Genomic DNA, 57,671 nt, shown 5'->3' with positions numbered 1-57,671 from the left:
CTTCGCGGGTTTGTTATTAGTTCGGTTTTCGCACGTTTCGAGGCCTCGTTGACGACGACCACCCATGCGAAGAGGGGCGGCACTATACCTATCAGTGCGACGCCCGTCTGCACAGTTGTGGTGCATACGACGAAACGAACCCTTTTATCTCCTGGCCTTTCGGTCAGGTTCCTGAAGGAGCAAGCCGGTTCGCGATGGCTGGCGACGCGGGGTACAACGGCAGCGCGTCGTTGTTTGTCGCGAGCAGGCTTGTTCCTACAAATTTCGCTGGCGCCTCAGTTGACGGTTAAAAAAAAGGGCTTGGGGTACGAGTCCCCAAGCCCTCAAAAGGTGAGAGGTGTCTAGTCCCTCGACCTGGTGAGCGGTGGTGGCGTCGATCAAGCCTTGAGCGGGACCAGACGCGGAGCAATCATGTTTTCCGGGCGCAGGATGTCGTCGAGCATGGCGTCGTCGAGCAAGCCTTCTTCGCGCACCAGCTCCAGCACGCCGCGGCCGCTTTCCAGGGCAACACGGGCGATGCGGGTGGCGTTTTCATAGCCGATGTACGGGTTCAGGGCGGTGACCAGGCCGATCGAGTGCTCGACCAGCTCGCGGCAGCGCGCTTCGTTGGCGGTGATGCCGACGATGCAGTGCTCGCGCAGCATGTCCATGGCCCGTTGCAGCAGGCGGATCGAGTCGAAGATCTTGAAGGCGATCAGCGGCTCCATCACGTTCAGTTGCAGTTGGCCGCCTTCGGCCGCCATGGTCAGGGCCAGGTCGTTGCCGATGATCTGGAATGCCACTTGGTTGACCGCTTCCGGAATCACCGGGTTGACCTTGCCCGGCATGATCGAGCTGCCTGGCTGGCGGGCCGGCAGGTTGATTTCGTTGATGCCGGTGCGTGGACCGCTGGACAGCAGGCGCAGGTCGTTGCAGATCTTCGAGAGCTTGACCGCGGTGCGCTTGAGCATGCCGGAGAACAGCACGAAGGCGCCCATGTCGGAGGTGGCTTCGATCAGGTCGGCGGCCGGCACCAGCGGCTGGCCGCTGATGGTTGCCAGTCGCTGTACGGCCAGGGCCTGATAGCGTGGGTCGGCATTGATGCCGGTGCCGATGGCGGTGCCGCCCAGGTTCACTTCGGTCAGCAGCTCGGGCGCCAGGGTCTTCAGGCGCGCCAGGTCTTCGCTCAGGGTGGTGGCGAAGGCACGGAATTCCTGGCCGAGGGTCATCGGCACGGCGTCTTGCAGTTGGGTGCGGCCCATTTTCAAGACGTGGCTGAATTCCTCGCCCTTGGCGGCAAATGCCTGGATCAGGCTGTCGAGGCTGGCCAGCAACGCGTCGTGGCCCAGCAGCAGACCCAGGCGGATCGCGGTCGGGTAGGCGTCGTTGGTGGACTGCGCCATGTTCACGTCGTTGTTGGGGTGCAGGTACTGGTATTCGCCCTTCTGGTGACCCATGGCCTCCAGCGCGATGTTGGCGATGACTTCGTTTGCATTCATGTTGGTCGACGTGCCGGCGCCGCCCTGGATCATGTCCACCACGAATTCTTCGTGGAAATCTCCGCGGATCAACCGTGCACAAGCTTCGCTGATCGCGGCGTGCTTGGCTTCGCTGAGCTGGCCCAACTCACGGTTGGCGTCAGCGGCGGCTTGCTTGACCATTGCCAGACCGACCACCAGTTTAGGGTAATGCGAGATCGGGACACCGGAGAGACGAAAGTTGTTGATCGCTCGTAGGGTCTGGATGCCGTAATACGCTTGCGCCGGTACTTCGAGTACGCCAAGCAGGTCTTTTTCTGTGCGGAATGATGCAGCGGAGGACATGATGGAAATCATCTCAATAAGGACCCGGTCAGAGCCGGAACGCTGTGAATCCTAGGCTTTCGGAAAAATTTGGGCCAATGCTGTTAAACACTGGCCTATGCATATTCGGCATAATGCCCGTGTGACGCCGACAGTGCGGCGAGCGTGTGACCTGTTTTGGTGCGTCCCTCAGGAGGACGGTAATGAATCTAGAAAGCAAATGGCTCGAGGACTTCAGTGCCTTGGCCGCGACGCGCAGCTTTTCCCAGGCGGCCGAACGCCGCTTCGTGACGCAACCGGCCTTCAGCCGACGGATCCGCAGCCTTGAAGCGGCGCTGGGGCTGACGCTGGTCAACCGCTCGCGCACGCCGATCGAATTGACGGCGGCGGGGCAGTTATTTCTGGTGACGGCGCGCACGGTGGTCGAGCAATTGGGCGAAGTGCTGCGGCATTTGCATCATCTCGAAGGCGGGCAGGGAGAAGTCATCCAGGTGGCGGCGGCCCACTCCCTGGCGCTGGGCTTCTTCCCCCGTTGGATCGCTCAACTGCGTAACGAAGGCATGAACATCGCCACGCGGCTGGTCGCCACGAACGTCGGCGATGCCGTGCACGCCTTGCGCGAGGGTGGTTGTGACTTGATGCTGGCTTTTTATGACCCCGATTCAGCCATGCAGATGGATCCAGAGATTTTCCCTTCGTTGCACTTGGGCCAGACCGAGATGCTGCCGGTGTGCGCGGCCGATCCACACGCAAGGCCGTTGTTCGACCTCGAAGGCGAAGCCAGCGTGCCGCTGTTGGCCTACAGCGCGGGGGCATTTCTCGGGCGTTCGGTGAACCAATTGCTGCGCCAGCGTGCGCTGCGCTTTACCACGGTGTACGAGACGGCCATGGCCGACAGCCTGAAAAGCATGGCCCTGGAAGGGCTGGGCATCGCCTGGGTGCCTCACCTGAGCGTGCGAAACGAACTGGCCCGGGGCGAGCTGGTGATCTGCGGCGGGGCGCAATGGCATGTCCCGCTGGAGATTCGCCTGTACCGCTGCGCCCTGGTGCGCAAGGCCAATGTGCGGTTGCTGTGGCGCAAGCTCGAGGGTGGGGTGGTGCAGGGTGTCACGGGATCTTGATAGCACTGCAAACCCTGTGGGAGCGAGCCTGCTCGCGATGGCGGACTTGCAGGCAATACTTGCTCGACTGATACACCGCTATCGCGAGCAGGCTCGCTCCCACACAGGGATCTGCAGTGCTGCAAGATTGACTTCTAAGTCAATAAAACCGCCGCTTCAGCACAAAAGGCAGATGGTCGGCGAAAGTGCGTTTAATCCTTCGTTTTCGGTATACTGCCCGGCCTTCGGTCGGTTCATCCGGCCATCATTCGTACAACAAGCCACGCCGGTTTCCTGCGTGGCTTGTTGTTTTTTGACGCGCCCCAGGGCGCCCAGAGAGAAGAGGCACGACGATGAGTGCACTGGTTGGCGTGATCATGGGCTCCAAGTCCGATTGGTCCACCCTTAGCCACACCGCCGATATGCTGGAAAAGCTCGGCATCCCTTACGAGGTGAAAGTGGTGTCTGCCCACCGTACCCCGGACCTGCTGTTCCAGTACGCCGAAGAAGCCGACGCGCGTGGCATCGAAGTGATCATCGCCGGCGCCGGTGGTGCGGCCCACTTGCCAGGCATGTGTGCGGCCAAGACTCATTTGCCAGTACTGGGCGTGCCGGTGCAGTCCTCGATGCTCTCGGGTGTCGATTCGTTGCTATCGATCGTGCAGATGCCGGCCGGCATTCCGGTCGCTACCCTGGCCATCGGCAAGGCCGGCGCGATCAATGCCGCCCTGCTGTCGGCGAGTATCCTGGGCGCCAAGCATCCCCAATTTCATACCGTGCTGAAAAAATTCCGCGCTGAGCAGACAGACAGCGTCCTGGACAATCCGGACCCACGCATTGCCTGAGGTTGTTGAAGAATGAAGATCGGTGTAATCGGTGGCGGCCAGTTGGGTCGCATGTTGGCCCTGGCGGGTACGCCGCTGGGGATGAACTTCGCTTTCCTGGACCCGGCGCCGGACGCCTGTGCCGCTGCCTTGGGTGAACACCTGCGGGCCGATTATGGCGACCAGGATCACTTGCGCCAATTGGCCGATGAGGTCGACCTGGTGACCTTCGAGTTCGAAAGCGTCCCGGCTGAAACCGTGGCCTTCCTGTCCCAGTTCGTCCCGGTCTACCCGAGCGCCGAAGCCCTGCGTATCGCCCGCGACCGTTGGTTCGAAAAGAACATGTTCAAGGACCTGGGCATCCCGACGCCGGCCTTTGCCGACATCCAGTCCCAGGCTGACCTGGAAGCCGCGGTCGCTTCAATTGGCCTGCCGGCCGTGCTCAAGACCCGTACCCTGGGTTACGACGGCAAGGGCCAGAAAGTCCTGCGCAACCCTGAAGATGTCGCCGGCACTTTTGCCGAGCTGGGCAGCGTCGGCTGCCTGCTGGAAGGTTTCGTGCCGTTCACCGGTGAAGTCTCGCTCATCGCCGTGCGTGCCCGCGACGGTGAAATCCGCTTCTACCCGCTGGTGCACAACACCCACAAGGACGGGATTCTCAAGCTGTCCGTCGCCAGCACCGACCATCCACTGCAAGCCCTGGCCGAAGACTACTCCAGCCGCGTGCTCAAGCAGCTTGACTACGTTGGTGTGATGGCGTTCGAGTTCTTCGAAGTGGACGGCGGCCTCAAGGCCAACGAAATCGCCCCGCGTGTCCACAACTCCGGGCACTGGACCACTGAAGGCGCCGAGTGCAGCCAGTTCGAAAACCACCTGCGGGCGGTCGCTGGGTTGCCGCTGGGGTCGACCGCCAAGGTCGGTGAAAGCGCGATGCTGAATTTCATCGGCAAAGTGCCGGACACCGAGAAAGTCCTGGCAATCGCCGACTGCCACCTGCATCACTATGGCAAGGCTTTCAAAGTGGGGCGCAAGGTTGGCCACGCCAACCTGCGTTGCGCCGACCGTGCCACGTTGGCCCAGCAGATCATCAAGGTCGAAACGCTGATCGCCGAACAATAGTCTGCAACGGCGGTGGAACCATTCATCGGCTAACCTCTCTCATGGCTAAGTGCCAAAACCCGATCAGGGTTTTGGCTTAGCGTTCAATCAGAGGGAAATGCCATGGGAATCATCGGAACCATTTTAATCGGCTTGATCGTTGGCCTGCTCGCACGCTTCCTGAAGCCCGGCGATGACAGCATGGGCTGGATCATGACTATCCTGCTCGGTATCGGCGGTTCGTTGGCGGCCACTTACGGCGGCCAGGCCCTGGGCATCTATCAGGCCGGCGAAGGCGCGGGCTTCATCGGCGCCCTGGTGGGTGCCATCGTGTTGCTGGTGATCTACGGCCTGATCAAAAGAAACTGATCAAACCTGATGAAGCCCTCTCCGCGCGGCGCACGGAGAGGGCTAAACTGCCCGGCGTTTCATTCCATTCTTTGCCGAGCCCTTTCATGCGCCGTCTAGTGTTGACCCTTCTTTTGCTGGGCAGTGGCCTGGCCCACGCCGCCGAGCTACCGGAAACCGACTGGCTCGAACTGATGCCCAAGTCGGACCAGAAAGCCCTCGAGGCGATGCCCGAGATCGATCACGACTCCCCCGAAGCCAGTGGCACCTTCACCGAAAAAGGTGGCCTCAAGCAAAGCAAAGGCTTGCCGGCGGTGATGTACTCGACCAAGACCGTGGCGTCGATGAATGACAAGCACCTGCGCATTGGCGGCTATCCGGTTCCTTTGGAAACCGACGCCAAAGGCCGCAGTACGCTGTTTTTCCTGGTGCCTTACCCGGGCGCCTGCATCCACGTTCCCCCGCCGCCGCCCAATCAATTGGTACTGGTGCGCTATCCCAAGGGCGTGAAGCTCGACGACATCTATACGCCGCTGTGGGTCACCGGCACCCTGAAGATCGAGAAGGTCGACAACGACCTGGCGAGCGCGGCGTATGCGCTGGATGCGGAGAAGGTGAGGGTGGTGCAGGAGGCGGATTTGTGACCGGCCGGTTGACCTGACACAGTTCCAATTGTGGGAGCGAGCTTGCTCGCGATGGCGATGCGTCAGTCGACGCGGGTGTTGACTGTCAGTCCGCTATCGCGAGCAAGCTCGCTCCCACAGTAGCCTTGCGGTGTCAGAGCGGCTTGCTGCAAATACTCACGCCAAGGGTATGGCTGGCTTCCGGCAACAACGTCACCGCATCATCCATCACGTTGGCCGTCTCGATGCAAAGCATGCGCTGCCAGCCATCGTCGGCCATGTCGCTGAAGGCCTTGGCGCGCTCGGTCCAGGGGTTCCAGATCACCGCCGAGCGTGATCCGCTAGCGGTCAGTTCTATGCGTCGATTCCAATGGGGGTCGACGATGCTCAGTGTCGGTGGGGTATCGAGATAGATACGGTCGGTTTCACCGACGAAGCGCAGGTCGCCCGCCTGGGTGTGTGTATTCCAGTCGTCCAGCGTCTCGATGTAGTCCAGGTCGTCGACCCCGTCGACCTGTACGTTGCGCACATCGCTGACCGCGAAATAGCTGTGCAGCGCCTGGCTGAGGCTGACGGTCTCGCTGCCTCGGTTATGGCTGGTGAGGCGGATATGCAGTTGCTCATCCATCACGATGGTCAGCGTCAGGTCGACCTGATGGGGCCACCCAGGCAGGCCGTTTTCCGGGTAGGGCAGCACGAATTCGATTTTCAGGCGCTCGCCCACGGCCTCGATGCCTTTCAATTCCCAATCCATCGCTCGCACCAGGCCGTGGGCCGTGGCCGGTTCATTGCTGACGCGCATGGCCTGGATGCTGTCGGGGTTGCGGGTCAGGTTGCCGAACCAGGGCCAGCACACCGGCACACCGGCGCGGATGCTCTTGCCCGCCTTGAACGTAGCCTGGTCATTGAGCCAGATCAGCGGCGGCTGGCCATCCACCTGATAGCTGAGGATATGCGCGCCTTGCTGGGCCACCAGCAACTCGGCCTGACCGTGGCGGATGCGCCAACCGTTCAGTTCATCCAGTTTGACGGCTTCGACATTGGGCGTAGGCATGGGACGCATCTCGTTCAGGAACATGGACTGCAATGGACCGCAAAACGGCCCCCGCGTTTAACGGGCGCGTGGTGGAACCGAGCGAGTGCGGCCACTGCCGTCGATGGCGACGAAGACGAACACCGCTTCGGTGACCTTGCGCCATTCGCTGGACAACGGATCATCGCTCCACACCTCGACCATCATCTGGATCGAGCTGCGGCCGATCTCCAACGCCTGGGTATAGAAGGACAACTGCGCACCCACCGCCACCGGTACCAGGAACGCCATGCGATCAATCGCAACGGTCGCCACGCGGCCGCCCGCCACCTTGCTGGCCATCGCAGTGCCCGCCAGGTCCATCTGGGACACCAGCCAGCCGCCGAAAATGTCGCCGAAGCCGTTGGTATCACGGGGAAGCGCGGTGATTTGCAGGGCCAGGTCGCCTTGCGGGATTGGATCTTCTTGTTCGAGCTCTATCATGCCGGGGGTGCCTCTGACCCGTAACTCTGTCTTGTCTTTCAGGTGAATAGCCGTCTTTGTAAAAAACGATTCAGCCCGAACTGCCACGTTCGTCACGTTTTTCGTAAAGGCGCGCCAAAGGGAAACTCTGCGAAACCGGCTGATCTTGTACTACATCACCAACGGCGTTTTCGCACAGCAACCCCTTACAGAGTGTCGCAAGGTTGCGAGTATATCGGGCGATAGACGTCGAGACGACCACTGGGTTCTGATTTTGACTGTCAATTACGCGCCTCTATGTGCTTTTTCGAACAATTTGCTATCGTGCCGAACCTGCCCGGGCTCTCATCAGTGTTGTCGGGCCGAGAACCGACTATAAGAGAAACCCTTGCCATGACCACTGCGCCTTCGAGCACGGCGACGCCCGCACAACCCGCCCGTCCGCTGACCCGTAACGACTACAAGACCCTGTCGCTTTCTGCCCTGGGCGGCGCGCTGGAGTTCTACGATTTCATTATTTTCGTGTTCTTCGCCACCGTGGTCGGCAAGCTGTTCTTCCCCGCTGAAATGCCCGAATGGCTGCGCCTGATGCAAACGTTTGGCATTTTTGCCGCCGGATATCTGGCCCGGCCGCTGGGCGGGATCATCATGGCTCACTTCGGCGACCTGCTGGGGCGCAAGAAAATGTTCACCCTGAGCATTTTCATGATGGCCGTGCCGACCTTGATCATGGGTTTGTTGCCGACCTACGCGCAGATCGGCATGTGGGCGCCGATTCTCTTGTTGCTGATGCGCGTGATCCAGGGGGCGGCGATCGGTGGCGAGGTACCGGGGGCCTGGGTATTCGTTTCCGAGCACGTGCCGGCGCGCCACATCGGCTACGCCTGCGGCACCCTGACCTGCGGCCTGACGGCGGGGATTCTGTTGGGTTCGTTGGTCGCCACCGCCATCAATAGCATTTATACGCCGGTGGAAGTGGCGGATTACGCTTGGCGAATCCCGTTCCTGCTGGGCGGCGTGTTCGGCCTGTTTTCGGTGTACCTGCGTCGCTGGCTGCACGAAACCCCGGTGTTTGCCGAACTGCAATTGCGCAAGGCCTTGGCCGAAGAAGTGCCGTTGCGCGCCGTGCTGCGCGACCATCGTGGAGCCATTGTCATTTCCATGCTGTTGACTTGGCTGCTGTCGGCCGGCGTCATCGTAGTCATCCTGATGACCCCGACGGTGTTGCAGACGGTGCACCACTTCAGCCCGACTACGGCGCTGCAGGCCAATAGCCTGGCAATCGTATTCCTGAGTTTCGGTTGCATTGGCGCCGGTGTATTGGCCGACCGCTTTGGTGCCGGCCGGGTGTTCGTGTTTGGCAGCGGTTTGTTGTTGATCACGTTCTGGACCTTCTATCACAGCCTGTTCACTCACCCTGAGTGGCTGTTCCCGCTCTACGCCTTGAGTGGCTTGCTGGTGGGCACCATCGGCGCAGTGCCCTACGTCATGGTCAATGCCTTCCCGGCCGTGGTGCGCTTCAGTGGGCTATCGTTTTCCTACAACCTGGCCTACGCAATCTTCGGCGGTTTGACGCCAATGATCGTGACCCTGCTGTTGAAAGAAAGCCCGATGGGGCCGGCGTATTACGTCGCGATCATCTGCGGCATCGGGATGGTGATCGGTGGGTATCTTTGGAAGAAAGGCCGCTAAGCGGCGCCGAACAGCCCTGCGGCGAGGGGATGAATCCCTTCGCCACAACATCCTGCAAACCTCAATGCTGGCCTTTCATCCAATTGTCATATTTCAGCCATAGAGTGTTCACACGGCTTCCCAATACTTGGCCGACTTAACACACCTATCTGCTAGGAGTAAGGCATGAAACTGAAGCGTTTGATGGCGGCAATGACCTTTGTCGCTGCTGGCGTTGCGACTGCCAACGCGGTTGCCGCTGTTGACCCTGCGATCCCGAGCTACACCAAGACCACTGGTGTGTCGGGCAACCTGTCCAGCGTCGGCTCCGATACCCTGGCCAACCTGATGACCTTGTGGGCCGAGAACTACAAGAAAGAATACCCGAACGTAAACATCCAGATTCAGGCCGCCGGTTCCTCCACCGCGCCACCCGCACTCACCGAAGGCACCGCCAACCTGGGCCCGATGAGCCGCAAGATGAAAGACAACGAGCTGCAGGCCTTCGAACAGAAGTACGGCTACAAGCCAACCGCTATCCCGGTTGCCGTGGACGCCCTGGCCGTGTTCGTGCACAAGGACAACCCGATCAAGCACCTGACCATGGCCCAGGTCGATGCGATCTTCTCCTCGACTCGCCTGTGCGGCGCCAAGGCTGACGTCAAGACCTGGGGCGACCTGGGCGTGACCGGCGACCTGGCCAACAAGCCAGTCCAGCTGTTCGGTCGCAACTCGGTGTCCGGCACCTACGGCTACTTCAAGGAAGAAGCCCTGTGCAAGGGCGACTACAAGCCAAACGTCAACGAGCAGCCGGGTTCGGCTTCGGTTGTGCAGTCGATCAGCAGCTCGCTTAACGGCATCGGCTACTCGGGCATCGGCTACAAGACCGCCAGCGTGAAAACCGTTGCCCTGGCCAAGAAAGAAGGCGGCGAGTTCATCGAAGACACCGAAGAAAACGCTCTGAACGGCAAGTACCCGCTGTCGCGTTTCCTCTACGTCTACGTCAACAAGGCGCCGAACAAGCCTCTGGCCCCGCTGGAAGCCGAGTTCGTGAAGCTGATCCTGTCCAAGCAAGGCCAGGAAGTCGTGGTCAAGGACGGCTACATCCCGGTTCCAGCCAAAGTTGCCGCCAAGGCACTGGCTGACCTGGGCCTGCAGGAAGGCGGCAACGTCGCCAAGCAGTAACACCTGAGCCCGGGCCAACGCCCGGGCTGCGGTGGGAGTGCAGACCACTTCCACCGCCCAATTTCCCCATCCGCTGCCGCTTCTAGCTGGCGGCGGATTTGTTGCGTCACTTCGCTGTCATCTTTCTGTCATACAGGATCGCTAGGGTGTGCGCATGAATGATCTGGCCAACTCCACAATGACTACGACTTCCCCTCCCAAGCGCATTGACTTCAATACGCCTGAGCTGCAACGCAAGCGCCGCATTCGTGCGCTCAAGGATCGCCTGACCCGCTGGTACGTGCTGGTGGGCGGCCTCGCCGTCCTGGCGGCCATTACCCTGATTTTCTTTTTCCTCGCCTACGTGGTGCTGCCCCTGTTCCAGGGCGCGGACCTGACCGCCAAGGATTCGATCACCCCAGCCTGGATGCAAGACGCCGGCAAGCCGCTGATGATCGCCATCGAAGAGCAGAACCAAGTGGCCATGCGGGTCTCCGACAAGGGCCAGGCGCTGTTCTACAACCTCGACAGCGGTGCCGAACTGCGCCGCGTCGACCTGCCGGTTCCGGCCGGCGCCAGTGTGACGTCCATTGGTGAAGACCAGCCCGGCAGCCCATTGGTGGCGATCGGCCTGTCCAACGGCCAGGCCCTGGTGTTCCGCCACACTTATAAAGTCAGTTACCCCGATGGCAAGAAAACCATTTCGCCCGCGATCGAATACCCGTACGGCGAGGCGCCGATCGCGCTGAACGAGCAGGGCGCGGCTTTGGAACACGTCAGCCTCAACGCCACCGATTCGACGCTGCTGCTGGCCGGCTCCAGTGGCGCGCAGCTGTATGTGCTGTCGCTGACCAGCGAAGAAAACATGATGACCGGCGAAATCACCAGCGAGCAGACGCGTATCGACCTGCCGCAGATGACCGAGCCGGTGAAGAACATTTTCGTCGACCCGCGCCAGCAGTGGTTGTACGTGGTCAACGGTCGCGCCCAGGCCGACGTGTTCAGCCTGCGGGAAAAGAGCCTGAACGGTCGCTACAAGCTGCTGGAGAACGCCGATGCCCAAGTCACCGCGGCCGCCCAGTTGGTAGGGGGGATTTCGCTGATCATCGGCGACTCCAAGGGTGGCCTGGCCCAGTGGTTCATGGCTCGCGATCCGGACGGTGAATCGCGCTTCAAACAGATTCGTACTTTCCAGATGGGCAGCGCGCCCATCGTCGAGATCAGCGCCGAAGAGCGTCGCAAGGGTTTCGTGGCCCTCGACACCGCCGGCAAGCTCGGCGTGTTCCACAGCACCGCCCACCGCACCTTGCTGGTGGACCAGGTAGTCGACGGCCAAGGTCTGTTCGGCATGTCCCCACGGGCCAACCGCCTGATCGTGGAGCAGGGCGGCAAGCTGCAACCGTTGATGCTGGATAACCCACACCCGGAAGTGTCCTGGAGTGCGTTGTGGAGCAAGGTCTGGTACGAAAACTACGACGAACCCAAATACGTCTGGCAATCGACCGCCGCCAACACTGACTTCGAACCCAAGCTGAGCCTTTCGCCGCTGACCTTCGGCACCTTGAAGGCCGCGTTCTACGCGATGCTGCTGGCCGCGCCGCTGGCGGTTGCCGCCGCGATCTACACTGCGTACTTCATGGCGCCGGGCATGCGCCGCAAGGTCAAACCGGTGATCGAGCTGATGGAAGCGATGCCGACGGTGATCCTCGGCTTCTTCGCCGGCCTGTTTTTGGCGCCGTACGTCGAAGGGCACCTGCCGGGCATCTTCAGCCTGCTGATGTTGCTGCCGATCGGCATCCTCGTCGCCGGCTTCGTCTTCAGCCGCCTGCCGGAATCCATTCGCCTGCGGGTCCCGGATGGCTGGGAAAGCGCGCTGTTGATCCCAGTGATCCTGTTCGTGGGCTGGCTCTCGCTGTACATGAGCCCGTACCTGGAAGCCTGGTTCTTCGGCGGCGACATGCGCATGTGGATTTCCCATGACCTGGGCATCACCTACGACCAGCGCAACGCCTTGGTGGTGGGCCTGGCGATGGGCTTCGCGGTGATCCCGAACATCTACTCCATTGCCGAAGACGCCGTATTCAGCGTGCCGCGCGGCCTGACCCTGGGCTCTCTGGCCCTCGGCGCCACGCCGTGGCAGACCATGACTCGCGTGGTGATCCTCACCGCCAGCCCGGGCATCTTCTCGGCGCTGATGATCGGCATGGGCCGCGCGGTGGGCGAGACCATGATCGTGCTGATGGCCACCGGTAACACGCCGGTCATGGAGATGAACCTGTTCGAAGGCCTGCGCACCCTGGCGGCCAACGTGGCGGTTGAAATGCCTGAGTCCGAAGTCGGGGGCAGCCATTACCGCGTGCTGTTCCTGTCGGCCTTGGTGCTGCTGTTGTTCACCTTCGTCATGAACACCCTCGCCGAGCTGATCCGTCAGCGTCTGCGCAAGAAATATTCGTCGCTTTAAGAAAGGTAGAAGTCTGTGAAACAGAACTCCCTGAAAGGATGGTTCAAGAGCGGCGCCCCTGGCGTCTGGATCAGCGGTGGCGCGGTGTCCATCGCGGTCATCATGACCATTGGCCTGCTGGCGGTGATTGCCGTGCGCGGCCTCGGCCACTTCTGGCCGGCGGACCTGATCCACGCCAATTACAACGTGCCGGGCATGCCTGCGCACCTGGTGGTAGGCGAAGTCGTACAGAAAGAAGAAGTGCCTCGCGAGCGCCTGAAAAGTGCTGGCCTGCCGGTGCCGGACGAAGGCCCTGAGTTCATGACCCGTGAATTGGTCAAGGTCGGCAACCGTGACCTCAACGGCACCGACTTCACCTGGATCGTCGGCGACTGGCTGACCAACCAGACCACACCACCGGAGCTGATGGCCCTTGAGCGCCGCGAGTGGGGCAATTTTTACGGCTACCTGGTCAACGTCAAGGAACAAGGCAAGGTCATCGCCGAGGGCGAAGCGGCGTGGCCGCAGTTGCAGGCGCGTATCGAGCGGGTCAACCAATTGGCCGACGAGCTCAAGACCCTGGAAAAAACCGACATCGGCGCGATCAACGCTGGCCTGGAGCGCATCCGCCTGCACGGTCGCAAGCTGGAGCTGGACGGCAAGCTCGACGCCGCCGCCCAGGCCGACCTGGAAAGCGAACGCGCCGAACTCAACGCTCGCTACAAGGACATCGAGGCGCGCCTGGCCGACCTGCATGGCCAGTTCAATCGCGACAGCCTGACGGCCCGCGATGCCAACGGCAAGGAAGTGGAAATCGAAATCGGCAAAGTGGTGCATGCCTACCAGCCAAACGGCATGGGCACGCTCACCAAGCTGGGTTTCTATTTCAGCAAGGTCTGGGAATTCCTCAGCGACGATCCGCGTGAAGCCAACACCGAAGGCGGTATCTTCCCGGCGATTTTCGGCACCGTGATGATGACCCTCATCATGGCAATGATCGTGACGCCGTTCGGCGTGCTGGCGGCGGTTTACCTGCGTGAATACGCGCGCCAGGGGACGATGACCCGTCTGATCCGCATTGCGGTGAACAACCTCGCCGGTGTCCCGGCCATCGTCTACGGCGTGTTCGGCCTGGGCTTCTTCGTCTACGTGCTGGGCGGTTCGGTTGACCGACTGTTCTTCCCCGAAGCCTTGCCGGCGCCGACTTTCGGTACCCCAGGCCTGCTCTGGGCATCGTTGACCCTGGCGTTGCTGGCGGTGCCGGTGGTAATCGTCGCCACCGAAGAAGGTCTGGCAAGGATTCCACGTACCGTGCGCGAAGGCTCTCTGGCCCTCGGCGCGACCAAGGCCGAGACCCTGTGGAAAATCGTCCTGCCGATGGCGAGCCCGGCGATGATGACCGGCATGATCCTCGCGGTGGCCCGTGCCGCTGGCGAAGTTGCGCCGTTGATGTTGGTGGGTGTGGTGAAACTGGCGCCGTCGCTGCCGCTGGATGGCAACTACCCGTACCTGCACCTGGACCAGAAGATCATGCACCTGGGCTTCCATATCTATGACGTCGGCTTCCAGAGCCCGAACGTAGAGGCTGCCCGGCCGTTGGTCTACGCCACGGCGCTGCTGCTGGTGCTGGTGATCGCGATCCTGAACCTGTCGGCGGTGTGGATTCGTAACCACCTGCGCGAAAAGTACAAAGCACTGGATAGTTGATTACACATCGATTTCCTGTGGGAGCGAGCCTGCTCGCGATGGCATCACCTCGGTTCTAAAATCAGACCGAGTCGCCTGAATCGCGAGCAGGCTCGCTCCCACACATACACAGATTGGCCTGGCCACTCATTGGCCAACCGAACCGAATTTGTTAGCACAGGGAGCCTCCCATGCAACACGAAGCACACACACACGGCATCAACATGTCGGCCCTGGGCCGCGACAAGCAGAGCTTGAACCTGGCTCAGGAAACCGTCGCCATCGAAGTGCCCGGCCTGAACCTGTTCTACGGCCAGAAGCAGGCGTTGTACGACGTCAGCCTGAACATCCCGAAACAGCGCGTCACCGCGTTCATCGGCCCGTCGGGCTGCGGCAAGTCGACCTTGCTGCGCACCTTCAACCGCATGAACGACCTGGTGGACGGTTGCCGCGTCGAAGGCGAGATCAACCTCTACGGCAACAACATCTACCGCAAGGGCGAAGACGTGGCCGAGCTGCGCCGCCGCGTTGGCATGGTGTTCCAGAAGCCCAACCCGTTCCCGAAAACCATCTACGAGAACGTGGTCTACGGCCTGCGCATCCAGGGCATCAACAAGAAGCGGGTCCTCGACGAAGCCGTGGAATGGGCCCTCAAGGGCGCGGCGCTGTGGGACGAGGTCAAGGATCGCCTGCACGATTCGGCCCTGGGCCTGTCCGGCGGTCAGCAGCAACGTCTGGTCATCGCCCGCACCATCGCGGTGGAGCCGGAAGTCCTGCTGCTCGACGAACCTTGCTCGGCACTGGACCCGATCTCGACACTGAAGGTCGAGGAGCTGATCTACGAGCTCAAGTCCAAGTTCACCATCGTCATCGTGACCCACAATATGCAGCAGGCGGCGCGTGTGTCCGACTACACCGCGTTCATGTACATGGGCAAGCTGGTGGAGTTCGGCGACACCGATACCTTGTTTACCAATCCGGCCATGAAGCAGACCGAGGATTACATCACAGGTCGCTATGGCTAGCCCTAGAGCCGCAAGCGTCAAGCTGCAAGCGGCAAGTAAAAAGCGATCCGAGTAACGACACACATCAGCTTGCAGCTTGAAGCTTGCAGCTCACAGCTTTTGCGGAGCAAAACCATGATTTCGAAGGAAGGCCTCACTCATCACATTTCCGCGCAATTCAACGCCGAGCTTGAAGAGGTGCGCAGCCACCTGCTGGCGATGGGCGGGCTGGTGGAAAAGCAGGTCAATGACGCGGTGACAGCGCTGATCGAGGCCGATTCCGGCCTGGCCCAGCAGGTGCGCGAGATCGATGACCAGATCAACCAGATGGAACGCAACATCGACGAAGAGTGCCTGCGCATCCTTGCCCGTCGCCAGCCGGCCGCTTCCGACCTGCGCCTGATCATCAGCATCTCCAAGTCGGTGATCGACCTTGAGCGGATCGGCGACGAAGCCACCAAGATCGCCCGTCGTGCCATCCAATTGTGCGAAGAAGGCGAAGCCCCGCGCGGTTACGTCGAGGTTCGCCACATTGGCGACCAGGTGCGCAACATGGTCCGCGACGCGCTGGACGCCTTTGCCCGTTTCGACGCCGACCTGGCGCTGTCGGTGGCGCAGTACGACAAGATCATCGACCGCGAATACAAGACCGCCCTGCGTGAACTGGCGACCTACATGATGGAAGACCCACGCTCTATCTCGCGGGTGTTGAGCATCATCTGGGTGCTGCGTTCCCTGGAGCGTATCGGCGATCATGCGCGCAACATCTCCGAATTGGTCATCTACCTGGTGCGTGGCACCGATGTGCGCCACATGGGGCTCAAGCGGATGAAGGAAGAAGTGGAGGGCACCCCGTCCGAAACCGCTAATGTTCCCGGTGAAACTGACGATAAGTAAGATTGCCAAGAAAAGCGCCCGGCCTTCTGGTCGGGCTTTTTTTTGCGCTTTTTTTAGTCGAAAGCAGCACCCCGCGAACGAAAAGTCCCGGCGTGACTGAAGCTTTTTGGCAATATGCCATCAGTAAGGCGGTATGCTTGCCGGGATTTTTTAGAGGTGTATCTGGATGAGTAAGGTCAGTGTGTTGGTCGTGGACGATGCTTCGTTCATTCGTGACTTGGTGAAGAAGTGCCTGCGCAACTACTTCCCAGGTATCCGCATCGAAGACGCGGTGAACGGCAAGAAAGCCCAGGCCCTGCTGGCCCGTGAAGCGTTCGACCTGGTGCTGTGCGACTGGGAAATGCCGGAGATGTCCGGCCTGGAACTGTTGACCTGGTGCCGCCAGCAGGACAACCTCAAAGGCATGCCCTTCGTGATGGTGACCAGCCGTGGCGACAAGGAGAACGTGGTCCAGGCCATCCAGGCCGGCGTATCCGGCTACGTCAGCAAGCCTTTCACCAATGAACAGCTGCTGACCAAGGTCAAACAGGCCCTGAACAAGGTTGGCAAGCTCGACACACTCATGAACAGCGCGCCGACCAAGATGAACTCGGCGTTTGGCAATGACTCCCTCAGCGCCCTGACCGGTGGCAAGCCCCCGACGGCGGCTGTTGCGTCGGCCCCCGCCGCCCCTGTGCCCGCCCCAGCTGCTCCAGCCCGTGGTTTGCTCAACAGCCCGCCGGTCAAGGCACCGGCCGCCACCGCTTCGCCGACCAACCGTGGCCAAGGCCAGTTGCGCCTGTCCAGCGGCACCCAGCAATGCGTGATCAAGGCCCTGAGCCTCAAGGAAGCGCTGCTGGTGGTCAAGCGCACCGATACGCTGCCGCAAGTGCTGGAAAGCTCGGTACTGGATATGGAACAGGGCGACAACGCCGAGACCGCTCGTCTGAACGGCTACCTGCACGCCATCGTCGCCCATGAGCAGACGCCCGACAGCGAATGGTTGCAACTGACCTTCCGCTTCGTCGACAAAGACCCGCAGAAACTCGACTATATCTCCCGCCTGATTGCCCGTGGCACGGCGCAGAAGCACTTCGTACCGGGCGCCTGATACGGCGGCGCCCCTCAGTCCGCTTTCGTCGGATCGCCGCCCGGAGCAAGCTCGCTCCCACACTGATCTGTGTTTGTCACAAAATTTGTGTCCGCAGCAGATCCCTTGTGGGAGCGAGCCTGCTCGCGAAGAGGCCATCAGCTCCAACACCGACCGCTGATCCATTTTTGAAACATCTGCCGACTACGCTGGTCCATCCCAGCTGCTAGGCTGCTTTGCAGGCCTTCATTTCGACAGAATTCTTGCCCATGCTCGTGCCGTTGTTGTTCGCCTGTGGTCTCGTCCTGGCCGCCACCCCGGCCCTGGCCATGACCATCTACAAATCCACCGATGCCAATGGCGTGGTTTCCTATAGCGACCGCCCCAGCAAAGGCGCCCAGGTGTTCGTGTTCCGTGATCGGATGGTCGAACGCCTGGAGCGGCAGGTGTTCCTCGATATCAAGAAGCAGAAGGGCGCGGACGCGGTTTACGTGCGCAATGACCTGTATGCGCCCGTCGAGATCGAGCTGAGTTTCGTCGGGTTGCGCAACGTCAGCGGGGCGCCGAGCCGGCCGATTCGTCGGGTGATGCCAGCGCGCAGCAACCTGCGCCTGGCGCTGCTCACCGCCACCCGGCCCGGCAGGCCCCTCGTGTACACCCCAAGGTTCGAATATTCCCTGGGCGACCCGGCAGGCACCGCGCAGGCGTATCGCTACCCGCTGCCCTGGGTCGGCGGGCCGTTTCGACTGAGCCAGGGTGCCAATGGCCAATACAGCCACTACGGTCCCAAGAACCGCTACGCCATGGACATCGCGATGCCCGAGGGCACGCCGATCATCGCGGCGCGGGGCGGCGTGGTGGTCAAGACCGAGAACGCGCAGACCGGACGCGGCACCGACCCTTCCGGCAACTTCGTGCGCGTGCTGCATGACGACGGGACCATGGGTGTCTATCTGCACCTGCAAAAGGGCTCGGTGAGCGTACGGGAAGGGCAGCGGGTGGCGGTCGGTACGCCGTTGGCGCTCTCGGGAAACACCGGCAACAGCTCCGGCCCGCACCTGCATTTCGTGGTGCAGCGCAATACCGGGTTGGGGCTGGTGTCGATTCCCTACCAGTTCAACCAACCGGTGGGCGACCTGCCCAATTTTGCGGTGGGCAAGCAGTAGCACTGTAGGGTTGTGGAGGGAGCTTTTGTGGCGAGGGGATTTATCCCCGCTGGGTCGCGAAGCGGCCCCGACACTGCCAACTCAATCTATCTGCCACATCGAGTTGTTAGGTTTTAGGGCTGCCTCGCAGCCCAGCGGGGATAAATCCCCTCGCCACAGGGACCTTCAATGCCAGGGCTGACACTCAATCGAGCATCAACACCTTCGCCAGGATGATCTTGGGCCCCTTCATCTTCTTGATGATGATCCGCAGGCCTTCCACTTCCAGCACTTCTTCCTCTTCCGGCACGCGCTTGAGGGTTTCATAGACCAGCCCGGCCAGGGTCTCGGCCTCGATGTGGTCCAGGTCGATCCCCAACAGGCGTTCGACCTTGAACAGCGGCGTGTCGCCGCGCACCAGCAGCTTGCCCGGCTGGTAGGCCAGGATGCCGCGCTCGGCCTTGCGGTGTTCGTCCTGGATGTCGCCCACCAGCACTTCCAACACGTCTTCCATGGTCAGGTAGCCGATGATGTTGCCATCGGCTTCCTCGACCACGGCGAAGTGCGAGCCGCCCTTGCGGAATTGTTCAAGTAATTGCGACAACGGCATGTGCCGCGACACGCGCTCCAATGGCCGGGTCAGTTCGGCCAGGTTGAACGATTCGGGAATGTGATCCAGGGCCGCCAGTTCCAGCAGCAGGTCCTTGATGTGCAGCAGGCCGACGAACTCCTGGCGCTCGCTGTCGTACACCGGATAACGGCTGAACTTGTGGCGGCGGAACATCGCCAGGATTTCCTTGAGCGGCGCGTTGAACTCCAGCGTCACCAGGTCTTCCCGGGAGTTGGCCCAGTCCACCACTTCCAGCTCGCCCATTTCCACGGCGGAAGCCAGCACGCGCATGCCTTGGTCGCTTGGGTCCTGGCCACGGCTGGAGTGCAGGATCAGCTTCAACTCTTCGCGGCTGTAGTGGTGTTCATGATGAGGCCCGGGCTCGCCTTGGCCGGCGATGCGCAGGATGGCGTTGGCGCTGGCATTGAGCAGGTAGATCGCCGGGTACATGGCCCAGTAGAACAGGTACAACGGCGCGGCCGTCCACAGGGACAGCAGCTCGGGTTTGCGAATCGCCCAGGATTTGGGCGCCAACTCGCCGACCACGATGTGCAGGTAGGAAATGATGAAGAACGCAGTGAAGAACGACACGCCCTTGATCACTTCCGGCGACTCGACACCGATCGCGCCCAGCAACGGCTCGAGGATATGGGCGAACGCCGGCTCACCGACCCAGCCCAGGCCCAGGGAGGCGAGGGTAATACCCAGCTGGCAAGCCGACAGGTAGGCGTCGAGCTGGCTATGGACAGTGCGCAGGATATGCCCACGCCAGCCATGCTGCTCGGCGATGGCCTCGACCCGGGTCGAGCGCAGCTTGACCATGGCGAACTCCGCCGCAACGAAAAATCCGTTGAGCAGGACCAGGATCAAAGCAAAGAGAATCATGCCGAATTCGGCGAAGAGCGTAACGAGGGACAAGCCAGGGGAAGGGTCCATGATGGAGTTTTGCAGGTTCCGTAAGTGCGTAAGGTTCGAAATCAGTGCCTGAAAAGGCAGGCATAAGTCAGCCAATGTAGCGGCTGACTTGGCGATTGCCTAGAGGGAAGGGCTGGTCGGCGTCACTCGTCGCGGTTGGGAAGGCGCGTGCGAACCACCTGTGCTGGAGCGAAATGGCAGGTGAAGGTGCTGCCGTGACCGGGCACGCTGCTGATTTCCATGCGTGCACGGTGGCGCAACAAGACGTGTTTGACGATGGCCAGTCCCAGCCCCGTGCCGCCGGTGTTGGAGTTGCGGCTGGAGTCGACCCGGTAGAAGCGTTCGGTCAAGCGCGGCAGGTGCTTGCTGTCGATGCCGATACCGGAATCGCGCACGCTCAGGTGCGCGCCCTGTTCATCGCCCCACCAGCGGACGTGGATCCGTCCTTGTTCGGGCGTGTACTTGACCGCGTTGAACACCAGGTTGGAAAACGCGCTGCGCAGTTCCGCCTCGCTGCCTTTGAGCTGGACGGCCGGGTCGGCTTCGAGGGTGATGGCCTGTTGCTTGGGGCCGGACAGTTCCTGTGCATCCTCGACGATGATCTGCAGAAGTTCGTCGATGGGTACCGGCTGGTTGTCCGACGGGTAATCGGTGGCTTCCAGTTTCGCCAGCAGCAGCAAATCGTTGAGCAAGGTCTGCATGCGCCCGCCTTGTTGCTGCATCTGCTGCAAGGCCCGGCTCCAGCGCGGGTTCACTTCCTCGACGTTGTCGAGCAAGGTTTCCAGGTAACCGCAGATCACCGTCAGCGGGGTACGCAGCTCGTGGGACACGTTGGCGATGAAATCCTTGCGCATCTGTTCCAGCTGATGGATGCGCGTCACGTCCCGCACCAGCATCAAATGCTCGTTGTTGCCGTAGCGGGTGATGTAGAGCTGGATGCGCAATCGATCGTTGGTGGGCGAAGGGATTTCCAGCGGTTCGGCGTAGTTGTCCTGCTCGAAATATTCCTTGAACCGCGGATGGCGAACCAGGTTGGTCACCGGTTGGCCACTGTCCTGGGGGGTCTTGAGGCCCAGCAGGGTTTCGGCGGCGCGGTTCCACCACTCCAGGTTGCCTTCGCTGTCGAGCATGATCACCGCGTCTTTGAGCGCCGCGGTGGATTCCTGGACGCGGTCGATCACCGCTTGCAGGCGGCCACGAACGCGCTGGTCGCGCCGTTGCAGATGATAGATGCTGTCGAACACCTCGCCCCACAGCCCGTAGCCATCGGGCGGGGCTTCGTCGGGTTGGTGCAGGCGCAGCCACTCATGCAGGCGCAGCAATTGCTTGAGGGTCCAGGCAAGGTAAAGCGCCAGCCCCACGGCCAGGCTCCAGCCGTAATATCCGGTGATCAGGCCGATCAACAGGCATCCGGTAACCAGCAACAACATATGGCGGATGAGGGTGCCATGCCAGTTTTGATTCACGTGAACGCGCGTCCTTGTCAGCTTGTCGGGCGGTAAGGGCTCGTATCAGGCCTTTGTCGAGAAACGATACCCGGTGCCGCGCACGGTTTGTACCAGATTCTCGTAGGCATCGCCGAGGGCCTTGCGCAGGCGCCGGATGTGTACGTCCACGGTGCGTTCCTCGACGTACACGTTGCCGCCCCAGACCTGGTCCAGCAGCTGCCCGCGGGTGTAGGCGCGCTCCTGGTGAGTCATGAAGAATTGCAGCAGGCGGTATTCGGTCGGGCCCATCTCGGCGGGCTTGCCGTCGATGGTCACCCGGTGGCTGATCGGGTCGAGCAGCAGGCCGCCGACTTCGATGGGCGCTTCGCCATCCGTCGGCCCGGCACGACGCAGCACGGCCTTGAGGCGCGCCACCAGTTCCCGAGGGGAAAACGGCTTGGTGATGTAGTCGTCGGCGCCGACTTCCAGGCCCTGGATCTTGTTGTCCTCTTCCCCCTTGGCGGTGAGCATGATGATCGGAATGTCGCCGGTCAGCTCATCGCGCTTGAGGCGCCGCGCCAATTCGATGCCAGACGTGCCGGGCAGCATCCAGTCCAGCAAAATCAGGTCCGGCTTGCGGTCGACGATGATGGCGTGGGCCTGTTGGGAGTTCTCTGCTTCCATGCAGTCATAGCCGGCCATCTCCAACGCAACGGCGATCATCTCGCGAATGGGCGCCTCGTCGTCGACGATCAGAATGCTCCTGCCAACCATGGGTTAATCCTCTTGTCATTTAACTGTCTTGCGCCGCATTAGATAACGGAATTATTGCAGTCGTGTGACAGTTATTTCCTGAGGCGGCAGCAAAGGGGATCCTGGACTACGCTTTGAGTCCGAATCCTGACAACTGCAAAGGAAGGTTTCCATGACGCGCGTGAATGTTTCTCTCAAAGCCCTGCTGATATCTGCTGCCCTGGTTCTGCCTGGATTGGCGATGGCTGCCGAGCCTGCAATGGAGAAGGATGGCATGTTCACTGACCACAAGGGTATGACCCTTTATACCTTTGCCAAGGACTCGGCCGGCAAGTCCGCATGCAATGGCCAGTGCGCGGTTAATTGGCCGCCGCTGATGGCCGAGAAAGGAGATGAATCCAAGGGGGACTGGACCGTGATCAAGCGTGACGATGACTCGATGCAGTGGGCCTACAAGGGTAAACCACTGTACACCTTCGTAATGGACAAGGAGGCCGGAGACATGACTGGCGACGGCAAGATGGACGGTGCATGGAAAGTGGCCAAGACTAAATGACCTTCGGCGTTCAGATTGCGCTTGTGGAAGCTTGCTCCCGCTGGGCCGGTCCGACGCTTCGGGCGAAGCGGCCCCACAATCCAGCGGTCGCTGCGCTACCGAGCGGGAGCAAGCTTCCTTGAGCAACATCGAGCCTTCACGCCACATTGACGTCCCGCTCACGGCTTTTTAACCGACGCCGCCGGAAACTGACCGCCTTAGCCCCGTGGTCTTCCGGTCGCCGCCCAATGCTCAAGCTCCGCCTTCACCCCGTGTCCTGCCTGGTTCTGCTGCTGATGCTCGCCGCCCCCGCAACCCAGGCTGCGGAGGCGACGCAGGCGCGGCCTGCCGAATGGGCCCAGCCGGTGGGAAAGCAGTACAACCTCTACCAGATGTCCCCGACGCTATACCGCAGCGCCTTGCCAGATGAAGGCGCCGTAACCCTGCTGAAAAAACTCAGTATCGGCACGGTCATCACCTTTTTGCCCGATTCGGATGCCAGTTGGCTGGCGGCCCCGGGCATCGAGCGGGTGCAGTTGCCCTATCGCACCAATCATGTCGACGACAGCGACATTCTCAAGGCTCTTCGAGCCATCGAGGATGCCGAGGCTCATGGCCCGGTGCTCATGCATTGCAAGCATGGCTCGGACCGCACCGGCTTAGTGGCCGCCATGTACAGGATTGTCGTCCAGGGCTGGAGCAAGGAGGACGCGCTGGACGAGATGACCGAGGGCGGCTTCGGTGACAGTCATTCCTTCAAGGACGGCGTGCGCTACGTCATGCAGGTCGACGTGGAGAAACTGCGCGCGGCATTGAAGAACGGCGATTGCAGCACCAGCGTTTTTGCCCTGTGCTCTCTCAAGAGCTGGGTCAACTCAACGACGACCGCGCATCATCTCGACCCTCAGACGCTTGTTCCTTCCCGTTGATCGGTCGCCTGCAAGAAATCCGCGATGGACTCGGACAGTGGTCGTGAATCGCCGCGTTCCAATATCGTTTCGCGCAGCGCCTTGCCGGTCTCCCGGTCGAACAACCCGTTGCGCTTGAACCGCTTGAATACAGTCATGGCCAGGTTCCGGGACCAGGCGTAGGCGTAAATCCCGGCGGCGTAGCCCGTGACCATGTAATCCAGGCCATTGGGCCAGCGTTCGTTCGCGAACACCGGCAAGTGGCCAACTTGCCTGCGGACCTGGTCGAATACTTGCTGCGGCGTTCGCCCGTCGCCATGGCTGCGGTGCAGTTCCATGTCGAATAACGCAGCGCGCAGGAACGTCGCTACGTCCCAACTGGTTTGGGTCTCAAGATACGTCAGCAATCGGTCGGCGACGTGGTCCGGCAACGGTGCCCCGGTCTGGTGGTGCTTCGATACCCGGATCAGGAATGGCTTGGACAAGCACCACTGTTCGAACAGCACCCCAGCGAACTCGGCGGCGTCCCGGCTGAGCTCGCCGATCCCTGACACGTCGCGGTATTCGGCTCGGCTCAACACATGGTGCAAACAATGCCCCAACTCGTGAGAGAGCATTCGTAGCTGACGATGGTCCAGCAACAGCGGGCTCGTAGCGGAACCTTGTGGCAGCCAGCCATTGAGCACGGCGATAGGATAACGAGGTCGGCCCTCGGCGGTGATGCGGCGGTTTCGCAGGGTGCTGGTATTGGGGAAGCCATTCTGGCCCGCATGTTCGAAGGGATCGAAATAAAAATAGCCGAGGGTTTCGTCTCGCTCGCTGACTTCGAAAAGACGCACCTGCGGGTGCCAGGTCGTCACGTCCGCACGTTCGATGATATCCACGCCAAAGAGGTCCCGGGCGACCAGCAGCAACCGTGCGAACGTCGGCTCCAACGCAAACCAGGCGCTGACGTCCTGTTCCGAAACGCCGGCCGTCTTGCGACGAAGCTGTTGTGCCAGGAATTGATAGTTCCAAGGTTCCACACTGCTGAAGCCTCGGGTCCTGGCAAATGCCTGGAGCTGCTTCTTGTCGTTGTCGAACGATGTTTGTTGCTGTTCGAGCTGCCCGTTGAGAAACGACAGGACTTCCTGCGGCGACTGTGCTTGCTCTGGCTCGATCGCCATCTGCGCATAATTTGCGTAGCCGAGCAGCGTCGCGAGCTCATGACGATCCCTGACCAGCTGGCGCAGCACTTCGCCGTTGTCGAAAACCCGAGCGTGGGGGCCTTGGTCCGACGCGCGTGTGCTATAGGCGACGTACATCTGCTTGCGCAGAACGGGATCCTCGGCATAGCGGGTGACGATGCGAAACGACTCGTCGTTAAGAGTTAGCAACCAACCGGACAGGCCCTGTTTACGTGCCTGCTCGGCCATCTGCTGCTTGAACGAAATCGGTAGGCCGCTCAATGCCGCTTCATCCTGGAAGGCCTTGCGCCAGGCTTTGTTTGCTTCATGCAGGTGTTCCAGGAACAAGTTCCGCGCACCCAGGATACGTGACTGTAAATCGTCCACGGCGTCCTGCGCGGCGGAGCCCATGCCGTCCCGGCGCCATTGCCGCAGGATTTTATTCAGCGTCCTCTTCCTGATTGGGGAAAAGTGCGCGGCGATCTCGCTGTCTGCCAGGCGTTGGTAAAGTTGAAACAATTGGGTATTGCGCAGCAGCGATCGCTGGAAATCATCCAGGCGCTCCTCGCAGTCGAGTGAAGCCCGCGCCCAGGCCTCGCCACTTCTGGTGGATGCCATGCGGTCCAGTACATAGCCGAAGCCTTTCAGTCGCCCATGGATTTCGTCCATCGCCAGCACCAGGTCGTCCCAGGTCGGGAAAGGGGCCTGGGTCTCGATGATCTCGGCGACCTTGGCCCGGCTCTCGGCAAGAATCTGGTCAAGGGCCGGGGAGAAGTGTTCGGCCTGGATCTTCGAAAAGGGCGGCAGGTCGTAAGGCTGCAGCAGGGGGTTATCAGCGTGTTGCATGGGGGCTTCCTGTCAGTCGGACGTGTCAGGTCAGTCTGATCAGGAAAGGGGGCAACCTTGCGGTAACTATGTATCGCTTCCGGGCCGAACGGCCCGGAAGGTGATGCCGAAGATGTCAGTCGTTTTTTTTCTTCAATTTCGGGTTGGGAAAAAACTGCACCGCCTGGACTTTCGCATCGGGCGTCTTGAGCGCCGATGTGTTGACCCGGGTGCCCAATTCCTTGGGCACCGACAGGCCTTGCTCGTTGAGCGTGTCGGAATAACCGCAGGCCACGCATTCGCGATGGGGCACGCCGTCTTCGTTCCACATCATCAACTTGTCCGGCTCGCTGCACGCGGGGCAGACCGCCCCGGCAATAAAGCGTCGTTTGGTAATCACAGGCCCCTCGCTCATGCTGCCGCGTCCTCGCTCAGGCCGCTATGACGCAAGAGTGCGTCAATCGACGGCTCGCGGCCACGGAAGTCGACGAACAGCACCATTGGCTCCTGGGAGCCGCCGCGCGCCAGGATCGCTTCGCGGAAGGCGCGACCGGTGTCGGCGTTGAGCACACCGTCCTCTTCGAACTTGGAGAACGCATCGGCCGACAGCACTTCCGCCCATTTGTAGCTGTAGTAACCCGCCGCGTAGCCGCCAGCGAAGATGTGCGCGAAACTGTTGGGGAAGCGGTTGTAGGCCGGCGGACGCATCACCGACACCTCGTCGCGCACGCCTTCGAGCACTTCCAATACGTTACGGCCGTCGCCGTGGGTGGCGTGCAGCTCGAAGTCGAACAGCGAGAACTCCAACTGGCGAACCATCATCAGGCCGGACTGGAAATTCTTCGCCGCGAGCATTTTCTCCAGCAGGTCCTGGGGTAGCGGTTCGCCGGTTTCATAATGGCCGGAAATCAGCGCCAGGCCTTCGGGTTCCCAGCACCAGTTTTCCATGAACTGGCTAGGCAGCTCCACGGCGTCCCAAGCCACACCGTTGATGCCGGACACGCCGGCATGTTCGACGCGGGTCAACAGGTGATGCAGGCCATGGCCGAACTCGTGGAACAAGGTGGTGACTTCGTCGTGGGTCAGCAGCGCCGGCTTGCCGCTGTCGGCCGGGGTGAAGTTGCACACCAGGTTGGCGACCGGGCTTTGCAAGACGCCGTCGACGGTGCGGCGGCGATCACGTGCGCCGTCCATCCAGGCGCCGCCACGCTTGTTGGCGCGGGCATAGAGGTCGAAGAAGAACCGGCCGACGTGCTGGCCGTTTTCCTTGATCTCGAACAGGCGCACATCCGGGTGCCAGCTGTCGAAGCCCTTCAGCTCGGCGATCTCGATCCCATAGAGGCGCTGCACAATGGTGAACAGGCCGCTCAGCACCTTATCGATCGGGAAGTAGGCGCGCAGGGCTTCCTGGGCGACGCTGTAGCGCTGCTGGCGGAGTTTCTCGCCATAGAAGCCGCTGTCCCAGCTTTGCAGGTCGGGGCAGCCCTGTTCGGCGGCGAACGCTTTCAGTTGCTCCAGGTCCTGGGCGGCAAACGGTTTGCTGCGCTTGGCCAGGTCACGCAGGAAGCTGAGCACCTGGTCGCTGGACTCGGCCATCTTGGTCGCCAGGCTCAACTCGGCGAAATTGGCGAAGCCCAGCAGGTGGGCCAGTTCCTGGCGCAGGTCGAGGATCTGTTCCATCACCGGGCCGTTGTCGTTCTGACCGGCGTTCGGGCCCTGGTCCGAGGCGCGAGTGCAGTAGGCCGCGTAGACTTCTTCGCGCAGGGCGCGGTCTTCGGCGTAGGTCATCACGGCGTAGTAGCTAGGGAATTCCAGGTTGATCAGCCAGCCATCCAGCCCTTTGGCCTGGGCGGCGGCAGCCATTTGCGCCTTGGCCGAGTCGGTCAGGCCGGCGAGGGCGGCCTCGTCCGTGACGTGCTTGGTCCAGGCCTGGGTCGCGTCGAGCAACTGGTTGGAAAAGCGGCTGCCCAGCTCGGACAATTTGCTTTGCACTTCGGCGTAGCGCTTCTGCTGCTCGGGCGGCAGGTCGATGCCCGACAGGCGGAAATCGCGCAGGGAATGTTCCAGGATGGTTTTTTGCGCCACATCGAAACCGGCCGCCTCGGGGCTGTTCGCCAGGGCTTCGAAGGCCTGGAACAGCTCGCGGTTCTGGCCCAGTTCGGTGGAGTAGGCACTGAGCGCCGGCAGGCATGCCTCGTAGGCTTCGCGCAGTTCGGGGCTGTTGCGCACGGCGTTCAGATGGCTCACCGGGCTCCAGGCCGCGCCGAGGCGATCGTTGAGCTCGTCCATCGCCAATACCAGGCCGGCCCAGGTAGGCTGTTGGCCCTGAGTCTTGAGTATTTCGGCGATGGCGGCACGGTTGTCAGCCAGGATCTGCTCGATGGCCGGTTGCACGTGTTCGGCGCGGATCGCCGAGAATGGCGGCAGGTCGTAGGGCTGCAAAAGAGGGTTGTTCACGCTCACGGTTGACACCTTCGCTGGAAGAAACATCGGCCCATCTTAATTACAATCGGCGTTCACCGCAGCTAGCAGCGCCTATCACCCGATAAGAGAGAGCCTATCGTGACCCTTCGCACGTACCAGAATCACAGCCCGCGGCTTGCCCGTGGGGCTTTTGTCGACAGCACCGCGGTGGTGATCGGCGACGTCGAAATCGGCGAAGACAGCTCCGTCTGGCCGCTGACGGTCATCCGCGGCGACATGCACCGCATCCGTATTGGCGCGCGCACCAGCGTCCAGGACGGCTGCGTGCTGCACATCACCCACGCCGGCCCGTTCAACCCCGATGGCTTTCCGTTATTGATCGGCGATGACGTGACCATCGCCCACAAAGTCATGCTCCATGGTTGCGCCGTCGGCAGTCGAATTCTGATCGGCATGGGCAGCATCGTCATGGACGGCGCGGTGGTCGAGGACGACGTCATCATCGGCGCCGGCAGCCTCGTGCCGCCGGGCAAGCGCCTGGAGAGCGGCTTCCTGTACGTCGGCAGCCCGGTGAAACAGGTCCGCCCCCTGACCGACAAGGAACGCGCATTCTTCACCTACAGCGCGGCGAACTACGTAAAGCTCAAGGACCTGCATCTGGCCGAAGGCTACGACCAGCCCTGAACCGTCCCGCCACTGCCCAGGAATTTTCATGCACTACCAGACTGTACTCTTCGACCTCGACGGCACCCTTACCGACCCCAGGGAAGGCATCACCCGTTCGATCCAGTTCGCCCTGAGCAAACTGGGCATCGACGAACCCGACCTGACCCGCCTCGAACACTTCATCGGCCCGCCTCTGTTGCAGGCTTTCATGCAGTTCTACGGCTTCGATGAAGCGAAAGCCTGGGAGGCGGTGTCTTTCTATCGCGAGCGCTTCAAGGTCACCGGCCTGTACGAAAACCGCGTGTTCGATGGCGTCCTGCCGCTGCTGGAAACCCTCGCCGACCAAAATCGGCAGCTGTACATCGCCACGTCCAAGCCCTGGGTTTTCGCCAGGGAAATTGCCCGCCATTTCGACTTCGCCAAGCACTTCAAGGTGATCTACGGCAGCGAACTGGACGGCACCCGCACAGACAAGGTCGAGCTCATCGCCCATCTCATGGCCGAAGAAAGCCTGGACCCGGCCGCCACCCTGATGATCGGCGATCGCAAACACGACCTGATCGGTGCCCGCAGCAACGGCCTGGACGCGGCAGCAGTGGGGTATGGGTTTGGCAGTTTCGAGGAATTGAGCGCGGAAAACCCGGTGCACCACTTCCAGACGTTGGATGAGCTGCACCGGGCATTCCTGCGAACCTGATCAAGACATCGACAAAGCCTGACAGCTTGCCTAGGGCCCGTGGCGAGGGAGCTTGCTCGCGCTGGGCAGCGCAGCGGCCCTAATAATCTTGCGTTCGCTGCGCAACCGAGCGGGAGCAAGCTCGCTCGTCACGGGACCGAGGGCGTCGTTGGGCAGTCCCTCTGGGTGCTACCTAAAAATGAGACTGGCGTCATGGCCTCGAAAACGCTCTCTCCAGGCACCTTGATTGTTGCCATTCATTGCTTGAAGATCTCTCGCTCGTTGATGCCTCCCTCTGCCTGGAAACGACCCGAATCATGACGCTCTACCGCCTCCACGAAGCCGATCTCGACATCCCTGACAGTTGGCAGGACCAGAGCATCAATATCTTCAAGCTGCCTGCCGTTGGCGGTGCCAAGGAAGCCAGTTTCGTCATCAGCCGCGATCCGAGCCGGGGCGATACGCCGTTCAACGACTATGTCGACCAACAACTGGCGAGCGCCGAACAGCAGTTACCGGGTTTCAAGCTGATCAAGCGTTGGGATTTCTTGCTGCACGAGCGCGCCGCAGTGTTGCTTGATTACAGCTGGCAGCGCGAAGGGCGAGAGTTGATGCTGCGCCAGGTGTTTATCGACCGCCAGCCCGTGGGGCTGATTACCACGCTGACGACAACGCCGAACGATCTCGTGTTTCACGAGCCGGCCTGGAAAGCGGCCATGCATTCCTTCAAGGTCTTGCCGGCGACCGCCTGATCATTCCAGGAAGACGACAACGCAATGGACATGCTGGCTGCTGCGCGCCTTGGCGATGAAATAGCCCACGGTTTTGGTGTCGCCGCGATGGTCGCCGGTGCCGTGGCCGGGGCATTGATCGGCGCGGCGGTTGTGGCGGCCACCGTGGCGACCGGGGGCGTGGCGCTGGCAATCATGGCCGGCTCGATTGCCGCCGGCGGGTTGTCGATGTTCCAGATCCTCAAGGGCCTGAACACCATTTTCAACTTGCCCGAGCCCACGACAGGGGCGTTGATCATGGGTAGTCTCAACGTGCACATCAACCGACGCAATGCCATGCGCGCTGGCGTCGACATGTCGGCCGGTTGCACGGGGCTGCCGATGAACCATCCGATCTGGCCGTTCCCGGTGCTGATTGCCGAAGGCAGCGCCACGGTCTACATCAATGGGAAACCGGCGGCGCGGTTGCAGAGCAAGATGGTCTGCGGCGCCCACATCAAGACTGGCAGCGCGAATACATTCATCGGCGGGCCGACGGTCTCGGTGGCGTTTGTCCTCGACATCGAAGGCTGGCTGCACACCGGACTTGAAGCATTGGGGTTGGTGGCCATGGGCGCTGCCGCCGTGTTGGCGGCGATGGCCGGGGCGGCGGCTTTTGCCGGGTTCGTGGTCATCGGTGGCGCCATGATGGGTGGCATGGCGCTGCTGGGCGACCTGGGCGACCGCCTCGGCCCCGGTTATCGCGATCTGCTTCAAGGCATCGCCGGCATGGCGCTGCTGGGGCTGGGGCCGAAAATGGCGCGTCTCGGCGCGGGGCCAAAACCGCGTGTCGCGGCCTACAAGCCAGGCACGACCGAGGCCGATATCATGGCGATCCCCAAGGGCAGCCGGCCACCGCCGAGCGACTATCTCGAAGGCCCATACATCGACAAGCACCTCAAGACCTTCGAGGATGAGGGCGGCAGTTTCCTCTTCACCGCCGACGATATTTCCAACCCCAAATACGGGTCGTTCAACCCGAACAAGTTCGTCATGGCGAAGTCGGACCTGAACGCGGTGGTCGCCGAGTACAAAAAAACCGGCGACGTTTCGGTACTGGAATCGGCCTTGGGTTACGATCCGGGGTCGCTGGTGGGCAAGGACATCTACATGATGAACCTGGACAAGCCCAAGGTGCTGATGCCGACCGGCAACGAGGGCGGTGTGAACTCCCTATGGCGACCCGGCGGCCTGACCCATCCAGGCGGCATGCGCGAAGCCGTGCTGGACAACGTGCCCATCGCCCACGGCAACGACATCAATGCGCTGATGACGACCCGAGACGTAGTGAGAATCCAATGAACAACCCGCAAGACAACGTGCTGCTGTTGGCCCTCGCCAATGATGAATTGGATAAATTCCTGGTGGGCGAGCCGTTCTACTTTCTTGAGGCCAAGAACGACAACGACGAGCCCCAAAACGTAGTCGCGGCGTTCGACCGGTTGCTCATGCCCTACTGGCTCCAGACCCATGACCCGAGTTTCCCGGCGCGATTCGTGGCGGGCCTGTTGCGGATGCTGGCGACATATCCAGACCGGACACGGGCGATCTACATCGCTGCCGATTGGGTCTGGTATTACCGTTTCTGCCAGGACAAGCAGCGCCAGCAGCCGCTGGGCCCCTACGGCGATCTGTTCGACGTGGACATGGGCGGCGTCGCCTTGGCCCTCAAGCGCCTGTTGGAAAACCACAAGGCCGAACTGGTGGCCGATACGCGGTGGGCCGGTGCGGCGTGGAACAGCCCGGACGGCATGTGGACGCCCTTGATGCGTTCGGCGGTGATGGTGCGGGACAAGTTGGGCGGGCCGGATTTCGTGCCGGCCAATATCTGAGCGGGCCGTTGCCTGGTCAGGACAAAAAGCCGACATCGCAGGTACGAAGCCGCTCTGTAGCGAGGGGTTCACGCCTGCGCATCAAAACGTCAACGAGCCCTTGATCGTCGCCCAGTGCGCTGCCTCGGCATCGCCCAGCTTCTGGGCTTTTACATAGCTCAAGGCAAGCATCTTGCGCGTGCCCGGCAATACCAGCGCCAGTTGATACTGGAAGACCTTCTCGTTGCCCTTGTTGAACTGGCTGCGTAACTCAATGGCTTCGACTTCCTGGTTCGCACCCACGCGCAGGGTGGCGCCCGGCTGGCAGCGCAGGTCCTGGACTTGTTTCTCCAAGCGCTTGAGCTGCTCGTCGAGATTGCTTTGCAAGGTTTCACCCTCGGCCAGCAGGCTGCGGCTGACGATCAGCGACGTGCCCAGTTCAGGGAACTTGAGGATATTGATCGAGGCGTCGAGCAACTCGGCGGGCGGCAGTTGCAGCTGGAATTCGTTGAGGCGGTAAGTCATGGTGCTTGGTTCTCTGAATTAGCCCTTGGGCGCCGGGAACGCGGCGGCGACGTTCGCGTCGATGCTGGCCTTGACGCCCTGGCCGTCCGGCGTGGCGCCGGGGCCGCCGCCATTGTTCAGGTGCAGCACGCCGCCGGTGTTGAATTCGGCATCGCCGCTGGCGTAAAAGCTGATTTGCACGCCGGTCAGGTTGATCTGGCCGCTGGCGTTGAGCTCCAGGATGCTTTCACCGCACACCAGGCGCAGGTTCTCGCCCACTTCGATGACGTAGCTCTGGCTGATGCTGTCGGTCTTGCGCTGGCCCACCGACAAAATGTCCTCCTGCTTGACGATGCGCAGGCGGTTGTTGCCGATGGTCACGGTTTCGTTGTGGCCAATGCTTTTGTTGCGGTCGTGGCCCACCGAATGGCTTTCGTCCACCTCGACCACGATGTCCTGGTTGCGCTCGGCGTGGATGTACAACTGCTCGGCGCCTTTCTTGTCTTCCATGCGGATTTCGTTGAAGTTCGCCGGCGTGCCGCCTTTGCTCGAACGGCTCTTCATGCCGCTCTGGGTGGCATTTTCAGGCAGGTCGTAGGGCACGGTCTGCTCGGCGTTGTAGACACGACCGGTGATGATCGGCCGGTCAGGGTCGCCCTCGAGGAAGCTCACGATGACTTCCTGGCCGATGCGTGGAATCTGCATCGAGCCCCAGTTCTTGCCAGCCCAGGACTGCGACACGCGAATCCAGCACGAGCTGTTTTCGTTGGATTGGTCGTGCCGGTCCCAATAGAAGTGCACCTTCACCCGGCCGAACTGATCGGTCCAGATTTCCTCGCCCTTGGGGCCGACCACCAACGCGGTCTGCGGTCCCTTGACGATGGGCCGGTGGGTGATCGCCATCGGCCGGAAGCTCTGTTGGGCGTCGATACAGGTCAGGCTGCTTTCGAACTGTGCCGAAGGCGCGCCGACGCCGCTCTCGCCGCTTTCCTGGGAGATGTAATAGCGCGCGCCGACGATCAGGTATTCGCGGTTCTGGTCCTGTCGGGTGAAGCCGGTGAGGCTGAACAGATGCCCCGACCCCAGGCCCCGGGCGTTGCCCGCCAGCTCGACCTGCTCGTGCTGGGTCTGCAAGGCTTCGATTCGGGTGCGGGCGTAGTGCTCGCCGTCTTCGCTTTGCACGTAGGTGCCCGGGTAATCGAACAGCGGATAGTCGCCGGCAGCGTGCGGGCGGGGCATGGCCGAGCGCACGTCGATGCGCGCGCTGGGGCGCTGGAAATCATAGTCGTTAAGCTCCAGCGAACCCGGCTGGACTTCCTGGGCCAGGTGCCAGTCGTGGATATGGTCGCGCTCGCGCTGCTGCTCGTTCTTCGGGTAGTAAGGCACCGATCCATAGCCGGGCGCCGTGGTGTGGGCGCCGTAGGCGTCGGCCAGCACCAGCACATGACGGCCCTGTTCATGGCGGAAAAAGTAATAGATGCCTTCCTGTTCCATCAGTCGACTGACGAAATCGAAGCTGGTCTCGCGGTACTGGACGCAGTATTCCCACTCGCGATACGGGCGGCTGAGGGTGTCTTCGAAGTCGGAAAAACCCAGGTCGCGGAACACCTGCTTGATAATCTGCGGGATGGTCAGGTTCTGGAAAATCCGGCAGTCGGAAGTGCGTGTCAGCAACCACAACCACGGGCGCAGCGTGGCCTGGTAACTGGCGAATTGGCCCTGGTCGACGTTCTGGCTGAAGCGCGCAACGATGCCGTGGAAATGCCGTTCGCCGCCACCGTCCAGCTGAACGCTCACGCACATCGGTTTGCCGAGCACCTGATTGAGGTCGATGGCGTTGTCCAGCGAGTGCAGCTGCAACTCATAGTTGAACAGCCGCCCCAGCTCTTCGCCGCCGCCCATGTCCTTGAGCAACAACACCTCGGGCCCCAGCGGGCTGGTGATCTTGGCCAGGCGTGAGGCTTGGTTGAATAGCATCGGTGATCTCATGTAAAGGGTAATAACTGACGGAACCGAATAGCCCTTGTGGGAGCGAGCCTGCTCGCGAAAGCGGTGTGTCAGTCAACAAGGATGTCACTGACAGATTGCATTCGCGAGCAGGCTCGCTCCCACAGGGTCGTGCGGTGTTACCTGAAGTCAGGCCGCATCGCTGAAATCGTACTTCAGTTCATTGTCCACCGCGCTGATCCGCACGCCGGCCATGGCCTTGCCTTCGAGCATGCGGGTGAGAAACTCGCGGCTCATGTCCGGCAGCAGGCTGTTGGTCAGGATGGTGTCGATCATGCGCCCGCCGCTTTCGGTTTCGGTGCAACGCGAGACGATCAGGTCGATCACCGCGTCGTCGTAGTCGAAGGCCACTTTATGGGTGCTCTCCACGCGCTTCTTGATGCGGTTGAGTTGCAGGCGGGTAATGGCCTTGAGCATCTCATCGCTGAGCGGGTAATACGGGATCGTCACCAGGCGACCCAGCAGCGCCGGCGGGAAAATTTCCAGCAGCGGTTGGCGCAGGGCTTTGGCGATCTCTTCCGGCTCGGGCACGTTCTGCGGGTCCTTGCAGACCTGGGCGATCAGCTCGGTGCCGGCGTTGGTGGTCAGCAGGATCAGGGTGTTATTGAAGTCGATCACCCGGCCTTCGCCGTCTTCCATCACGCCCTTGTCGAATACCTGGAAAAAGATCTCATGTACGTCCGGGTGGGCTTTTTCAACCTCGTCCAGCAGCACCACGCTGTACGGTTTGCGCCGCACGGCTTCGGTCAGCACGCCGCCTTCGCCGTAGCCGATGTAGCCCGGTGGCGCGCCCTTGAGGGTGGACACGGTGTGGGCTTCCTGGAACTCGCTCATGTTGATGGTGATGACGTTCTGCTCGCCGCCGTACATGGCTTCGGCCAGGGCCAGAGCGGTTTCGGTCTTGCCCACGCCGGAGGTGCCGGCGAGCATGAACACGCCAATCGGCTTGCTCGGGTTGTCGAGGCCGGCGCGGGAGGTCTGGATGCGCTTGGCGATCATCTGCAAGGCATGGTCCTGGCCGATGATGCGTTTTTTCAGGTGCTGGTCGAGGTTGAGCACGGTTTCCAGCTCGTTGCGGGCCATGCGGCCCACCGGGATACCGGTCCAATCGGCAACCACCGAGGCCACGGCCTGATAATCCACGGTCGGCAGGATCAATGGGTTTTCACCTTGCAGGGCGGTCAGGCGCTGTTGCAGGTCCACCAGTTTCTCGCGCAGGGCGTGGCTTTCGTTGTCAGAAGCTTCGCTGCGGTCTTCGCTGTCCACCGCGCCGACGCGCTCGCGCAGGGTGGCGCGGGTTTCCAGCAATTGGTCCACCAGGGTTTTCTCTCCGGCCCAGCGGCTTTCCAGCTCCGCCAGACGCTCACGTTCGGCGCCCAGCAGGCTTTCGCTCTGGGTCTGGCGGCTGCCGATGGCCACGCCGATGGCGTGCTCGCGGGCAATGATTTGCAGCTCGGTTTCCAGCGCTTCGATACGGCGGCGGCTGTCGTCCACTTCGGCGGGCACGGCGTGCAGGCTGATGGCGACGCGGGCGCAGGCGGTGTCCAGCAGGCTCACGGATTTATCCGGCAACTGGCGCGCGGGAATGTAGCGGTGGGACAACTTGACCGAGGCTTCCAGGGCTTCGTCGAGGATCTGCACCTGGTGGTGTTTTTCCATGGTCGAGGCCACGCCCCGCATCATCAGCAGGGCTTTGTCTTCAGACGGTTCGGCGACTTGCACCACTTGGAAGCGGCGGGTCAGGGCGGGGTCTTTTTCGATGTGCTTCTTGTACTCGGCCCAGGTCGTGGCGGCCACGGTGCGCAAGGTGCCGCGGGCCAGGGCCGGCTTGAGCAGGTTGGCCGCGTCGCCCGTGCCGGCGGCGCCACCGGCACCCACCAGGGTGTGGGCTTCGTCGATGAACAGGATGATCGGCTTGGGCGAGGCCTGGACGTCTTCGATGACCTGGCGCAAGCGTTGTTCGAATTCGCCTTTCATGCTCGCGCCGGCCTGCAACAGGCCCACGTCGAGGCTGCGCAGCTCCACGCCCTTGAGGGACGGCGGCACGTCGCCGGCGACGATGCGCAAGGCAAAGCCTTCGACCACGGCGGTCTTGCCCACGCCGGCTTCACCGGTGAGGATCGGGTTGTTCTGCCGACGGCGCATGAGGATGTCCACCAGTTGGCGGATCTCTTCGTCACGGCCGACGATGGGGTCGAGCTTGCCGCTGCGGGCCTGCTCGGTGAGGTCGACGGTAAAGCGCTTGAGCGCTTCCTGCTTGCCCATGGCGCTAGGGGCCATCGCGCCGCTGGCCTCGCCCGGCACCGCGCCGGCGTTGAAACCGTCGCTGGCGGCCAGGGCGTTTTCCGGCGAGTCGCCAACGTATTCATCGAAGCGTTCGCTCAAGGCTTCAACCTTGACTTTGTCGAACTCCGACGACAGGCCCAGCAGCGCGTGGCGCAGGCTCGGCGTCTTGAGGATGCCCAGCACCAAATAACCGGTGCGCACCTGGCTTTCGCCGAACATCAGGCTGCCGTAGACCCAGCCACGTTCCACGGCTTCTTCAACGTGAGAGGACAGGTCGGTGATCGATGTCGACCCCCGTGGCAAACGATCCAGTGCCTCGGTCAGGTCACGGGCCAGGCGCGCCGGCTCGATGTTGAACTGGCGGATGATGCGGTGCAGGTCCGAGTCCTGCAGTTGCAGCAATTGATGAAACCAGTGGGCCAGCTCCACATAAGGGTTACCGCGCAATTTGCAGAACACGGTGGCGGCTTCGATGGCTTTGTAGGCCACGCTGTTGAGTTTGCCGAACAACGCGGCGCGACTGATTTCACCCATGCTCATGGCTCCTTGAGGTCTGTGAGGTGTTGGCCTGTTCGGCGTAATGCCGGGCCAGTATTAGATCGTTGGCATCTTTTTCAGGTCGTCCCAGCCAGGTGTTGAAGCCCAGGCGGAAACGGCCATTGAGTTGTAGTGGGGGCACTTCGGGCTGTTCCAGCACCAGGTTCAGGTCCCAGTCCAGCTCGTGTCCCAGGTATTCGGCGACCCAGGCCACCAGCTCGTTGAACGGTTGGCTGCCGGGCAGCATGCCCATGTAGTCATCGAGCTTGAGCGGGCCCAGGCGAATGCGGAATTTGTGCTGGCGGTCCCACACGAAACGGCCCAGGCAGAAGTCCACGCCCAACTGATGGGCGCTGACACCGACGCGGCTGCGCTCCGGCAGTTCCAGCCACTGGCCGACGTATTCTTCGATTTCCACCGGCAGGCCGAAATACTCGCTGAGGATCGCCTTCAGGCCGTCCGGATAACGGGTTTGCGCCGAGAGGTGGCCACTGTAGTGCAGCTTCGCCGTGTCGGGGATCAACCCTTGGTTGAGCAGGCTCGGCATGCCCCGGCCGCTGAGTGCCGCCAGGCGCGCCGACCAATAGTCATCGTCCGGGCGATCGTGGCTGACGGTCGGCCGCGCTTCGGCCCAGGCCCGGTAGAACAGGCTGAGCAGGCGATGGTGAAACACGTCGAGGAAGCGCTTGCTGGTGCTGTCGCCATTGTTGCGCTGGCGTTCGCGCACGTATTCGGTGATGTGCAGCGGCATCGGGCCGTTGGGGCCGCCGAGGCCGAAGAAGAACTGTTCCAGGCGCGCCGGCGCGCCGTCCACGCCCGGTTGCACCGAGGCCAGGGTCGCCGGGGCGAAGGTACAGTCGGCCTGTTGCCCGAGGCGCAACGGGTCATCGGCCAGGCGCAGGGAATGGCCCAGGCGCGGCAGTTCGGGGGTTTCACATTCGATGCGCCGCAACGCCTGGAAAAAGTCGTATTCCCAGGGTTCCTGGTGCATCGCCTCCAGGGTACTCAAAGGGTCGGACGACGTCCGGGCTTGGCTTTCCATCGCATGATCTCGCCGCGTTCGGTGGTACGGATCACCGTCTCGGTAAAACTGTTGATCGACACGTAGCGTGCCAGGAAGCGCTCCAGTACCGCGCCGAGCAGGAACACCCCGGTGCCGCGAAACGCGTTTTCATCGAATTCCAGGATGATCTCCAGGCCACGCCCAAAGACGATCGGGCCGGGCATCGGCAGGCGTCGGGTGCACGCCTTGCTGCTGACCTCCCGTAAGCCTTCGATCTGCAATTGCAGCGCGGCGTCGTTGCTGTCGCCGTACAGTCGCAGCAGCTCACGCAGGGCGGCGGCGCCTTGGCCCTGTTCGCTCAACGACAGGTAGTTCAGGGACAACTGGCTGATCAATCGCCAGGCCTTGGCGTCATGGGCATGGCTGGCCCGTGGACGACTGGGACCTGCCACGCAACGCACCGCGCCCACCGGCGCACTGTCGGCCAGGGTGAAATCGGTCTTGCCGTTGCCCACGCTCATGAACAGCGGAAGATCGCGGTTGGTGCACAGCGCGGTCACCCCCAGCTGGCGCAAGTCGTGGCGATAGGGCGCTTGCTGGCTGTCCACCAGGCTGACAAAGGTCTCGCTGCCGACGTAGGTCGAGCGCGGGCCGTTGCGGCGCTGGTCGCTGGACAGCACGCGCGGCTCACGGCGTACCGTGTAATAGGCTTTGTCGCGGCCATAGCGGGACGGATCGCGCACGGCGTAGAACGGCAGGAACGGTTGCTCCGGCCCGGTGCCGTGGCCGGTCAGCCCCGTCAGCGAATGCACTTCGAAATCCATCGGCCGGGTGCGGTCGGCGATCACGTGATGTTCGTTGACGCGGTCCGACAAGTGAATGCGGTCCAGGCGCTTGGGAAACAGGTTGATCGCCGGGGTGCAGAACGGCAGGAACTGCGAAGCGCCAACGCTGCCTTCCAGGCTCGGATCGTGACGGTCGAACAGCACGATCAATTCCAGCTCCTGGCCTTCGCAACGCTTGACCGCACGGCTGAGCTGGGTGAAGTCGACGAACAGGAAACGATGGGGCAGGGCGAAGTATTCCTGCAACAGGCGATAGCCCTGGAACGCCCGCGACACCACCGGCAATGCGGCCTCGGCGTCATCGAAGCCTTGGGAACGCAATGCATCCTGGGGCAACCGCTCGACCCAATTGCCGCCGGGCTGGCGCGCGAACACCGCGCAGGCGTTGCCCAGCAGTTGTTCGTAAAGGCGGAAGGGCTGTTCGTCGGCGCCGCTGAGGTACAGCGGCAGGTTGTCCAGGGCCAGGCTGTTGAACGGCAGCTCGGCGCCGGTGCGCAGGGTCAGGCGCAGGCCGGCCTTGGCTTTCGGTTCGCTGGCGGCCAGGCGCCCGAGCACGGCGGACGGGTTGCCGAAATATTCGGCCTGGCTGACCTGCAACGGCCACAACGTCACCGGGTGAGCGGTGCGGTACTCGCAGCAAGTCTGGGATTCGCGACCTAGGGCGGCGCGCAGTACGGTATCGCGGGGCAGCGGGAAACCGCTGCTCAGCGAGCCTTCGTCCGGGTCGGCCTGCATTTGCACCACGGTCATCGACGGCGTCGGCGCCAGGTAGTGCGGGTAGGCGATTTCCAGCAGGTTGTGGGTGAAGGTCGGGTACTCGGCGTCGAGCTTGAGTTGTACCCGCGCCGTCAGATAGGCGAAGCCTTCCAGCAGGCGCTCGACATACGGGTCGGCGCAGTCCATCCCGGCCAAGGTCAGCCGGCTGGCGATCTTGGGGTATTCCTTGGCGAACTCCGCGGCGCTTTCGCGCACGTGGTGCAATTCCTGGTTGTACAGCTCCAGCAGGCGCGGGTTCATGGGCGTCTCCGCTGGTCTGCGTTGACGACGCGCACGTGGCCGGTTTCCAGGTCCAGGTCGGTTTGCAGCATCAGGCGCAGCGGCACCGGCTGCGCCCAGAGGTCGCCTTCGATCTCGAAGCTCAGGGCGTTGTGGTTCATCTCGGCCGTCGCCCGGGCTCGCACGCGCAACGTGTGACGCAGGATGCGCGGTTCGAACGTGGCGATGGCCTGATGGATCAAGGTTTCCAGGGCGGCGACGTCGACGTTCGACGCGCTGTTGCCCGCCAGCGCCGGCAGGCCGAAATTCACCACCGACGTGCCCGCCGGCGAGTGCAGCGTGGCATCGCCGTCGAGCAGCGAGGTGGTGTTGAGCAGCCACGCCAGGTCACGCAGCACCGAGGCTTTCAATTGCGTCAGGGAAAGCACGCGCTTGTCGGCGCTTTCCTTGGGGTTGGTCGGATCGTCGTCGGTCAGCCGGTCCAGCAGGGACGGTTGCAAGCGATCGCGGGTGGCGATTTCGGTTACCACGTGAATGGCGCTACGTACATTTTCTGGTCCGCTCCCGGGCCGCAGAATGCATAGATGCTTACCGGAGCTGCTTCAAAGCCCTGCGGCATCTGACGGATAGCCTGCATCTTGGTGATGCAATCGCGACTGGGCGCGGGCATGTGCTCGCTACGCCAAACCGCAAATATCGGTACTTCGTTGAACTTCTCCACGCGCAGCTGCTGCTTGTCCAACATAAAGCTGCAGGGCCATTCCATATCCAATTGCATGCGGCCCTGGTCGGGTTTGAGCAGTGCGCACTGGCCTTGATCGTCAATCAGGCTAAGTGCTTGCCCAGCGAAAACAGCTCGGGTTGCCGTCGTCTCGGTATGTTCGGCACATGCGCTCAGGCAAACCAGATTCATCGCCAGGCAAGCAGCGAGCAGGTGCTTTTTCATCATGTCAGCTCCCAGAACCAGACAGCCTTGGACCTGTAGAAAAGATCACCGGTTTGAGTCACGCCCCGGTTCCATAGATCGATGTGATCGCCGGTGCGGTTTTCCTCGGTCTGGCCCTGTTGCCGATAACAGTCTTTGAAGAATATCAACCCGGTCTTGCTCATCAACTTCTGCCGGTCGGCGGCGCTATTGCTGAGGATGGTAGGACGCCCCAGATGGTGCTTCCACAACCAGTTCGCCAACGATTCGGCGCCCCTGGCGTGTTCATGGGCACACTTGGGTTCGGTGTAGGTGAATTTATTGACTTTGATAGTCTTCTCGGCATTGAGCGTCACGCTCATGCGTATGGCGCACTGGTTGGCCCACGGACCGTCGCAAGGCTTTGCATCGGGATGGGTTATCCGCAAATCGGAATACGCTTTCCACAAATTGATAAACGCAGGCTTGGCCATGACTCAGACACCGGGCAGGAAAGGATGGGATGCGAGCAAGCACCAAACACCCCCGGCGCGTGGCGCCGGGGCGTGTTCGATTACACCTTGACGTTCTGACGGATGTTCCAGCCGAACTTGACCGGGCCGCCTTCCTTGGTGCCGTCGGCTTTCTGCGGCTGGTAGTCCACCAGCACCTTGGCGAAGTTCAGGGTGACGTTTTCGGTCAGGCGATCATCGCCACCCGAGCCGCCGGTGCTCAGGGAAGTGATCAGCACTTCTTCCAGGTTGATGATCATGTACTCGACCTGGTTTTCGCCGCCGGCCTTGCGCACGGTCAGCTTGACCTTGTCGACGTGCTTGCCGCTGGCGCAGTGCATCATCAGGTTCGGTGAAGCCTTGTCGACGTACTTGGTCAGAGACAGGTCCTGGATGCTCACCTTGCCCGCGCCACCGCCACTGCCCACGTGCATGTTGCCGGTCTGGGACATGCCCCAGCTCCAGTTCAGGACGTCGATCTCGTCCTTGTGGACCTTGTCCATGGACTCGCCCTTGATGTCGCCGATCTTGATGAAAATATCAACAGCCATGTTTTCTCCCTGTGTGGTCTCTACCACGTTGTTTGGTTGACGCTGACCTTGCGAAATCTGTTTTGCCGAGCGGAATTAAGGTGATCTCCAAACTGCTGAAGATCCCTTGTGGGAGCGAGCCTGCTCGCGATGGCGGCGGGTCAGGCAACGCAGGTGGCGACTGATCCACTGCCATCGCGAGCAGGCTCGCTCCCACATGTTCTATTGCGTACGTTCAGTGGGTTTTTAAGCGCCCTTGGCCGAAGGCAGTTTCGATACCAGGCGCAGCGACACGGTCAGCCCTTCGAGCTGGTAGTGCGGACGCAGGTAGAACTTGGAGTTGTAGTACCCCGGGTTGCCTTCGACTTCTTCGACGATCACTTCGGCGGCAGCAAGCGGGTGCTGGGCCTTGGTGGTCTCGGTGGAGTGCGCCGGATCACCGTCGACGTAGTTCAGGATCCAGTCCTGCAACCAGCGCTGCATTTCGTCCTTCTCTTTGAAGGAGCCGATCTTGTCGCGCACGATGCACTTGAGGTAGTGGGCGAAACGGCAGGTGGCGAACAGGTACGGCAGGCGCGCGGCCAGGTTGGCGTTGGCGGTGGCGTCCGGGTCGTCGTATTCGGCCGGTTTCTGCAGGGACTGGGCGCCGATGAACGCGGCGAAGTCGGTGTTTTTCTTGTGCAGCAGCGGCATGAAACCGTTCTTCGCCAGTTCCGCTTCACGGCGGTCCGAGATGGCGATTTCAGTCGGGCACTTCATGTCCACGCCACCGTCGTCGGTCGGGAACGTGTGGGCCGGCAGGTTTTCCACTTCACCGCCCGACTCCACGCCACGGATGCGCGAGCACCAGCCGAAGTGTTTGAAGGAACGGTTGATGTTCACCGCCATCGCATAGGCCGCGTTGGCCCAGGTGTACTTGGAGCTGTCGGCGCCGTCGGTGTTTTCTTCGAAGGCGAAGGCTTCCACCGGGTCGGTCTTGGCGCCGTACGGCAGGCGCGCCAGGAAGCGCGGCATGGTCAGGCCGATGTAGCGCGAGTCTTCCGACTCACGCAGCGAACGCCAGCCGGCGTATTCCGGCGTGGTAAAGATTTTGGTCAGGTCGCGCGGGTTCGACAGTTCCTGCCAGGAGCCCATGCCCATCACGGTTGGCGAGGCAGCGGCAATGAACGGCGCGTGCATCGCGGCGCAGACTTTCGACAGTTCGCCCAGCAGTTCCACGTCCGGTGGCGACTGGTCGAAGTAGTAGTCGCCCACCAGGCAGCCGTAAGGCTCGCCGCCGAACTGGCCGTATTCTTCTTCGTACATCTTCTTGAAGATCGGGCTCTGGTCCCACGCGGTGCCCTTGAATTTCTTCAGGGTCTTGTGCAGGTCAGGCTTGGAGATGTTGAGCACGCGGATCTTGAGCTGCTCATCGGTCTCGGTGTTGTTGACCAGGTAGTGCAGGCCACGCCAGGCGCTTTCCAATTGCTGGAAATCCGGGTGGTGGATGACCTGGTTGACCTGGGCGGTGAGCTTGGCGTCGATGGCGGCGATGATCGACTCGATCGACTTGATGGCGTCGTTGGACACCAGGTCGGTCTGCGCCAGGGCCTGTTCGGCCAGGGTGCGCACGGCGGTCTCGACGGCTTCGCGGGCACGTTCGGTCTTGGGTTTGAATTCTTGCAGCAGCAGCGAGGCGAACTCGCTGGTTTCTTCGGTGGCGCCCAGGTTCTGGGGCTGATTGTCGCGTACCAAATCGTTCATGATCGTTAGTCCTTAAGCCTTGGGCTCTGCGTCGGCGGGCTTCGGCGCGCTCGCCAGGGCCTGCAACAGCGCTGGGTCCTTGATCGCCTTCATGATGATTTCCTCGGCGCCGGTCTTGCCGTCCATGTAGGTCAGCAGGTTGGCCAATTGGGTACGCGCTTCGAGCAGCTTGTTCAGCGAGTCGATCTTGCGCGCCACGGCTGCCGGGCTGAAGTCGTCCATGCTTTCGAAGGTCAGGTCCAGGCTGAGGTTGCCTTCGCCGGTCAATTCGTTAGGCACATGGAACGCCACGCGCGGCTGCATGGCCTTGAGGCGCGAGTCGAAATTGTCGACGTCGATCTCGAGGAACTTGCGATCGGCCACCGGTGCCAGAGGCTCGGCGGGCTTGCCGGCGAGGTCGGCCATTACCCCCATGACGAAGGGCAACTGGACCTTTTTCTCGGCGCCGTAGAGCTCGACGTCGTACTCGATCTGCACTCGAGGCGCGCGGTTGCGCGCGATGAATTTCTGAGAACTTTGCTTCGCCACGTTGCTGCTCCTGGTCGCTTGAGCGACGGTGTTGGCGTCATCGGGAGGTACCTATGACGTGACTGCGTGATCCGCTCGCTTTTTATTCGCTTTCCGGGCCGCGCAGGTTTTCAAATTGACTCATGCCGTCGGGAATCAGATTGCGCACGATCGCCGCGAAGTCGGCGTGCACCAGATTCTTCGCCCGATTCAACAGCACCGGCAGCGGGCTGGAGGGCTCATGGCGGGTGTAGTACGCCAGGATCCGGTCCAGGCTGCGCAGCACGTCGTCACGGTTGTTGATTTCCCCCGGGACGGTACTGCGGGGCGCGCCTGGTGAGCTGGTGTATTCGACGGGTGCGGTGTCGTCGGTTTCGACAGGATCGGCAAGGTCGCTGTCGCCGCTCTGCGGGGCGAACTGACCGAGAATCTGCAACGCCATTTTCAACGGCTGCTTCAAAGGGCCGAGGTCCACGCCTTGGGCGGAACCGACCTGGTCGCTGACCTGCTGTTCGATGGCTTCGGCGGCGCTGCGGGCTTCCAGCAGGGCGGCACGGATGACTTCCAGCTGCTCGGGGTCGCTGTCGAGCAGGGCGCCGGCGAGCTGTTCGGCGCCGAGACTTTCATCGGGGAAACTTTGCAAGCCGCTGGCATTGGCGGCGGCGCGCAGGCTGACGGCGCCGAACGTTCGCGAGCGGGCCAGGATGCTCTCGCGCAACAGGCGAATGGTGACGTCCGACGTCAGGCCGGCGAGGGCATTGATGCGCACGGTGGGGTCGTTGTCGTCATCGGCGTCCAGGCGCGGGTGCAGGTCGGCCCAGTATTGCTTGAGCAACTCGCTGATCAGCGTCAATGCGCGGGCGAGGCCGGAAATGCCTTCCAGGGCAAGAGAGCTCTGCAACAGGAAATGAGTGATGCGCAGGTCTTTGCTGCGCTGCAACAGGTCCAGGCTCTGCTGCTGGATGCTGCGCCATTCAGGGGGTTCGGCGGGCAGGATCGAATCGCCCATGCTGCGTTCGGGCTGGCCTCGGGAATCACGTTCCAGGCGCAAGAAATCCGCGTCATATTCCAGGTCTTCACCGCAAGGCGAATTCGCGGAAACGGCGGCGAGCAACAAAGGCACATCCACTTGGATCGATCTCCCTATCACCCGCTGAAGAAGTCGGGCAGTGCACACGCAAGTTTCGGATGAAACTTCACATGTTCCTTGAGGATAATGGCGCTATAAGAGCGAGATGATCTTAAAGTGCCATCATGTATATTCAACAAGTTGTGCATTTTTGGTGTAGTACTTATCCGTTGTCAAGGTAAGCTATTTCGCCGATGTGACAGTTGTGAGGCGCTTAACAACCCGCGCGACTCGTAGGTCGAAGCAGGCACTGGAACAGGTTTTTTTGTCACGCAGGCCGGTTAAGATCAGCGATCATGCTGGCAAAAAGCCGTTCCGGTCGCAGGCAAGGATCCTATGTCGCATCGACGGGGCCCCGTTCTTATGTATCGCCAGCGACAAGAAGTATTCAGCAAGGAGGCGAGATGCCGCTGTGTTTGACTATCACTAGTTATCACAAGATTACCCCCGGACAATGTTCTGAAAAGACCTTGGGTCAGGGTGTGATGGCAATTGGCCGTAGTTCCGATAATGATTGGGTTCTGCCGGATCCGGAACGCCTGGTCTCGGGCAAGCATTGCGTTATCCAATACAAGGACGGGCGTTATTACTTGACCGATAACAGCACTAACGGTGTGGAGTTGGTCAAGGCCGGTATTCGCCTGCGCAAAGGCAATAGCGAGCCGTTGCAGGACGGCGAGATCATCCGCATTGGCGATTATGAGATCCAGGCGCGGGTCGACTTCGACCTGCCGATGACCGACAGCAATCCGTTCGCCGAAGCCCCCAGCAGTTTCGAAGCCTTGATGGGCCGTCAGAGCGCATCCGTGAATACGCCTTCGCCGATGCCCGTCGCCATGCCGGCCCACTTCCAGGGCGTTTCGTCCATGGACACACTGCCGGACCTGTTCGACTTCCTCACCCCGCCCAGCGTCCCGCCGGCGACCCAGCCGGATCATGTGCCGGCCGAGCAGCACGATTTCCGTGCGCCTACGCCGATCCCCCGCCCGAACCCCCCGCAGGTGGCTGAGCCGGTGTTCGAGCCAGTGGCGGGAACGCCGGCCCCGGTCATTCCGGCAGACTGGGATCTGTTCAGCGACAAGCCAGCGCCCGTGGCGCCGATTCCCGTTGCGCCGCTGCCCGAGCCGGTTCCCGTACCGGCAATCCCTGTGGTTGAGGTCGTTGCGCCGATTGAATCCGCGCCGCGACCAGAAGCGCCCGTCAGCCGCGTCGAACCGACGACCTCCCCGGTGCAAACCTCCCAACCCGACCTGCTCCAGGCTTTCCTGCGCGGCGCCGGGCTGGATCAGTTGCGCCTGGACAAGGCCAACGCCGAGGCGCAGATGGAGAGCATCGGGCGCAGTTATCGCTTGATGGTCGAAGGGCTGATCGATGTACTGCGCGCCCGCAGCAGCCTCAAGGGTGAATTCCGCATCCAGCAGACGATGATCCAGCCGGTGGAAAACAACCCGCTGAAGTTCGCCCCCAATGTCGATGAAGCCCTGCTGTTGCTGTTGCGCCATGGCAACCAGGCATTCATGGCCCCGGACGTGGCGGTGCGTGACAGTTTCGATGATCTGCGCGCCCACCAGTTGGCGGTCATGGCCGGCGTGGAAGCGGCGATCAAGCATTTGCTGGCGCGCTTCGAGCCGGCGCAACTGGAAGAACGCATGGCCAAGCCTGGTGGACTTTCAGGCATTTTCAGCGGCTCGCGACAGGCCCAGTACTGGCAGCAATTCACCGAGCTCTACAGCAACATTTCCCGGGAAGCCCAAGAGGATTTCCAGGACCTGTTCGGTCGTGAGTTCAGCCGCGCTTACGAAGAGCACAGCACACGACAGCGACGCCGTTGAGCGGCGCCGCCTTAACGATACTGATCAAGACAACAACGGATAGCTCAAACGTCATTGAGGACGCAGGATGATCCCCAGGTTTTTACTCGCAGTCGCCGTAGCGCTTCTGCTGACGGCGTGCGCCAAAGATGCGGCCCAACCCCAGCCCGAAGAAGCTGAGGCCGACACCGCCGCCGTCGAGCTGCACTTCCATTCCATCGCCGGGCTCAACCCCGGTGCCTCCGGCCAGCCAGCGCCGGTGCGGGTGCGTATTTTTGAACTGAAGAATGCGGCCACTTTTGGCCGCGCCGATTATTTCGCCTTGGCCGAGCGGGCCCAGGCGACGCTCGGTGCGGACCTGATCGACCAGGACGAAGTGCTGATCCAGCCGGACCAGCAATTGAGCCTGAAACGTGAGCTCGACCCGGCCACTCGGCACATCGGAATACTGGTGGGCTATCGCGAGTTGGACCAGTCGCTATGACGCACGGTGATGAATGTACCGGCGCGCGAATACACCGAATACCAGATCAGCCTCGACGTGCGCGCCGTGCGCAGCGCCGTCGTCGTTCCCCCATCCAGCCCTGCCCAATAAGGAATCGGAGCCCCCATGTCCTGGAACAATCGCGTGGTCTGGTCGGAAGGCATGTTCATTGGAACGCAGCACTTCCAGCAGCATGACCGTTACCTGGAAAACCTCATCGACGCCCGCAGCCGCCCCTTGTCGGCCGGTGCCTGGGGTTTTTCCGAATTGCTGATCGACCAGGGCCTGCTGGCCCAGGGCAAGCTGGCCATCCTCTCGGCGCGGGGCCTGCTGCCGGACGGCACGCCGTTCAACATTCCCCAGGATGATTTGGCGCCGACCCCACTGAACATCGACGACAACCTGCGCGATGGCGTGGTGTACCTGGCGTTGCCGCTCAAGCGCGCCGGTGCCCGCGACACCGTGGACGAAGGTGAAGACCTCGGTGCTGCGCGTTATGTCAGCCAGGTGTGTGAAGTGCGCGACGACAACGCGCCGTTCGAAAACCGCGCGCCGGTGGCCGTGGGTTCCCGGGCGTTGCGCTTGTTGACCGAACAGGATGGCATCGGTGACTACGCCGCGATTGGCGTGGTGCGCATCAAGGAAAAACGCGCCGACCGGGCCCTGGTCCTCGACGACAGCTACATTCCACCGCTGCTGGATGTGGCGGCTTCCAAGCCACTGGCGGCGTTTCGCAGCGAACTGCTGGGCCTGCTGCATCAACGCGGTGAAGCCTTGGCCGGGCGGGTGGTGGCCTCGGGGGCCGGTGGCGCCTCGGAGATCGCTGATTTCATGCTGCTGCAACTGGTCAACCGCGCCCAGCCGCTGATCCAGCACCTGAGCCAGTTGACGCCGCTGCACCCCGAGCGCTTCTACAGCGAACTCGTCAGCCTGGCGGGAGAATTCTCGACCTTTACCGCGTCAGCACGGCGGCCGCAGCCCTATCCGCAGTACCAGCACGACGACCTGGCGCTCAGCTACGCGCCGGTGATGCAGGCCTTGCGTGAGGCCCTGTCGATGTTGATCGACAGCAAGGCCACGCCGATCCCGATTGTTGAAAAAGCCTACGGCATTCACGTGGCGATGCTGGCCGACAAGACCCTGCTCGACAGCGCCAGTTTCATCCTGGTGGTACGCGCCGACGTGCCCGCCGAAACCCTGCGCGGCCGCTTCGGCCAGCAGAGCAAGGTCGGCTCGGTGGAGCACATCCGTGACCTGGTCAACCTGCAATTGCCGGGCATCGGCCTGCTGCCGTTGCCGGTAGCGCCACGCCAACTGCCGTACCACGCCGGTTCCACCTATTACGAGCTCGACCGAGGCAGCGATCACTGGCAGCAGTTGAGCAACTCCGGCGGCTTTGCGTTCCACATCGCCGGCCAGTTCCCGGGGCTGAACCTGGCGTTCTGGGCGATCCGAGGATAAACCGCGATGAGCAACGACGATCGTACCCAGTTCATGCCGACGCCCGGTGGCCGCGGCGCGGATCCGTTCCGTCCGGACCCGGCACGCCAACAGCCGACGCCCGCGCCGTTGTCGATGCCGGCCGCGCCGGTCCTGACCGGCAAGGCCCAGGGCCTCAACCCGTTGGAAAGCGCCGCCGGCCCGTTGCTGGCCCTGCTGACGCGCTTGCGCAACACCATCGCCCACCCGGCGCCGGCCAGCTTGCGCGCGCAACTGTTGGCCTACCTGCGCCAGTTCGAAGAGCGCGCCGAGGCCGCCGGCGTGGTGCGCAACGACGTGTTGCTGGCCCGCTACGCCTTGTGTACCGCCCTGGATGAAGCGGTGTTGAGCACCCCATGGGGTGGCACCAGCGATTGGGGCAAGCAAAGCCTTTTGATCACCGTGCATAACGAAGCCTGGGGCGGCGAGAAGGTGTTCCAGTTGCTGGAGCACTGCCTGCAAAGCCCGCGCGAGCGCTTGTATCTGCTGGAGCTTTTGTACCTGTGCATGTGCCTCGGGTTCGAAGGCCGTTATCGGGTAATGAACGACGGCCGCAGTCAATTGGAGGCGTTGCGCGAGCGTACCGCGGGCGTCATTCGCAGCGCTCGTGGCGACTACGAGCGCGAGCTGTCGCCGCACTGGCGCGGTGTCACCGTGGCCCGTGATCGCCTGGCGCAATTCATGCCGCCGTGGATCGCCCTGGCCATCGGCGCGGCGCTGCTGCTGGCGCTGCTGTTCGGCCTGCGCATGAAGCTGGCCTCCGACGCCGAGCCGGTGTTCAAGAACATCCACTTCCTCGGTGAAATCCCGGTGCAGACCATCGACCGTCCCGTGGTCCAGCCCAAAGTGGTCGAGCGCCCACGCCTGGCCGGTTTCCTCGCCGATGAAATCCGCTCCGGCAAGGTGGCCGTGGAAGACGCCGTCGATCGCTCGGTGGTGACCATCCGTGGCGATGAACTGTTCGCCTCCGGCAGCGCCAGCATCAAAGACGATTTCCAACCGCTGATGCTGCGCATCGCTGACGCGGTGCGCAAGGTCAAGGGCCAGGTGCTGGTGACTGGCCACAGCGACAATCGCCCGATCGCCACCCTGAGATTCCCGTCCAACTGGGCCTTGTCCGAGGCGCGGGCCCGGTCGGTGCTGGACATTCTTTCGGCCAAGACCGGCCAACCCGAGCGCTTCAGCGCCGAGGGCCGCAGCGACACCGAGCCGCTGGCGTCCAACGCCACGACCGAGGGGCGCGCGCGCAATCGACGGGTTGAAATCACAGTGTTGGCGGAGGGGGTCGAGTGAAGGCGTTTTTCAGTTTCATGATCCGCTGGGTCATTCCATTGCTGGGCCTGATCGCCCTCAGCCTGATCATCTGGTTCGTTGGCCCGCTGCTCGATTGGCTGGTGCCTGAAGGCCGCCGCTGGGCGTTGATCATTCTGGTGTTCGCAGTGTGGATCGCCTACCGGGTGTTGCGCATTATCCAGGCTCGGCGCCAAGCCGCCGAAGTGATGCGCAGCCTGGCCGCGCAGACGCCGCCGGACCCCACCAGCATCGCCACCGCCGAGGAACTCGAAACCCTGCGCCAGCGCATGGACGAAGCCTTGGCGTTGCTCAAGAAAGCCAAGCTCGGCGGTGACGAGAGGCGCAACCTCTACGAGCTGCCGTGGTACGTGATCATCGGCCCGCCCGGTTCCGGCAAGACCACCGCGCTGGTCAACTCCGGCCTGCATTTCCCGTTGGCCGCGCAGCTCGGCGCCGGTGCGGTGCGCGGCGTCGGCGGTACGCGCAATTGCGACTGGTGGTTCACCGACCAGGCCGTGCTGCTCGACACCGCTGGCCGCTACACCACCCAGGACAGTGACGCGGCCGTCGACAAGGCAGCATGGCTGGGCTTCCTCGGCCTGCTGAAAAAACAACGGGCACGTCGCCCCATCGACGGCGCGTTCATCGCCATCAGCCTCTCGGACCTGCTGCTGGGCAGCGACGCCGAACGCGCGGCCCACGCCGCGGCGATTCGCTTGCGGATCCAGGAGTTGTACACCCAACTGGGCGTGCGTTTCCCGGTCTACCTCATGCTCACCAAGCTCGACCTGGTGCCAGGCTTCATGGAGTACTTCGATAGCCTCAGCAAGGAAGAACGCGCCCAGGTCTGGGGCATGACCTTCGCGCTGGACGATGGCAAGAGCAACGACAGTCCGTTGGCGCACCTGCAAAGCGAATTCGCCCTGTTGGAACAGCGCCTGAACGACCGCTTGGTCGAGCGCTTGCAACAAGAGCGCGACCCGGCGCGGCGCGACCTGATCTACGGCTTCGCGCAGCAGTTCGGTGCGTTGAAGGATTGCCTGCAAAGCTTCCTCGACGGCGTGTTCAAACCCAACGCCTTTGAAGAGCGGGTATTGCTGCGCGGTGTGTACTTCACCAGCGGCACCCAGGAAGGCAGCCCGATCGATCGTCTGATCGGCTCCATGGCCCAGAGCATGAACCTGGACCGCCAGCACCTGGCGCGCCAGACCGGCACCGGACGCAGCTACTTCATCGAAAAACTGTTCAGCGCCGTGGCGTTTGCCGAGCGCGGGCTGGTGGGGGTGGACCCGAAAGTCGAGCGCCGGCGCAAGTGGATCGCTCGTGGCGTGCTCGCGTCAACCGTCGTGCTGGTGTTGGTGGTCAGCACGTTGTGGTGGGTCAGCTATCGCGCCAACCAGGCCTACATCGCCCAGGTCGACCAGAAGGTCGCGCCGCTGGGCCAGACCGTGCAGAACCTCAGCCCGGCCCAGCGCGACGTGCTTGCGGTGTTGCCGCTGCTCAACGCCGTGAAACACCTGGCCGACGACGCCCCCGATTGGGCTGAAGGTTTGGGGCTCTATCAGGGCGACATGCTGGAAGCCGAGTCCGGTAGCGTCTACCGCAAGCTGTTGATCGCGGTGTTCGCGCCACGCCTGCTGACGCGCATCGAAGAGCAACTGCACAGCGGCGGCAATTCGGACTTCCTCTACGAAGGCTTGAAGGCCTATCTGATGCTCGCCGATAACGAGCATTACGACGCCGACTTCATCAAGGCCTGGATCGCTTTGGATTGGGATCGCAGCTTGCCACGGGACTTGCCAGCCGAGCAGCGCCAAGCCCTGACCGGACATTTGCAGGCACTGTTCGAACGGCGTCCGCCGACCGCGCGCCTGGACCCACGGCTGATCGAAGACCTGCGCCGCCAGTTGCAACAGTTGCCGGTGGCCCAGCGCGTCTACGACCGCATCAAGCGCCAGAAGCTGCCAGAAGGCATTGCGGACTTCCGCATCAACGAAGCCGCCGGGCGTGACGCTGCGCTGGTGTTCAGCCGCAAGAGCGGCAAGCCGTTGGGCGAACCGTTGAGTGGGTTCTTCACGGTCAAAGGGTATCGCCAGGGCTTTTTGCTCAGCAGCCTGAGCCAGACTGGCACCTTGGCTGAAGAGCAATGGGTGCTGGGCCATGAAGAGGCCGACCAACAGAACGTCGCCAGCCTGGCCGCCGATGTGCGTCGCCTGTATTTCCAGGACTACATGCGCCAATGGGACGCCTTGCTGGCCGACATCGACTTCGTGCCGATCACCAGCGTGGCCCAGGCCGCCGATGTGCTGCGGGTGATTTCCGGCCCGACCTCGCCGCTGAAAAAACTGCTGGTGGCAGTGGCGAAGGAAACCGACCTGCAACAGGATGAGCGCCTGCTGGCCGCCCAAGGCGCGCCGGTGGAGGGCAGCGTGGACAAGCTCAAGGAGCGCCTCGGCAGCCTGCTCGGCCAGGAACAGGCGACATCGAACGCGCCGACGGCGAGCGATGATCCGATCACCGCGCATTTCGCCGAGCTCAACAGCATCGTCAACAAGAACGAAGGCGAACCGGCGGCCATCGACGGCCTGTTGTCCGACATGAACGCGCTGTACGTGCAAGTCAGCGCCATGGTCGGCGCCAGCGGCGATGCCTTGCTCGGCGAGGCCAAGAACCAGGCGTCGGCCGCCGCTACCCGGGTGAGCCTCAACGCCGAACGCCAGCCGCCACTTGTGCAGGGCTTGGTCAAGTCAGTGGTCAATTCCACCACCAACACCATGATGGGCGGGGTGCGCAATCAACTGAACGCGGCCTGGACCAGCGAAGTGGTGAACATCTACCGCCAGTCCCTGGCCGGACGTTACCCGATGTCGCCAGGCAGTGCGCGGGACGCCACCCTTGATGACTTCGGCCAGTTCTTCGGCGTCGGCGGGGTGATGGACAACTACTTCCGCAAGTACCTGCAACCGTACGTGGATACCTCGACGCAAACCTGGCGCTGGCAGCCGGGCGCGGCGCAGAAGCTCGGGATTTCTCCTGGCGTGTTGCAGACCTTCCAGCGCGCGGCGACCATCCGCGATGCGTTTTTCCGCTCCGGCGGCACCCAGCCGATGGTGCGCTTCGAGCTCAAGCCGGTGGCGATGGATTCGACCATCACCCAGTTCCTGCTCGACCTCGACGGTCAGCAGCTGAGCTACGACCACGGCCCGAGCCGCCCGACCGCGTTGCAGTGGCCGAACCCCGGCAGCATCGGCGTGGTGCGGATTTCGATCATGCCACCTTCCTCCAGCGGTCGTTCCGGTATCACCCTGGATGGGCCATGGGCCTGGTTCCGCCTGCTGGAACAATCGGACCTGACCGCCGGCAACTCGCCGGATCGCTTCAACCTGCGCCTGCGGGTCGATGGCGCAAGCGCCTCTTATGAGCTGCGGGCCAACAGTGCTTTCAACCCGTTCAAGAGCCGCGTGCTCAGCGGCTTCAGCCTGCCGGAGCGTCTATGAGTACGCCGGGCTTCTATGGAAAGTTGGCCAGCCGCGGGGATTTCGTCAGCCGAGGCTTGCCCCAGAGTTTTATCAAACCGTGGGACTCCTGGCTGGCGGCGGGTTTGCTCGCCAGCCAGAGCAGCCTCGGCGAGCGTTGGTTGGACGCCTATCTGGTCAGCCCGCTATGGCGCTTCATGGTCGCGCCCGGCGTGTGCGGCCCGGACGCTGCCGTCGGGGTGGTGATGCCCAGCATCGACCGGGTCGGGCGCTATTTCCCGCTGACCGTCGCGGTATTGATGGACGCGGAGGCGGACCCAGCCTCGGTGGTCGGTGGCGCGGACGACTGGTTCGGGCGAGTGGAGAACCTGTTGCTGAGCACATTGAGCGTGGAAGCCAGTTTCGAAGCGTTCAGCGAAGAGCTTGAAACCCTTGGCAGCCCAATGTGCCTGCCGCGCACCTTGAGCAGTCGCTTCGCCAGCCTGCATCGTTTCGATGCCACCGATCCGCAGCGAAGGATGAGCGCCCTGGCCGAGTCGGCCTGTGAAGGCGCAAGCCTGTGGTGGGGCCTGGGTTCGGAGCGCATCGCGCCCGGTTTGATGCGCTGCCAGGGATTACCGGCGGCGGCTGATTTTGCGCAATTTTTGCTCGGCCAAGAAGGTGTTGTGTAGATGCGTCCAAGTGCCGGAAAAGCAATCAAGTCTGCAAGCAAGAGCCACGTCGGCATGGTCCGCCAGGTCAACGAAGATGCCTGCCTGGACATGCCTGAAAACGGCCTGTGGGTGGTCGCCGATGGCATGGGCGGGCACGCGGCGGGCGACTACGTCAGCAGCCTGATCATCGACAGCCTGCGCAGCATTGCCGTGGGCCGTTCCCTGGATGAATACATCGCGGCACTGCAAAGCGACCTGTTGCGGGTGAACGCCGCCGTGCGCGAAGAAACCGCCAACCGTGGCGTGACCATGATGGGCAGCACCGTGGTGGTGCTGGCCGCCCGCGACCTGCGCGGCATGTGCCTGTGGGCCGGTGACAGCCGGTTGTATCGCCTGCGCGATGGCGTGCTCGAAAGCATTTCCCGGGACCACAGCTACGTCCAGGACTTGCAAGACAGCGGCCTGCTCAGCGAAGCCGAAGCCCGCGTGCATCCACGCGCCAACATCGTCACCCGCGCCATCGGCGTCGAGGCGCAACTGAACCTGGCGCTGGCCGAATTGCTGCTGGTGCCCGGCGACAGCTACCTACTGTGCAGCGACGGCCTGACCAAGACCGTCGAGGACGAGGAAATCCGTGAAGTATTGAGCCACGACGAGCCCGGCGAGATCGCCAGTAGCCTGGTGTCCCTGGGCCTGATGCGCGGCGCGCCGGACAACATCACCGTGGTCGTCGTGAAGGTGCCGTCATGAGCTTGACCCTTAACCTTGTCATCCCCGGTTACGACATCGACGGCGAGATCGGCGAAGGCGCGATGGCCAGCGTGTACCTGGCGACCCAGCGTTCGCTGGAGCGCAAGGTGGCATTGAAAGTCATGGCGGCAGCCCTGGCCGCCGACCCGACGTTCTGCGAGCGTTTCCTGCGCGAAGGCAAGACCCTGGCGCGCTTGTCCCACCCGCACACGGTCACCATCCATGACATCGGCAACGTCGGTGAGCTGTATTACATGGCGATGGAATACCTGCCCAACGGCACGCTCAAGGAACGCATCGCCGCGGGCCTGACGCCGGAGCAGGGCCTGACCTACATTCGCCAAATCGCGTCGGCCCTTGGGTATGCCCACGGCTTGGGGTTGGTCCACCGCGACGTGAAGCCGGCCAACATCCTCTTTCGCGCCGACGGCACGGCGGTGCTGTCGGACTTCGGCATCGCCAAATCCCTGGACGACCGCACCCAGTTCACCCAAGCCGGTTTCGCCGTTGGCACACCGAGCTACATGAGCCCGGAACAGGCCCGTGGGCAAGACATCGACGGTCGCGCCGACCTGTACGCCTTGGGCGTGGTGCTCTATGAAATCCTCGTCGGCAAGTTGCCGTACACCGGCAACGATGCACTGTCCACGGCCCTGGCGCACCTGACCGAGCCCTTGCCGGAACTGCCGGTGCACCATGGCCGTTACCAGGACGTGCTGCGCAAGTTGCTGGCGAAGGATCCGGCGGAGCGTTTCCCGGATGCGGCGGCGCTGCTGCGGGCGCTGGATAATTTGCCGGAGCAATCGTCGGAAGCGACGCTGATCCGGCCGTTGTCGTTTGAACTGCCGGTCGTGCCGCCTGCGGTGGATGACTTGGCGGGCTTGACGCCCATGTCCATCGACATTCCCAGCGGTCCGGCTTACTCGCCGCCACAACCCAAGCCTGTGCCACCGCCGCTCAAGCCAACAGCGCAATCCACGGTTTCGGAGCAACGCAAGGGTCCGGTGTTTGCCCTCGCGGCTGTTGCGGTGGCCGTGGCGTTGGCGCTGGGTGGCGCGGGTTATTGGTGGTTGTCTGGCAATGACGGCAAAGAGATGAAAACGCCGATTGCCAAGACGACCTCGGCCAAGCCCCCTGAAGTCACCCCGCCGAAAGCCCCTGACGTACCTGCGGTCAAGCCGCCCGTGGTGACCGAGGCCGATGGCGGCCAGCGTCCGCTGCTGATGGCTGGCAAGAAAACCCTGTTCCAGCGCGTGCTCAGCAAACCGGGGGCCAAGTTGGCCGCCGAGCCTGGCGCTGCGCCGGGCAAGGCGTTGCCGGCGTTCTCCGTGCTGTACGTCTACCAGCGCAAGGACGTGAACGGCAGCGCCTGGGTGCGCGTCGGCGCCGCCACCGACGGGCGCAGCGACGGCTGGTTGCCCGCCGCTCAGGTCAGCGATTGGAAACAGAGCCTGGTGCTCAAGTTCACCGAGCGCTCCGGCCGTGCGCCGGTGATGTTCCTGCGTCAGCCCGGCGAAGTGGAGAAGCTACTGGCCAACCCGGCCGCCGCCAAAAACGCGTTGCTCAAAGCTCAGCAGAAGCCCCAGGACGATCAACAAGTGCTGGCTCTGGAGCCGGCCGCCAGCGCCGTGCCGCAGAATCAGTTCTATCTGCTGCCAATCTTCGATTCCCGCGAGAGCTTCGACGATAACGGACAGCCGGTGCAGTTGCTGAACGTGGCGTCCATCGACCCTGGCACCGCCCAAAAGGCTGCGACCAACACGCCGGTCACCGCCGCCAACGCCGACGCGTTCCGTACCGCCGTGGTGCTGGTGGTGGACACCACCGTGTCCATGCAGCCCTACATCGATCAGGTCCGTGACGTGGTGCATCAATTGCAGACTCGCATCGGCGAACGTGGCGAGCTTGATAGCGTCAGTTTCGGCATGGTGGGTTTTCGCAGCAGCATCAAGAAAACCCCAGGCCTGGAATACACCGCCAAGACCTTGATCACCCTGGAACAGGGCCGCGACCCGCAACGCTTCCTGGAGATGGCGCGGCAGGTCAAGGCATCTACCGTGTCGAGCCATTCGTTTAATGAAGATGCGTTTGCCGGTGTCATGGAGGCGGTGGAAGGGATGGACTGGTCCGGCTACGGCGGCCGGCTGATCCTGCTCGTCACCGACGCCGGTGCGCTGCGCAAGAACGACCCATTTGCCGCCACGCAAATGAACGAGGCCGAAGTGCGCCAGGCGGCGTTGGGCAAGCAAATCAAGATATACGCCCTGCACCTGCTCAGCGACGCCGGCAAGAAAACCCACGCTGGCGCACAGTCCCAATACCGCACACTGACTGCCGACGCCAACCCGCAAATCGGTGACCTGTACATTGCGGTGCCGGGTGCCGACGTAC

Annotated in this window: 48 protein-coding genes and 1 pseudogene (1 of these 49 only partly in view); 28 read left to right on the top strand and 21 right to left on the bottom strand. The window is 62.3% G+C overall.

Going from position 1 to position 57,671, the window contains the following annotated elements; all coding sequences use genetic code 11:
* Window positions 1-377: 377 nt before the first annotated feature.
* Entirely contained in the window at window positions 378-1,802 is a 1,425-nt protein-coding gene (aspA, locus tag J3P90_RS25770) for an aspartate ammonia-lyase (protein ID WP_030139110.1), read from the bottom strand.
* Window positions 1,803-1,984: 182 nt separating this feature from the next.
* On the opposite strand from aspA, the gene J3P90_RS25765 reads away from it, so the two are divergent.
* The 5 genes from J3P90_RS25765 (at window position 1,985) to J3P90_RS25745 (ending at window position 5,795) form a co-directional block, all read left to right on the top strand.
* Complete coding sequence (locus tag J3P90_RS25765; RefSeq protein ID WP_420767105.1) at window positions 1,985-2,902, top strand: LysR substrate-binding domain-containing protein; 918 nt, start codon at window positions 1,985-1,987, stop codon at window positions 2,900-2,902.
* Between the two features lie 332 nt (window positions 2,903-3,234).
* Window positions 3,235-3,726, top strand: coding sequence for a 5-(carboxyamino)imidazole ribonucleotide mutase (gene purE / locus J3P90_RS25760; RefSeq protein WP_420767106.1), 492 nt, complete (start codon window positions 3,235-3,237; stop codon window positions 3,724-3,726).
* Between the two features lie 12 nt (window positions 3,727-3,738).
* A complete protein-coding gene (locus J3P90_RS25755; RefSeq protein ID WP_420767107.1) occupies window positions 3,739-4,824 on the top strand; it encodes a 5-(carboxyamino)imidazole ribonucleotide synthase in 1,086 nt (361 codons plus the stop codon).
* 102 nt (window positions 4,825-4,926) lie between these two features.
* Complete coding sequence (locus J3P90_RS25750; RefSeq protein ID WP_186611365.1) at window positions 4,927-5,172, top strand: GlsB/YeaQ/YmgE family stress response membrane protein; 246 nt, start codon at window positions 4,927-4,929, stop codon at window positions 5,170-5,172.
* An 86-nt stretch (window positions 5,173-5,258) separates the two neighbouring features.
* The gene (locus J3P90_RS25745) at window positions 5,259-5,795 is read left to right on the top strand and encodes a DUF3299 domain-containing protein (RefSeq protein WP_082112055.1); all 537 of its coding nucleotides are present in this window, start codon (window positions 5,259-5,261) and stop codon (window positions 5,793-5,795) included.
* Window positions 5,796-5,928: 133 nt separating this feature from the next.
* Here J3P90_RS25745 and J3P90_RS25740 read toward each other — a convergent pair whose 3' ends face one another.
* Together J3P90_RS25740 and J3P90_RS25735 are read right to left on the bottom strand one after the other, a co-directional pair.
* On the bottom strand, window positions 5,929-6,828 hold the full coding sequence (locus J3P90_RS25740; RefSeq protein WP_434675578.1) for a D-hexose-6-phosphate mutarotase: 900 nt from the start codon (window positions 6,826-6,828) through the stop codon (window positions 5,929-5,931).
* 57 nt (window positions 6,829-6,885) lie between these two features.
* Window positions 6,886-7,290 (bottom strand): acyl-CoA thioesterase, encoded by a 405-nt coding sequence (locus J3P90_RS25735; RefSeq protein WP_030139126.1) that lies wholly within the window; start codon window positions 7,288-7,290, stop codon window positions 6,886-6,888.
* A gap of 372 nt (window positions 7,291-7,662) precedes the next feature.
* On the opposite strand from J3P90_RS25735, the gene J3P90_RS25730 reads away from it, so the two are divergent.
* From J3P90_RS25730 to J3P90_RS25695, 8 genes are all read left to right on the top strand, one after another.
* On the top strand, window positions 7,663-8,961 hold the full coding sequence (locus J3P90_RS25730) for an MFS transporter (protein ID WP_420767109.1): 1,299 nt from the start codon (window positions 7,663-7,665) through the stop codon (window positions 8,959-8,961).
* A 165-nt stretch (window positions 8,962-9,126) separates the two neighbouring features.
* A complete protein-coding gene (locus tag J3P90_RS25725) occupies window positions 9,127-10,125 on the top strand; it encodes a phosphate ABC transporter substrate-binding protein PstS (RefSeq protein ID WP_053127032.1) in 999 nt (332 codons plus the stop codon).
* A 406-nt stretch (window positions 10,126-10,531) separates the two neighbouring features.
* Window positions 10,532-12,565, top strand: a complete 2,034-nt coding sequence (locus J3P90_RS25720) for an ABC transporter permease subunit (protein WP_434611693.1) — start codon at window positions 10,532-10,534, stop codon at window positions 12,563-12,565.
* A 15-nt stretch (window positions 12,566-12,580) separates the two neighbouring features.
* Window positions 12,581-14,251, top strand: coding sequence for a phosphate ABC transporter permease PstA (pstA, locus tag J3P90_RS25715; protein WP_420767112.1), 1,671 nt, complete (start codon window positions 12,581-12,583; stop codon window positions 14,249-14,251).
* Window positions 14,252-14,421: 170 nt separating this feature from the next.
* The gene (pstB, locus tag J3P90_RS25710; protein WP_420767113.1) at window positions 14,422-15,255 is read left to right on the top strand and encodes a phosphate ABC transporter ATP-binding protein PstB; all 834 of its coding nucleotides are present in this window, start codon (window positions 14,422-14,424) and stop codon (window positions 15,253-15,255) included.
* 114 nt (window positions 15,256-15,369) lie between these two features.
* The gene (phoU, locus tag J3P90_RS25705; RefSeq protein WP_030139132.1) at window positions 15,370-16,131 is read left to right on the top strand and encodes a phosphate signaling complex protein PhoU; all 762 of its coding nucleotides are present in this window, start codon (window positions 15,370-15,372) and stop codon (window positions 16,129-16,131) included.
* A gap of 166 nt (window positions 16,132-16,297) precedes the next feature.
* Window positions 16,298-17,221: a response regulator gene (locus J3P90_RS25700; RefSeq protein WP_434649632.1), complete on the top strand. Its 924-nt coding sequence runs from the start codon at window positions 16,298-16,300 to the stop codon at window positions 17,219-17,221.
* 248 nt (window positions 17,222-17,469) lie between these two features.
* Entirely contained in the window at window positions 17,470-18,366 is an 897-nt protein-coding gene (locus tag J3P90_RS25695) for a peptidoglycan DD-metalloendopeptidase family protein (RefSeq protein ID WP_434675577.1), read from the top strand.
* A 184-nt stretch (window positions 18,367-18,550) separates the two neighbouring features.
* Here J3P90_RS25695 and J3P90_RS25690 read toward each other — a convergent pair whose 3' ends face one another.
* From J3P90_RS25690 to phoB, 3 genes are all read right to left on the bottom strand, one after another.
* A complete protein-coding gene (locus tag J3P90_RS25690; RefSeq protein WP_420767116.1) occupies window positions 18,551-19,891 on the bottom strand; it encodes a hemolysin family protein in 1,341 nt (446 codons plus the stop codon).
* A gap of 122 nt (window positions 19,892-20,013) precedes the next feature.
* Window positions 20,014-21,300: a phosphate regulon sensor histidine kinase PhoR gene (gene phoR / locus J3P90_RS25685; protein ID WP_434676605.1), complete on the bottom strand. Its 1,287-nt coding sequence runs from the start codon at window positions 21,298-21,300 to the stop codon at window positions 20,014-20,016.
* Window positions 21,301-21,381: 81 nt separating this feature from the next.
* Window positions 21,382-22,071, bottom strand: a complete 690-nt coding sequence (gene phoB, locus J3P90_RS25680) for a phosphate regulon transcriptional regulator PhoB (RefSeq protein ID WP_003177195.1) — start codon at window positions 22,069-22,071, stop codon at window positions 21,382-21,384.
* 151 nt (window positions 22,072-22,222) lie between these two features.
* Here phoB and J3P90_RS25675 point away from each other — a divergent pair, with 151 nt between their 5' ends.
* Together J3P90_RS25675 and J3P90_RS25670 are read left to right on the top strand one after the other, a co-directional pair.
* Entirely contained in the window at window positions 22,223-22,606 is a 384-nt protein-coding gene (locus J3P90_RS25675) for a COG4315 family predicted lipoprotein (RefSeq protein ID WP_434649634.1), read from the top strand.
* Between the two features lie 227 nt (window positions 22,607-22,833).
* Window positions 22,834-23,514 carry a phosphatase domain-containing protein gene (locus J3P90_RS25670; RefSeq protein ID WP_434675576.1) on the top strand — a complete coding sequence of 227 codons (681 nt, stop codon included), beginning with the start codon at window positions 22,834-22,836 and terminating at the stop codon, window positions 23,512-23,514.
* On the opposite strand, the gene J3P90_RS25665 is transcribed toward J3P90_RS25670, so the two are convergent.
* From J3P90_RS25665 to prlC, 3 genes are all read right to left on the bottom strand, one after another.
* Window positions 23,490-25,505 carry a M3 family metallopeptidase gene (locus tag J3P90_RS25665; RefSeq protein ID WP_434675575.1) on the bottom strand — a complete coding sequence of 672 codons (2,016 nt, stop codon included), beginning with the start codon at window positions 25,503-25,505 and terminating at the stop codon, window positions 23,490-23,492. The two genes, J3P90_RS25670 and J3P90_RS25665, sit on opposite strands and share 25 nt — an antisense overlap.
* A gap of 115 nt (window positions 25,506-25,620) precedes the next feature.
* On the bottom strand, window positions 25,621-25,899 hold the full coding sequence (locus tag J3P90_RS25660; RefSeq protein WP_434608807.1) for a YheV family putative zinc ribbon protein: 279 nt from the start codon (window positions 25,897-25,899) through the stop codon (window positions 25,621-25,623).
* The gene (gene prlC, locus J3P90_RS25655) at window positions 25,896-27,974 is read right to left on the bottom strand and encodes an oligopeptidase A (protein ID WP_434675574.1); all 2,079 of its coding nucleotides are present in this window, start codon (window positions 27,972-27,974) and stop codon (window positions 25,896-25,898) included. The genes J3P90_RS25660 and prlC overlap by 4 nt, the downstream gene beginning before the upstream one ends.
* A 72-nt stretch (window positions 27,975-28,046) precedes the next feature.
* Between prlC and J3P90_RS25650 the strand changes: the two genes are divergently transcribed.
* The 5 genes from J3P90_RS25650 (at window position 28,047) to J3P90_RS25630 (ending at window position 31,852) form a co-directional block, all read left to right on the top strand.
* A complete protein-coding gene (locus J3P90_RS25650; RefSeq protein ID WP_420767122.1) occupies window positions 28,047-28,592 on the top strand; it encodes a gamma carbonic anhydrase family protein in 546 nt (181 codons plus the stop codon).
* Between the two features lie 28 nt (window positions 28,593-28,620).
* On the top strand, window positions 28,621-29,271 hold the full coding sequence (locus J3P90_RS25645; protein ID WP_420767123.1) for an HAD family hydrolase: 651 nt from the start codon (window positions 28,621-28,623) through the stop codon (window positions 29,269-29,271).
* 296 nt (window positions 29,272-29,567) lie between these two features.
* A complete protein-coding gene (locus J3P90_RS25640; protein ID WP_420767124.1) occupies window positions 29,568-30,002 on the top strand; it encodes a DcrB-related protein in 435 nt (144 codons plus the stop codon).
* 24 nt (window positions 30,003-30,026) lie between these two features.
* Window positions 30,027-31,322 carry a PAAR domain-containing protein gene (locus tag J3P90_RS25635; RefSeq protein ID WP_420767125.1) on the top strand — a complete coding sequence of 432 codons (1,296 nt, stop codon included), beginning with the start codon at window positions 30,027-30,029 and terminating at the stop codon, window positions 31,320-31,322.
* Complete coding sequence (locus tag J3P90_RS25630) at window positions 31,319-31,852, top strand: hypothetical protein (protein WP_434608814.1); 534 nt, start codon at window positions 31,319-31,321, stop codon at window positions 31,850-31,852. The genes J3P90_RS25635 and J3P90_RS25630 overlap by 4 nt, the downstream gene beginning before the upstream one ends.
* 81 nt (window positions 31,853-31,933) lie before the next feature.
* Here the strand turns inward: J3P90_RS25630 and J3P90_RS25625 are convergent, their stop codons facing one another.
* From J3P90_RS25625 to tssA, 12 genes are all read right to left on the bottom strand, one after another.
* Window positions 31,934-32,356 (bottom strand): DcrB-related protein, encoded by a 423-nt coding sequence (locus J3P90_RS25625; RefSeq protein WP_434561590.1) that lies wholly within the window; start codon window positions 32,354-32,356, stop codon window positions 31,934-31,936.
* Window positions 32,357-32,374: 18 nt separating this feature from the next.
* The gene (gene tssI, locus J3P90_RS25620; RefSeq protein WP_420767128.1) at window positions 32,375-34,312 is read right to left on the bottom strand and encodes a type VI secretion system tip protein TssI/VgrG; all 1,938 of its coding nucleotides are present in this window, start codon (window positions 34,310-34,312) and stop codon (window positions 32,375-32,377) included.
* 159 nt (window positions 34,313-34,471) lie between these two features.
* Window positions 34,472-37,162, bottom strand: coding sequence for a type VI secretion system ATPase TssH (gene tssH, locus J3P90_RS25615; RefSeq protein ID WP_434675573.1), 2,691 nt, complete (start codon window positions 37,160-37,162; stop codon window positions 34,472-34,474).
* Window positions 37,155-38,207 (bottom strand): type VI secretion system baseplate subunit TssG, encoded by a 1,053-nt coding sequence (gene tssG / locus J3P90_RS25610; protein WP_434561594.1) that lies wholly within the window; start codon window positions 38,205-38,207, stop codon window positions 37,155-37,157. The genes tssH and tssG overlap by 8 nt, the downstream gene beginning before the upstream one ends.
* On the bottom strand, window positions 38,171-40,030 hold the full coding sequence (tssF, locus tag J3P90_RS25605; protein WP_434608822.1) for a type VI secretion system baseplate subunit TssF: 1,860 nt from the start codon (window positions 40,028-40,030) through the stop codon (window positions 38,171-38,173). The genes tssG and tssF overlap by 37 nt, the downstream gene beginning before the upstream one ends.
* Window positions 40,027-40,539: a type VI secretion system baseplate subunit TssE gene (gene tssE / locus J3P90_RS25600; protein WP_434675572.1), complete on the bottom strand. Its 513-nt coding sequence runs from the start codon at window positions 40,537-40,539 to the stop codon at window positions 40,027-40,029. Before tssE ends, tssF begins: the two co-directional genes overlap by 4 nt.
* Complete coding sequence (locus J3P90_RS25595) at window positions 40,533-40,958, bottom strand: hypothetical protein (protein ID WP_434675571.1); 426 nt, start codon at window positions 40,956-40,958, stop codon at window positions 40,533-40,535. Before J3P90_RS25595 ends, tssE begins: the two co-directional genes overlap by 7 nt.
* Window positions 40,955-41,407, bottom strand: a complete 453-nt coding sequence (locus tag J3P90_RS25590; protein WP_420767134.1) for a T6SS effector amidase Tae4 family protein — start codon at window positions 41,405-41,407, stop codon at window positions 40,955-40,957. The genes J3P90_RS25595 and J3P90_RS25590 overlap by 4 nt, the downstream gene beginning before the upstream one ends.
* Window positions 41,408-41,487: 80 nt before the next feature.
* Window positions 41,488-41,976, bottom strand: a complete 489-nt coding sequence (locus J3P90_RS25585; protein WP_420767135.1) for an Hcp family type VI secretion system effector — start codon at window positions 41,974-41,976, stop codon at window positions 41,488-41,490.
* Window positions 41,977-42,201: 225 nt separating this feature from the next.
* Window positions 42,202-43,698 carry a type VI secretion system contractile sheath large subunit gene (gene tssC / locus J3P90_RS25580; RefSeq protein WP_030138240.1) on the bottom strand — a complete coding sequence of 499 codons (1,497 nt, stop codon included), beginning with the start codon at window positions 43,696-43,698 and terminating at the stop codon, window positions 42,202-42,204.
* A 12-nt stretch (window positions 43,699-43,710) separates the two neighbouring features.
* Entirely contained in the window at window positions 43,711-44,226 is a 516-nt protein-coding gene (gene tssB / locus J3P90_RS25575; protein ID WP_186633609.1) for a type VI secretion system contractile sheath small subunit, read from the bottom strand.
* Window positions 44,227-44,308: 82 nt separating this feature from the next.
* A complete protein-coding gene (gene tssA, locus J3P90_RS25570; protein WP_434675570.1) occupies window positions 44,309-45,334 on the bottom strand; it encodes a type VI secretion system protein TssA in 1,026 nt (341 codons plus the stop codon).
* Window positions 45,335-45,738: 404 nt separating this feature from the next.
* Between tssA and tagH the strand changes: the two genes are divergently transcribed.
* From tagH to J3P90_RS25530, 8 genes and pseudogenes are all read left to right on the top strand, one after another.
* On the top strand, window positions 45,739-47,166 hold the full coding sequence (gene tagH / locus J3P90_RS25565; RefSeq protein ID WP_434675569.1) for a type VI secretion system-associated FHA domain protein TagH: 1,428 nt from the start codon (window positions 45,739-45,741) through the stop codon (window positions 47,164-47,166).
* A gap of 67 nt (window positions 47,167-47,233) precedes the next feature.
* A pseudogene (gene tssJ / locus J3P90_RS25560) lies at window positions 47,234-47,740 on the top strand (type VI secretion system lipoprotein TssJ).
* A 15-nt stretch (window positions 47,741-47,755) separates the two neighbouring features.
* Window positions 47,756-49,090 (top strand): type VI secretion system baseplate subunit TssK, encoded by a 1,335-nt coding sequence (gene tssK / locus J3P90_RS25555; RefSeq protein WP_420767139.1) that lies wholly within the window; start codon window positions 47,756-47,758, stop codon window positions 49,088-49,090.
* Between the two features lie 6 nt (window positions 49,091-49,096).
* A complete protein-coding gene (locus J3P90_RS25550; protein ID WP_434561605.1) occupies window positions 49,097-50,401 on the top strand; it encodes a DotU family type VI secretion system protein in 1,305 nt (434 codons plus the stop codon).
* Entirely contained in the window at window positions 50,398-53,898 is a 3,501-nt protein-coding gene (tssM, locus tag J3P90_RS25545) for a type VI secretion system membrane subunit TssM (protein ID WP_434675568.1), read from the top strand. The genes J3P90_RS25550 and tssM overlap by 4 nt, the downstream gene beginning before the upstream one ends.
* On the top strand, window positions 53,895-54,548 hold the full coding sequence (gene tagF, locus J3P90_RS25540) for a type VI secretion system-associated protein TagF (RefSeq protein ID WP_434608839.1): 654 nt from the start codon (window positions 53,895-53,897) through the stop codon (window positions 54,546-54,548). The genes tssM and tagF overlap by 4 nt, the downstream gene beginning before the upstream one ends.
* Window positions 54,549-55,280, top strand: coding sequence for a PP2C family protein-serine/threonine phosphatase (locus J3P90_RS25535; protein ID WP_434561609.1), 732 nt, complete (start codon window positions 54,549-54,551; stop codon window positions 55,278-55,280).
* Window positions 55,277-57,671: the 5' portion of a serine/threonine-protein kinase gene (locus J3P90_RS25530; RefSeq protein ID WP_434675567.1), read on the top strand. It continues 668 nt past the right edge of the window; only the first 2,395 of its 3,063 coding nucleotides appear in the window; it begins with the start codon at window positions 55,277-55,279; its stop codon lies beyond the right edge, outside the window. Before J3P90_RS25535 ends, J3P90_RS25530 begins: the two co-directional genes overlap by 4 nt.

It is taken from the genome of Pseudomonas sp. D3-10, assembly GCF_051132175.1.
Lineage (GTDB): Bacteria > Pseudomonadota > Gammaproteobacteria > Pseudomonadales > Pseudomonadaceae > Aquipseudomonas.
The sequence above is the reverse complement of the archived record's forward strand: the minus strand, read 5'-3'. Positions and strand labels throughout refer to the sequence as shown.

Coding starts and splice junctions, on each gene's coding strand:
- J3P90_RS25665 (WP_434675575.1), bottom strand. CDS start 25,505: ATGCAACACGCTGATAACCCCCTGCTGCAGCCTTACGACCTGCCGCCC.
- J3P90_RS25730 (WP_420767109.1), top strand. CDS start 7,663: ATGACCACTGCGCCTTCGAGCACGGCGACGCCCGCACAACCCGCCCGT.
- J3P90_RS25735 (WP_030139126.1), bottom strand. CDS start 7,290: ATGATAGAGCTCGAACAAGAAGATCCAATCCCGCAAGGCGACCTGGCC.
- J3P90_RS25745 (WP_082112055.1), top strand. CDS start 5,259: ATGCGCCGTCTAGTGTTGACCCTTCTTTTGCTGGGCAGTGGCCTGGCC.
- J3P90_RS25625 (WP_434561590.1), bottom strand. CDS start 32,356: ATGACTTACCGCCTCAACGAATTCCAGCTGCAACTGCCGCCCGCCGAG.
- prlC (WP_434675574.1), bottom strand. CDS start 27,974: ATGTTTCTTCCAGCGAAGGTGTCAACCGTGAGCGTGAACAACCCTCTT.
- J3P90_RS25675 (WP_434649634.1), top strand. CDS start 22,223: ATGACGCGCGTGAATGTTTCTCTCAAAGCCCTGCTGATATCTGCTGCC.
- J3P90_RS25700 (WP_434649632.1), top strand. CDS start 16,298: ATGAGTAAGGTCAGTGTGTTGGTCGTGGACGATGCTTCGTTCATTCGT.
- tagF (WP_434608839.1), top strand. CDS start 53,895: ATGAGTACGCCGGGCTTCTATGGAAAGTTGGCCAGCCGCGGGGATTTC.
- J3P90_RS25585 (WP_420767135.1), bottom strand. CDS start 41,976: ATGGCTGTTGATATTTTCATCAAGATCGGCGACATCAAGGGCGAGTCC.
- tssF (WP_434608822.1), bottom strand. CDS start 40,030: ATGAACCCGCGCCTGCTGGAGCTGTACAACCAGGAATTGCACCACGTG.
- J3P90_RS25765 (WP_420767105.1), top strand. CDS start 1,985: ATGAATCTAGAAAGCAAATGGCTCGAGGACTTCAGTGCCTTGGCCGCG.
- J3P90_RS25670 (WP_434675576.1), top strand. CDS start 22,834: ATGCTCAAGCTCCGCCTTCACCCCGTGTCCTGCCTGGTTCTGCTGCTG.
- tssK (WP_420767139.1), top strand. CDS start 47,756: ATGTCCTGGAACAATCGCGTGGTCTGGTCGGAAGGCATGTTCATTGGA.
- J3P90_RS25690 (WP_420767116.1), bottom strand. CDS start 19,891: ATGGACCCTTCCCCTGGCTTGTCCCTCGTTACGCTCTTCGCCGAATTC.
- J3P90_RS25590 (WP_420767134.1), bottom strand. CDS start 41,407: ATGGCCAAGCCTGCGTTTATCAATTTGTGGAAAGCGTATTCCGATTTG.
- J3P90_RS25630 (WP_434608814.1), top strand. CDS start 31,319: ATGAACAACCCGCAAGACAACGTGCTGCTGTTGGCCCTCGCCAATGAT.
- J3P90_RS25725 (WP_053127032.1), top strand. CDS start 9,127: ATGAAACTGAAGCGTTTGATGGCGGCAATGACCTTTGTCGCTGCTGGC.
- J3P90_RS25660 (WP_434608807.1), bottom strand. CDS start 25,899: ATGAGCGAGGGGCCTGTGATTACCAAACGACGCTTTATTGCCGGGGCG.
- J3P90_RS25740 (WP_434675578.1), bottom strand. CDS start 6,828: ATGCCTACGCCCAATGTCGAAGCCGTCAAACTGGATGAACTGAACGGT.
- J3P90_RS25645 (WP_420767123.1), top strand. CDS start 28,621: ATGCACTACCAGACTGTACTCTTCGACCTCGACGGCACCCTTACCGAC.
- J3P90_RS25595 (WP_434675571.1), bottom strand. CDS start 40,958: ATGATGAAAAAGCACCTGCTCGCTGCTTGCCTGGCGATGAATCTGGTT.
- aspA (WP_030139110.1), bottom strand. CDS start 1,802: ATGTCCTCCGCTGCATCATTCCGCACAGAAAAAGACCTGCTTGGCGTA.
- purE (WP_420767106.1), top strand. CDS start 3,235: ATGAGTGCACTGGTTGGCGTGATCATGGGCTCCAAGTCCGATTGGTCC.
- J3P90_RS25720 (WP_434611693.1), top strand. CDS start 10,532: ATGCAAGACGCCGGCAAGCCGCTGATGATCGCCATCGAAGAGCAGAAC.
- phoR (WP_434676605.1), bottom strand. CDS start 21,300: ATGTTGTTGCTGGTTACCGGATGCCTGTTGATCGGCCTGATCACCGGA.
- J3P90_RS25640 (WP_420767124.1), top strand. CDS start 29,568: ATGACGCTCTACCGCCTCCACGAAGCCGATCTCGACATCCCTGACAGT.
- J3P90_RS25695 (WP_434675577.1), top strand. CDS start 17,470: ATGCTCGTGCCGTTGTTGTTCGCCTGTGGTCTCGTCCTGGCCGCCACC.
- phoU (WP_030139132.1), top strand. CDS start 15,370: ATGATTTCGAAGGAAGGCCTCACTCATCACATTTCCGCGCAATTCAAC.
- tssC (WP_030138240.1), bottom strand. CDS start 43,698: ATGAACGATTTGGTACGCGACAATCAGCCCCAGAACCTGGGCGCCACC.
- phoB (WP_003177195.1), bottom strand. CDS start 22,071: ATGGTTGGCAGGAGCATTCTGATCGTCGACGACGAGGCGCCCATTCGC.
- tagH (WP_434675569.1), top strand. CDS start 45,739: ATGCCGCTGTGTTTGACTATCACTAGTTATCACAAGATTACCCCCGGA.
- J3P90_RS25755 (WP_420767107.1), top strand. CDS start 3,739: ATGAAGATCGGTGTAATCGGTGGCGGCCAGTTGGGTCGCATGTTGGCC.
- J3P90_RS25535 (WP_434561609.1), top strand. CDS start 54,549: ATGCGTCCAAGTGCCGGAAAAGCAATCAAGTCTGCAAGCAAGAGCCAC.
- pstB (WP_420767113.1), top strand. CDS start 14,422: ATGCAACACGAAGCACACACACACGGCATCAACATGTCGGCCCTGGGC.
- J3P90_RS25550 (WP_434561605.1), top strand. CDS start 49,097: ATGAGCAACGACGATCGTACCCAGTTCATGCCGACGCCCGGTGGCCGC.
- J3P90_RS25635 (WP_420767125.1), top strand. CDS start 30,027: ATGGACATGCTGGCTGCTGCGCGCCTTGGCGATGAAATAGCCCACGGT.
- J3P90_RS25750 (WP_186611365.1), top strand. CDS start 4,927: ATGGGAATCATCGGAACCATTTTAATCGGCTTGATCGTTGGCCTGCTC.
- tssG (WP_434561594.1), bottom strand. CDS start 38,207: ATGGAAAGCCAAGCCCGGACGTCGTCCGACCCTTTGAGTACCCTGGAG.
- tssI (WP_420767128.1), bottom strand. CDS start 34,312: ATGCTATTCAACCAAGCCTCACGCCTGGCCAAGATCACCAGCCCGCTG.
- tssH (WP_434675573.1), bottom strand. CDS start 37,162: ATGGGTGAAATCAGTCGCGCCGCGTTGTTCGGCAAACTCAACAGCGTG.